Annotated in this window: 59 protein-coding genes (2 of these 59 running past the window's edge); 20 read left to right on the plus strand and 39 right to left on the minus strand. The window is 71.7% G+C overall.

Annotation, left to right across the window (positions count from 1 at the left end; all coding sequences use genetic code 11):
- The 3 genes in view from ACVHNB_RS29555 to ACVHNB_RS29565 are tightly spaced (at most 45 nt apart) and all read left to right on the plus strand, a layout consistent with a single transcriptional unit that may run on beyond the window.
- Positions 1–284: the 3' portion of a SigE family RNA polymerase sigma factor gene (locus ACVHNB_RS29555; protein ID WP_428955488.1), read on the plus strand. Its footprint begins 286 nt before the window's first position; the window shows 284 of its 570 coding nt (coding positions 287–570); its start codon lies off the left edge, out of view; the stop codon is at positions 282–284.
- A complete protein-coding gene (locus tag ACVHNB_RS29560) occupies positions 281–1,120 on the plus strand; it encodes a hypothetical protein (RefSeq protein ID WP_428955487.1) in 840 nt (279 codons plus the stop codon). The genes ACVHNB_RS29555 and ACVHNB_RS29560 overlap by 4 nt, the downstream gene beginning before the upstream one ends.
- A gap of 45 nt (positions 1,121–1,165) precedes the next feature.
- Entirely contained in the window at positions 1,166–2,005 is an 840-nt protein-coding gene (locus ACVHNB_RS29565) for a pectate lyase (RefSeq protein WP_456226270.1), read from the plus strand.
- A 70-nt stretch (positions 2,006–2,075) separates the two neighbouring features.
- On the opposite strand, the gene ACVHNB_RS29570 is transcribed toward ACVHNB_RS29565, so the two are convergent.
- The gene (locus ACVHNB_RS29570) at positions 2,076–2,870 is read right to left on the minus strand and encodes an HAD family acid phosphatase (RefSeq protein WP_428955485.1); all 795 of its coding nucleotides are present in this window, start codon (positions 2,868–2,870) and stop codon (positions 2,076–2,078) included.
- Positions 2,871–3,184: 314 nt separating this feature from the next.
- Between ACVHNB_RS29570 and ACVHNB_RS29575 the strand changes: the two genes are divergently transcribed.
- Positions 3,185–3,499 carry a hypothetical protein gene (locus tag ACVHNB_RS29575; protein WP_456226271.1) on the plus strand — a complete coding sequence of 105 codons (315 nt, stop codon included), beginning with the start codon at positions 3,185–3,187 and terminating at the stop codon, positions 3,497–3,499.
- Here ACVHNB_RS29575 and ACVHNB_RS29580 read toward each other — a convergent pair.
- From ACVHNB_RS29580 to ACVHNB_RS29650, 15 genes are all read right to left on the minus strand, one after another.
- Entirely contained in the window at positions 3,471–4,607 is a 1,137-nt protein-coding gene (locus tag ACVHNB_RS29580; RefSeq protein WP_456226272.1) for a pectinesterase family protein, read from the minus strand. The two genes, ACVHNB_RS29575 and ACVHNB_RS29580, sit on opposite strands and share 29 nt — an antisense overlap.
- 154 nt (positions 4,608–4,761) lie before the next feature.
- Positions 4,762–6,057, minus strand: coding sequence for a pectate lyase family protein (locus tag ACVHNB_RS29585; RefSeq protein ID WP_428955482.1), 1,296 nt, complete (start codon positions 6,055–6,057; stop codon positions 4,762–4,764).
- A 20-nt stretch (positions 6,058–6,077) separates the two neighbouring features.
- The gene (locus ACVHNB_RS29590; protein WP_428955481.1) at positions 6,078–6,899 is read right to left on the minus strand and encodes a rhamnogalacturonan acetylesterase; all 822 of its coding nucleotides are present in this window, start codon (positions 6,897–6,899) and stop codon (positions 6,078–6,080) included.
- A gap of 112 nt (positions 6,900–7,011) precedes the next feature.
- The gene (locus ACVHNB_RS29595) at positions 7,012–8,361 is read right to left on the minus strand and encodes an ABC transporter substrate-binding protein (RefSeq protein WP_428955480.1); all 1,350 of its coding nucleotides are present in this window, start codon (positions 8,359–8,361) and stop codon (positions 7,012–7,014) included.
- Positions 8,362–8,455: 94 nt separating this feature from the next.
- Complete coding sequence (locus ACVHNB_RS29600) at positions 8,456–10,000, minus strand: family 43 glycosylhydrolase (protein ID WP_456226273.1); 1,545 nt, start codon at positions 9,998–10,000, stop codon at positions 8,456–8,458.
- Complete coding sequence (locus ACVHNB_RS29605) at positions 9,997–10,857, minus strand: DUF6807 domain-containing protein (protein ID WP_456226274.1); 861 nt, start codon at positions 10,855–10,857, stop codon at positions 9,997–9,999. Before ACVHNB_RS29605 ends, ACVHNB_RS29600 begins: the two co-directional genes overlap by 4 nt.
- Positions 10,854–12,041: a Gfo/Idh/MocA family protein gene (locus ACVHNB_RS29610; RefSeq protein ID WP_456226275.1), complete on the minus strand. Its 1,188-nt coding sequence runs from the start codon at positions 12,039–12,041 to the stop codon at positions 10,854–10,856. The genes ACVHNB_RS29605 and ACVHNB_RS29610 overlap by 4 nt, the downstream gene beginning before the upstream one ends.
- Positions 12,038–12,949, minus strand: coding sequence for a carbohydrate ABC transporter permease (locus ACVHNB_RS29615; RefSeq protein WP_428955476.1), 912 nt, complete (start codon positions 12,947–12,949; stop codon positions 12,038–12,040). Before ACVHNB_RS29615 ends, ACVHNB_RS29610 begins: the two co-directional genes overlap by 4 nt.
- Complete coding sequence (locus ACVHNB_RS29620; protein ID WP_428955475.1) at positions 12,946–13,875, minus strand: carbohydrate ABC transporter permease; 930 nt, start codon at positions 13,873–13,875, stop codon at positions 12,946–12,948. The genes ACVHNB_RS29615 and ACVHNB_RS29620 overlap by 4 nt, the downstream gene beginning before the upstream one ends.
- A 129-nt stretch (positions 13,876–14,004) precedes the next feature.
- Positions 14,005–15,744, minus strand: a complete 1,740-nt coding sequence (gene araD / locus ACVHNB_RS29625; protein ID WP_456226276.1) for an L-arabinonate dehydratase — start codon at positions 15,742–15,744, stop codon at positions 14,005–14,007.
- Positions 15,741–16,670: a dihydrodipicolinate synthase family protein gene (locus tag ACVHNB_RS29630; RefSeq protein WP_456226277.1), complete on the minus strand. Its 930-nt coding sequence runs from the start codon at positions 16,668–16,670 to the stop codon at positions 15,741–15,743. Before ACVHNB_RS29630 ends, araD begins: the two co-directional genes overlap by 4 nt.
- On the minus strand, positions 16,667–17,332 hold the full coding sequence (locus tag ACVHNB_RS29635; RefSeq protein ID WP_428955472.1) for a GntR family transcriptional regulator: 666 nt from the start codon (positions 17,330–17,332) through the stop codon (positions 16,667–16,669). The genes ACVHNB_RS29630 and ACVHNB_RS29635 overlap by 4 nt, the downstream gene beginning before the upstream one ends.
- 186 nt (positions 17,333–17,518) lie before the next feature.
- Positions 17,519–18,097: a TIGR03086 family metal-binding protein gene (locus tag ACVHNB_RS29640; RefSeq protein ID WP_428955471.1), complete on the minus strand. Its 579-nt coding sequence runs from the start codon at positions 18,095–18,097 to the stop codon at positions 17,519–17,521.
- A 116-nt stretch (positions 18,098–18,213) separates the two neighbouring features.
- On the minus strand, positions 18,214–19,374 hold the full coding sequence (locus tag ACVHNB_RS29645) for a hypothetical protein (RefSeq protein ID WP_456226278.1): 1,161 nt from the start codon (positions 19,372–19,374) through the stop codon (positions 18,214–18,216).
- Positions 19,371–20,324 carry a 5-dehydro-4-deoxyglucarate dehydratase gene (locus ACVHNB_RS29650; protein ID WP_428955469.1) on the minus strand — a complete coding sequence of 318 codons (954 nt, stop codon included), beginning with the start codon at positions 20,322–20,324 and terminating at the stop codon, positions 19,371–19,373. Before ACVHNB_RS29650 ends, ACVHNB_RS29645 begins: the two co-directional genes overlap by 4 nt.
- Positions 20,325–20,567: 243 nt before the next feature.
- Here ACVHNB_RS29650 and ACVHNB_RS29655 point away from each other — a divergent pair, with 243 nt between their 5' ends.
- The 7 genes from ACVHNB_RS29655 to ACVHNB_RS29685 all read left to right on the plus strand — a co-directional run bounded on the left by ACVHNB_RS29655 (position 20,568) and on the right by ACVHNB_RS29685 (position 26,937).
- A complete protein-coding gene (locus ACVHNB_RS29655) occupies positions 20,568–21,422 on the plus strand; it encodes an NAD-dependent epimerase/dehydratase family protein (protein ID WP_456226279.1) in 855 nt (284 codons plus the stop codon).
- Between the two features lie 271 nt (positions 21,423–21,693).
- Entirely contained in the window at positions 21,694–22,455 is a 762-nt protein-coding gene (locus ACVHNB_RS29660; protein ID WP_428955467.1) for a DeoR/GlpR family DNA-binding transcription regulator, read from the plus strand.
- Between the two features lie 93 nt (positions 22,456–22,548).
- The gene (locus ACVHNB_RS29665; RefSeq protein ID WP_456226280.1) at positions 22,549–23,919 is read left to right on the plus strand and encodes an ABC transporter substrate-binding protein; all 1,371 of its coding nucleotides are present in this window, start codon (positions 22,549–22,551) and stop codon (positions 23,917–23,919) included.
- Positions 23,916–24,854 (plus strand): carbohydrate ABC transporter permease, encoded by a 939-nt coding sequence (locus tag ACVHNB_RS29670; RefSeq protein ID WP_456226281.1) that lies wholly within the window; start codon positions 23,916–23,918, stop codon positions 24,852–24,854. Before ACVHNB_RS29665 ends, ACVHNB_RS29670 begins: the two co-directional genes overlap by 4 nt.
- Complete coding sequence (locus ACVHNB_RS29675; RefSeq protein WP_428955464.1) at positions 24,854–25,687, plus strand: carbohydrate ABC transporter permease; 834 nt, start codon at positions 24,854–24,856, stop codon at positions 25,685–25,687. Before ACVHNB_RS29670 ends, ACVHNB_RS29675 begins: the two co-directional genes overlap by 1 nt.
- Entirely contained in the window at positions 25,684–26,673 is a 990-nt protein-coding gene (locus tag ACVHNB_RS29680) for a zinc-dependent alcohol dehydrogenase family protein (RefSeq protein WP_428955463.1), read from the plus strand. The genes ACVHNB_RS29675 and ACVHNB_RS29680 overlap by 4 nt, the downstream gene beginning before the upstream one ends.
- A gap of 42 nt (positions 26,674–26,715) precedes the next feature.
- Positions 26,716–26,937 (plus strand): hypothetical protein, encoded by a 222-nt coding sequence (locus ACVHNB_RS29685; protein ID WP_428955462.1) that lies wholly within the window; start codon positions 26,716–26,718, stop codon positions 26,935–26,937.
- Between the two features lie 10 nt (positions 26,938–26,947).
- On the opposite strand, the gene ACVHNB_RS29690 is transcribed toward ACVHNB_RS29685, so the two are convergent.
- Positions 26,948–28,186, minus strand: coding sequence for a TerD family protein (locus tag ACVHNB_RS29690; RefSeq protein WP_428957705.1), 1,239 nt, complete (start codon positions 28,184–28,186; stop codon positions 26,948–26,950).
- Between the two features lie 87 nt (positions 28,187–28,273).
- Entirely contained in the window at positions 28,274–28,867 is a 594-nt protein-coding gene (locus ACVHNB_RS29695; RefSeq protein ID WP_428955461.1) for a TetR/AcrR family transcriptional regulator, read from the minus strand.
- A gap of 161 nt (positions 28,868–29,028) precedes the next feature.
- Between ACVHNB_RS29695 and ACVHNB_RS29700 the strand changes: the two genes are divergently transcribed.
- Positions 29,029–30,489 carry an MFS transporter gene (locus ACVHNB_RS29700; RefSeq protein ID WP_456226282.1) on the plus strand — a complete coding sequence of 487 codons (1,461 nt, stop codon included), beginning with the start codon at positions 29,029–29,031 and terminating at the stop codon, positions 30,487–30,489.
- Between the two features lie 51 nt (positions 30,490–30,540).
- On the opposite strand, the gene ACVHNB_RS29705 is transcribed toward ACVHNB_RS29700, so the two are convergent.
- Complete coding sequence (locus ACVHNB_RS29705) at positions 30,541–32,118, minus strand: TROVE domain-containing protein (RefSeq protein ID WP_456226283.1); 1,578 nt, start codon at positions 32,116–32,118, stop codon at positions 30,541–30,543.
- Between the two features lie 499 nt (positions 32,119–32,617).
- Between ACVHNB_RS29705 and ACVHNB_RS29710 the strand changes: the two genes are divergently transcribed.
- A complete protein-coding gene (locus ACVHNB_RS29710) occupies positions 32,618–34,087 on the plus strand; it encodes an amino acid permease (RefSeq protein WP_428955458.1) in 1,470 nt (489 codons plus the stop codon).
- A gap of 9 nt (positions 34,088–34,096) precedes the next feature.
- Here the strand turns inward: ACVHNB_RS29710 and ACVHNB_RS29715 are convergent, their stop codons facing one another.
- Positions 34,097–35,560: an alkaline phosphatase PhoX gene (locus ACVHNB_RS29715; protein ID WP_428955456.1), complete on the minus strand. Its 1,464-nt coding sequence runs from the start codon at positions 35,558–35,560 to the stop codon at positions 34,097–34,099.
- Between the two features lie 136 nt (positions 35,561–35,696).
- Between ACVHNB_RS29715 and ACVHNB_RS29720 the strand changes: the two genes are divergently transcribed.
- The 4 genes from ACVHNB_RS29720 to ACVHNB_RS29735 all read left to right on the plus strand — a co-directional run bounded on the left by ACVHNB_RS29720 (position 35,697) and on the right by ACVHNB_RS29735 (position 38,548).
- A complete protein-coding gene (locus tag ACVHNB_RS29720) occupies positions 35,697–36,461 on the plus strand; it encodes an SDR family NAD(P)-dependent oxidoreductase (RefSeq protein ID WP_428955455.1) in 765 nt (254 codons plus the stop codon).
- Between the two features lie 165 nt (positions 36,462–36,626).
- The gene (locus tag ACVHNB_RS29725) at positions 36,627–36,875 is read left to right on the plus strand and encodes a hypothetical protein (protein WP_428955454.1); all 249 of its coding nucleotides are present in this window, start codon (positions 36,627–36,629) and stop codon (positions 36,873–36,875) included.
- A gap of 42 nt (positions 36,876–36,917) precedes the next feature.
- A complete protein-coding gene (locus ACVHNB_RS29730; protein WP_428955453.1) occupies positions 36,918–38,075 on the plus strand; it encodes a chymotrypsin family serine protease in 1,158 nt (385 codons plus the stop codon).
- 26 nt (positions 38,076–38,101) lie between these two features.
- Positions 38,102–38,548, plus strand: a complete 447-nt coding sequence (locus tag ACVHNB_RS29735; protein ID WP_456226284.1) for a hypothetical protein — start codon at positions 38,102–38,104, stop codon at positions 38,546–38,548.
- A gap of 222 nt (positions 38,549–38,770) precedes the next feature.
- Here ACVHNB_RS29735 and ACVHNB_RS29740 read toward each other — a convergent pair whose 3' ends face one another.
- Positions 38,771–40,198, minus strand: coding sequence for a hypothetical protein (locus ACVHNB_RS29740; protein ID WP_428955451.1), 1,428 nt, complete (start codon positions 40,196–40,198; stop codon positions 38,771–38,773).
- Positions 40,199–40,419: 221 nt separating this feature from the next.
- On the opposite strand from ACVHNB_RS29740, the gene ACVHNB_RS29745 reads away from it, so the two are divergent.
- Positions 40,420–42,270: an endonuclease/exonuclease/phosphatase family protein gene (locus ACVHNB_RS29745; RefSeq protein ID WP_428955450.1), complete on the plus strand. Its 1,851-nt coding sequence runs from the start codon at positions 40,420–40,422 to the stop codon at positions 42,268–42,270.
- A 3-nt stretch (positions 42,271–42,273) separates the two neighbouring features.
- Here ACVHNB_RS29745 and ACVHNB_RS29750 read toward each other — a convergent pair whose 3' ends face one another.
- From ACVHNB_RS29750 to ACVHNB_RS29785, 8 genes are all read right to left on the minus strand, one after another.
- Complete coding sequence (locus ACVHNB_RS29750; RefSeq protein WP_428955449.1) at positions 42,274–43,032, minus strand: SRPBCC family protein; 759 nt, start codon at positions 43,030–43,032, stop codon at positions 42,274–42,276.
- Complete coding sequence (locus ACVHNB_RS29755) at positions 43,029–43,691, minus strand: ArsR/SmtB family transcription factor (protein WP_428955448.1); 663 nt, start codon at positions 43,689–43,691, stop codon at positions 43,029–43,031. The genes ACVHNB_RS29750 and ACVHNB_RS29755 overlap by 4 nt, the downstream gene beginning before the upstream one ends.
- A gap of 70 nt (positions 43,692–43,761) precedes the next feature.
- Positions 43,762–44,331, minus strand: a complete 570-nt coding sequence (locus ACVHNB_RS29760; RefSeq protein WP_456226285.1) for a hypothetical protein — start codon at positions 44,329–44,331, stop codon at positions 43,762–43,764.
- Positions 44,332–44,417: 86 nt separating this feature from the next.
- Positions 44,418–44,615 carry an SDR family NAD(P)-dependent oxidoreductase gene (locus tag ACVHNB_RS29765; protein ID WP_428955446.1) on the minus strand — a complete coding sequence of 66 codons (198 nt, stop codon included), beginning with the start codon at positions 44,613–44,615 and terminating at the stop codon, positions 44,418–44,420.
- Positions 44,591–44,902: an SDR family NAD(P)-dependent oxidoreductase gene (locus tag ACVHNB_RS29770; RefSeq protein WP_456228964.1), complete on the minus strand. Its 312-nt coding sequence runs from the start codon at positions 44,900–44,902 to the stop codon at positions 44,591–44,593. Before ACVHNB_RS29770 ends, ACVHNB_RS29765 begins: the two co-directional genes overlap by 25 nt.
- Positions 44,903–44,936: 34 nt before the next feature.
- The gene (locus ACVHNB_RS29775) at positions 44,937–45,614 is read right to left on the minus strand and encodes a hypothetical protein (RefSeq protein WP_456226286.1); all 678 of its coding nucleotides are present in this window, start codon (positions 45,612–45,614) and stop codon (positions 44,937–44,939) included.
- On the minus strand, positions 45,611–45,763 hold the full coding sequence (locus ACVHNB_RS29780; protein WP_428955444.1) for a hypothetical protein: 153 nt from the start codon (positions 45,761–45,763) through the stop codon (positions 45,611–45,613). The genes ACVHNB_RS29775 and ACVHNB_RS29780 overlap by 4 nt, the downstream gene beginning before the upstream one ends.
- The gene (locus ACVHNB_RS29785; protein WP_428955443.1) at positions 45,760–46,050 is read right to left on the minus strand and encodes a hypothetical protein; all 291 of its coding nucleotides are present in this window, start codon (positions 46,048–46,050) and stop codon (positions 45,760–45,762) included. The genes ACVHNB_RS29780 and ACVHNB_RS29785 overlap by 4 nt, the downstream gene beginning before the upstream one ends.
- 213 nt (positions 46,051–46,263) lie before the next feature.
- Between ACVHNB_RS29785 and dapA the strand changes: the two genes are divergently transcribed.
- The gene (gene dapA, locus ACVHNB_RS29790) at positions 46,264–47,166 is read left to right on the plus strand and encodes a 4-hydroxy-tetrahydrodipicolinate synthase (RefSeq protein WP_428955442.1); all 903 of its coding nucleotides are present in this window, start codon (positions 46,264–46,266) and stop codon (positions 47,164–47,166) included.
- On the opposite strand, the gene ACVHNB_RS29795 is transcribed toward dapA, so the two are convergent.
- The 6 genes from ACVHNB_RS29795 to ACVHNB_RS29820 all read right to left on the minus strand — a co-directional run bounded on the left by ACVHNB_RS29795 (position 47,153) and on the right by ACVHNB_RS29820 (position 51,655).
- On the minus strand, positions 47,153–48,370 hold the full coding sequence (locus ACVHNB_RS29795; protein WP_428955441.1) for a WD40 repeat domain-containing protein: 1,218 nt from the start codon (positions 48,368–48,370) through the stop codon (positions 47,153–47,155). The two genes, dapA and ACVHNB_RS29795, sit on opposite strands and share 14 nt — an antisense overlap.
- A complete protein-coding gene (locus tag ACVHNB_RS29800) occupies positions 48,367–48,942 on the minus strand; it encodes a SigE family RNA polymerase sigma factor (protein ID WP_428955440.1) in 576 nt (191 codons plus the stop codon). Before ACVHNB_RS29800 ends, ACVHNB_RS29795 begins: the two co-directional genes overlap by 4 nt.
- A gap of 167 nt (positions 48,943–49,109) precedes the next feature.
- Positions 49,110–50,102, minus strand: coding sequence for a 2,3,4,5-tetrahydropyridine-2,6-dicarboxylate N-succinyltransferase (gene dapD / locus ACVHNB_RS29805; RefSeq protein ID WP_428955439.1), 993 nt, complete (start codon positions 50,100–50,102; stop codon positions 49,110–49,112).
- Positions 50,103–50,365: 263 nt separating this feature from the next.
- On the minus strand, positions 50,366–50,908 hold the full coding sequence (locus ACVHNB_RS29810; RefSeq protein WP_456226287.1) for a TetR/AcrR family transcriptional regulator: 543 nt from the start codon (positions 50,906–50,908) through the stop codon (positions 50,366–50,368).
- A complete protein-coding gene (locus ACVHNB_RS29815) occupies positions 50,908–51,228 on the minus strand; it encodes a DMT family transporter (protein WP_428955437.1) in 321 nt (106 codons plus the stop codon). Before ACVHNB_RS29815 ends, ACVHNB_RS29810 begins: the two co-directional genes overlap by 1 nt.
- Positions 51,229–51,289: 61 nt before the next feature.
- Entirely contained in the window at positions 51,290–51,655 is a 366-nt protein-coding gene (locus ACVHNB_RS29820; protein WP_428955436.1) for a VOC family protein, read from the minus strand.
- On the opposite strand from ACVHNB_RS29820, the gene ACVHNB_RS29825 reads away from it, so the two are divergent.
- A complete protein-coding gene (locus ACVHNB_RS29825) occupies positions 51,654–51,788 on the plus strand; it encodes a hypothetical protein (protein ID WP_428955435.1) in 135 nt (44 codons plus the stop codon). The genes ACVHNB_RS29820 and ACVHNB_RS29825 overlap by 2 nt on opposite strands.
- Positions 51,789–52,094: 306 nt before the next feature.
- On the opposite strand, the gene ACVHNB_RS29830 is transcribed toward ACVHNB_RS29825, so the two are convergent.
- The 4 genes from ACVHNB_RS29830 to ACVHNB_RS29845 form a co-directional block, all read right to left on the minus strand.
- Positions 52,095–53,486 (minus strand): hypothetical protein, encoded by a 1,392-nt coding sequence (locus ACVHNB_RS29830; protein ID WP_456226288.1) that lies wholly within the window; start codon positions 53,484–53,486, stop codon positions 52,095–52,097.
- Positions 53,487–53,640: 154 nt separating this feature from the next.
- Complete coding sequence (locus ACVHNB_RS29835; protein ID WP_161303015.1) at positions 53,641–53,979, minus strand: metal-sulfur cluster assembly factor; 339 nt, start codon at positions 53,977–53,979, stop codon at positions 53,641–53,643.
- Positions 53,976–54,434 (minus strand): Fe-S cluster assembly sulfur transfer protein SufU, encoded by a 459-nt coding sequence (gene sufU / locus ACVHNB_RS29840; protein ID WP_428955433.1) that lies wholly within the window; start codon positions 54,432–54,434, stop codon positions 53,976–53,978. Before sufU ends, ACVHNB_RS29835 begins: the two co-directional genes overlap by 4 nt.
- Positions 54,435–54,446: 12 nt before the next feature.
- Positions 54,447–54,613, minus strand: partial view of a cysteine desulfurase gene (locus ACVHNB_RS29845; RefSeq protein WP_456226289.1) — the 3' portion only. The gene runs 1,090 nt beyond the window's last position; only the last 167 of its 1,257 coding nucleotides appear in the window; its start codon lies off the right edge, out of view — the gene reads right to left on this strand; the stop codon is at positions 54,447–54,449.

Here is a 54,613-nt window from a genome sequence, read left to right on the forward strand (position 1 = left end):
CCGAGCGCACCGAGGATCCCGACGTGCCGGCCGTGGTCGATGTGCAGGGCGCGCTGCGGGAACTGCCGTTCCGCAAGCGGGCGTGCGTGGTGCTGCGGCACGCGTTCGACCTGTCGGAGAAGGACACCGCGCTCACCCTCGGGATCTCGGTGGGTACGGTGAAGAGCCAGACCTCGAAGGGCATGGCCGAGCTCGAACGGCGGCTCGGGCCCGGCGGGTTGGACGGACGGGCGCCGCGTCGCGTGCGGGCGGTCGGTGCGACGGTGGAAGGAGGCCGGCGGTGAACGACGACCTGCGGCGGCGGCTGCGCGAGGCCGCCGGCACGCACCGCCCCGACCGGGAGCGGATGCTGGCCCGGGTCGAGCGCGGCATGTCCGATCCGCATCCGGCGGTACCGGAGCGGCGCGGCCCCGCCGTCGGCTGGGTGCGGATCGCCGGGATCACGGCCGGGGTCGCCGGGGCGCTCGCGGTCGGCGGGCTCGCGGTCGGCGCGGCGCTGCGCGGGGACGAGGGCCCGACGCAGACGGTCGCCGTGACTCCGACGCCCGCCCCGGCACGGACGCCGACGGCGGACGCCACGTCGCGCGGGCCGCGGCCCTCCGGCTCCGCGTCGGCGCCGGACGGACAGCCCGCCTCGTCGCCGGCGTCGCGGCACACCGGCTCGGCGCCGACCCGTTCCCCGGCCGACCGTGGAAAGGCGACGGCCCCCTCCGCGCCCACCGCCACCGCCACGACCGACGGGCCGCTGTGGTCGGACGGATCGGTCGACCCCGGATCGAACGACTTCTGGGCACAGAGCGACGTCACGTTCAAGACGAAAGAGCAACTGGCTTCGCTGACCGTGGAGTTGCGGGTCGCGCAGACCGGGAGGGTCGCCGACACCGGCAACTGGCGCTCCCTGCCCGCCGAGGACTTCACGGTGTCCGTCGCCGAGCGGGACGGGTTCCTGGTGTACCGGTGGGTGCTGAGGTCCGGGCGGACGGTACCGCCCGGGCAGCATGTGTTCGCCGGGCAGTTCGACCATGCCGAGGGCGGGCGGGACGCGGGGCGGGACACGTATTCCGTGTCGGGCCGGACCTCGGACGGCGAACGAGTCACGGTGGGCGGGGACTTCGAGTAGCCGAGAAGGCGGCAACCTTTCCTCGCGGCGCGGCGACTACCGGGCATGACTGAGAGAGCCAACCCCTCCCCCTCACACCATCACCGCCGGCGCGTCACCCGGCGCAGGGCCACCCTCGGCGGGCTCGCCGCGCTGACCCTCACCGGCGCCGCCCTCGTCACGAGCGGCATGCTCAGCACCGCGGGCGCCGCGGCCGCCTGGCCGGAGGCCAAGGGCACCCAGGCCGTGAGCAGCAGCATCTCCGTGTCGGGCACCTACGACGGCGGATACAAGCGGTTCTACGGTTCCGGCGACCTCGGCGGTGACGGCCAGGACGAGGGCCAGGACCCGATCTTCAACCTCGCGGACGGTGCCGTCCTCAAGAACGTCATCATCGGCTCCCCCGCCGCCGACGGCGTGCACTGCGCGGGCAGTTGCACCCTGCAGAACGTCTGGTGGGAGGACGTCGGTGAGGACGCCGCCACGTTCAAGGGCAAGTCCACGTCGTCCGTCTACACCGTGTACGGCGGCGGTGCGCGGAAGGCCGACGACAAGGTCTTCCAGTTCAACGGCGCCGGCAAGCTCGTCGTCACCAAGTTCCAGGTGTCCGACTTCGGCAAGCTGGTCCGCTCCTGCGGCAACTGCTCGACCCAGTACAAGAACCGCAACATCATCGTCAACGACGTCGACGTGACCGCGCCGGGCAAGTCGATCGTCGGCATCAACTCCAACTACGGCGACACGGCGGCGCTGCGCAACGTCCGGATCCACGGCGACAGCAGCAAGAAGATCAAGCCGTGCGTCCGCTACAACGGCAACAGCACCGGCGCCGAGCCCACCGAGGTCGGCAGCGGCCCCGACGGCACGTACTGCCGGTACACCGCCTCCGACCTGATCTACGACTGAGCCGTCACGACAGCGCGGCGCCCCCGCCGGCGGGATCCGGTGGGGGCGCTGCGCGGTGGCTCCCGGGCCCTCAGCCGACGAAGTACGTCGGGTTCGGGAGCTTGTACGTCCTGTTCGCGTAGCCGCCGTCGAGGTCGGACTGCTGGTCGCCGAAGTTGCCGACGATGTCGTAGCCGAGGGACTCGATGTGCTTGCGGGTGCCCGACTTGTACTGCACGGTCGTGCACTTCCAGGCACCGGCGGTGGCGCAGCCGCTGAGGTAGGCGGGCGGGTTGTCGGCGTTCTTCAGGAAGACGTGCCCGGCGTCGAGGTTCACGTCGATACCGGCCTTCTTCAGGTTCTCGACGGCCGGGGCGCGCTGGGCCTCGTTCAGTCCCGAGTTGTAGAAGACCTCGACGCCCTTGCTCTTCGCGTACTGGATGAGGGCGGGGGTGCCGAAGACCGCCGGGCGGTCGGCCTTGGCCACGTATGCGGCCCATGTGGCGCTGTTGTAGACGTAGTTGGTGGAGATCTCGTAGTCGAGGCTGAGCAGCAGTGTGTCGTCGATGTCGAAGACGACGGCGGGCTTGGCGTGGTGGTGCTTCGCCTTCTTCGCCGCCTTGGCGATGTCCTTCTTGGCGCCCGCCTCGATGCGGGCGAGGTCGTCGGCGTAGGCGCTGTCGGGCGAGGCCTGCCAGGTGCCGTCGGCGTCCTGGGTGGCGCCGTAGTACGTCTTGATGTCGCCGACCAGCTTGCCGATGTTGTACGGCTCGGCCGTGGTCCGCGCGGTGGGGGCGCCGGCGCCGGCCGCGCCGGTGCCGTAGAGGGCTCCGCCGGCGAGGGCGCACGCGGCGGCGACACCCGCGACTCTGATGGACTTCCGCATGGATCGTGTCTCCGGATCTGGCCTGGAACGGCCGTCGGTTCAGGAGGTCCCCGGCGCGCGTACGCTTCGTCGCGTGATCGTCCGCGCCAGGTCACCGCTTGTCTACGCGCATCACACGGAGACCGCGAGGGGCTTTATCCGATCGATACACGATCCACAGATATCCGGAGCCCGGCGTGCCCCGTAGATCCATTGCTCAGCTATGGCGGCCGCTTGACCTCGCCTTGGAGCACGCCGCCATAGGCTCGTGCGGTCGCACACGCCCGCGCTCAGGACCGTGGGCTGCGCACCGCCCCGCGAAAAGGATCCACCCAGTGCTTCAGCAGTCCACCGTCGCCGCCTCGACGCACGGGGCGTCCCCCGTGCTGCTCGCCGTCTTCGCCCTCGGCGGCCTCGTCGCCGTCTGGGCGGGCCTGAGCTGGGCGCTCGACGTACGCGGGATCACGGTCCGGCGCTCCGAGCGCATCCGGCAGCGCAGCGCGCAGCGTTGGGGCGGGGTGGGCCGGCTCGACGCCCCGTCGGCGAATGTGTTCGGCAGCGTGGGCTACCTCCGGTTCCTCGGTGTGGTGCTGGCCTGCGCCGGGCTCGTCCTGCTCGTCATCACCTACGCCCTGTGGCACCTGGGGTGACGGGCTCGGGCCTCCAGTCGCCGAGATAGGCGGAGGCGGTCGCCGATCCGGCTTCCCCGGCGCCCAGTTGCGGCCGGTTCGCAGGCACGGTGACGAGGGCGCCCGGGCCGGTGTTGCGGTACTCGGCGAAGCGCTGGCGCTGCCACGGGTAGCTGTCGGACATGTTGGCGTAGGGCGTGACGGCGTCGATGCCGGGGCCGAGCCAGGTGTCGCGGACCGTGAGCATCGGGCGGGCGGTGGTGTCGGAACCGGGCACCCAGGGCCGGGCCAGCTTGTAGTAGGCGTCGGGGGCGGTGGAGCTGACCCGGCCGCGGACGACGAGGTATCCGCGCGGGTTGGCGGCCGCGGTGGACGGCGCGAACACGAAGCCGTACGGGGCCGTGGCGAGGTCGCCGCGGTCGAGGGCGCGGAAGTGGCAGCGCTCGAAGACGGCGGTGCCGCGGCCGAAGACGAAGTCGACGTCGCCCTCGGCGTAGCAGTCCCGGAAGTACTGGCGGGCGAACACGGTGAGCGCGGCGGAGTCGGCGTACAGCGTGTCCTGGTGGCCGAGGAACCGGCACCGGAAGAAGGCCGAGCGGTCGCCGGTCGCCTTCAGGGCCACGGCCTGCGTCCCGGTGATCCCCGGATGGTCGGCGCGCAGCCAGTCGTTGGCGAAGGTGACCGCGTGGGCGGTGAACCCGTCGGCGCGCAGCGTCACGGTGGCCGAGCCGGTGGTGCCGTACGGGCCCGAGCCGTCGGGCTTCAGCGTGCCGGCGGCGTTGTCGTACACGACGACGGTGTCGCGCGGGTCCCCCGAGGCGCCGATCCAGGTCATGTCGGGGGCGGCGGCGGACACGGTCTCCCGGTAGACGCCGGGGGCGATGACGAGGGTCCACCCGGCCGCCCCGGCCACCGCGTTCACGGCGGCCTGCACGGTGGTGACGTCACCGGCGCCTCCCGGGTGGACGTACAGGGTGCGTGCGTCGAGGCGCCGCCGCGGCGCCCCGTACCGGCCGAAGGGACGGGACGTCGCGAGCGCGGGGACGGCACCGGCGCCGAGGGCGACGGCGCCGCCGACTCCGGCCACGACGAACCTCCGCCGGGAAAGGGGGAGTGGGGGCTTGGGCATGGTGCGGCTCCTTCATGGTGCGTCGTCCGGAACAGGGCGAGGAGACACGGGCCGGTGGGCCCCGGAGAGGGGGCGCGGGGGAACCGCGCCCCCAGCCACCACGGGAGCCGCACCCGCCCGTACGGGGCAGCCGACAACGGCGCCGGGGCGCGCCCTACCCGAGCCGCTCCGCCCCGGCCCCCCGCTGCACGGCGCGCGGCACCGCACGCGCCGGGTCGACATGCCCTCGCAGCGCCGGGGTCCACCCGGCGCCGGAGGCCAGCGTCTCCCCGGGGATCTCCGCGTTGTGCACGGCGATGAGGTCGACCGCCCGGCCGTTGACCCGGTTGTCGACGGCGGTGAGGGGCGCCTCGCTCCACTTCTTCAGGACGGTCGCCGCGCTGATCCCCTTCGGCAGGCTGAACGCGTTCTTCTCCGCATAGAGCTGCGACTCGGCGCCGATCCCGAAGGAGTACGCGTAATCAGCCCTGCCCACATAGGAGTTGTTGTAGACGTCGACCTGCCCGAAGCGCACCCGGGGCGCGCGTTCGACCAGGCCGGTGAACAGGTTGTGGTGCAGGGTCACGCGCAGCTTGCCGCGGTCCGTCGCGCCCGCGCTGTCGCTGTTGCCGATCATCAGGGTCTTGTCGTGGTCGGCGAACACGTTCCAGGAGGCGGTGACGTGGTCGGCGCCCTTGACGATGTCCAGCTCGCCGTCGTGCTGCTGGTAGAGCCGCCCGTAGTAGGTGGGCAGGGTCGAGTCCGGGTGGTCGCCGTCGGTGAACGTGTTGTGGTCGAGCCAGACGTGCGTGGCGTTGGAGAGGACGGCCGCGTCGTACTCGGAGTTCCAGTTGCCGGTGTCGCCGTCGGTCGGGTCCCACTGCGGGAAGCAGTCGAGCGGGGACTCCAGGGTGAGGCCGCGCACGATGACGTTGTCGACCCCGTTGATCTGGAGGCTGCCGCCGACGATGCCCGCGCCCTTGCCGACGCCGATGAGCGTGGTGTTGGCGGGGACGTTCGCCTTGACGGCCTTGGCCTGGGCGGCGGCGGAGGCGGCCCGCAGGTCCTCCTGCTCGCCGCTGACCTCGTTCTCGTAGCCCCAGACGGCCGGGTCGTAGTCGGCGAGGTACCGGTCGAAGTCGTAGCCCGGGGCGGCGAACTCGGCGCAGTCCGCGCCGTCCGCGTCGAGGGTGCCCTTGATCCGGACGATCTTCGGCGTGCTGCCGCCGTCGGCGAAGGCGGCCTTCAGGCCGGCCCAGGTGGTGACCGTGTAGACGTGGGCGGCATCGGCGGCGGCGCCGCCCTGGGTGCCGGTCGTGGCCGAGCCCCAGCCGTCGCCCGCGGCCAGGGTCTCACGGGCCACGTCGCGGCCGTGCGCCTGCGCGGCGCCCGTGCCGGTGACGGCGAGGACGAGTGCGGTGCAGCCCAGCACCGTCGCTATGACACGTGCATGACATCTCGGTGTGTTCACTGTGTGCTCCTCGCGGGATTTCAGGCGGGTGTCGTGCCGGGCAGCCACGTCAGCCGCGACTGCCACACATCGGAGAGTTCGTCGATCTCGTCGCCGAGCCGGCGCAGGTCCCGCGCGGGCAGCACCCGGCGGCGCAGCAGTTCGGTGGCGACGAGGCGGGCCACGGCGATCGCGCCGGGCGGGTTGGCGTGCGTGTTGTCCTGTTCGGTGGCGGTCCAGTTGAAGTAGGCCTTCGTCTCCTCGACCCCGAGCCGCTGCCACAGCGCGAGCGACAGCGCCTGGATGTCGAGGAGCGCGACGCCCTCCTGCCGGGCGAGGGCGCGCATCGCCGCCGGGTAGTCGCCGTGGGTGGGCTGCGCGTTGCCGTCGGCGTCGAACCTTCTGCGTTCGACGGGCGTGGCGAACACCGGGCGGGCGCCGTGAGCCCGCGCCCCGTCGACGTAGCGCATCAGGTACTCCTGGTACGTCGACCAGGGCTCGGTGGCGCGGGTGGGGTCGGCGCTCTTCTCGTCGTTGTGCGCGAACTGGATCAGCAGGAGGTCGCCGGGGCGGATCGCGCCGAGGATCGCGTCCAGCCTGCCCTCGTCGGCGAAGCTCTTCGAACTGCGGCCGTTGACCGCGTGGTTGGCGACCTCGACGCGCGAGGAGAGGAAGAACGGCAGGGCCGTGCCCCAGCCGGTCTCGGGCGCGGCGTCCGCGTACTTCTGGGCGGCGGTGGAGTCGCCCGCGACGAACAGGGTCCGGTGGTCGTGGCGGGCGGCCGCGGTTGCCGGGCCCGCGACGGCCGCGGCCAGCGGCAGTCCGGCGAGTGCGGCCAGGGCCGCTCTTCGGGTGGTCGACACGACGATGTGCCGTCCTTTCAGGAGCGGGGCGAAAGGTGCGTGGAGGATCCGGCGGCGGGAGTGGTACGACAGGAGACATCCCGCCGCCGGACCGGTCGACCGGGCACGGCTCCTACTTGGCCTGTGCCTTCCATTCGTCCTGCGCCTTGTTCAGCTGGTCGGCGAGCCGGTCCAGGAACTGCTTGGACGACTCCTTGCCGAGCAGGACCTTCTGCAGGTCGTCCTCGTTCTCGGCCTTGGAGATGGTGTTCCAGTCGGGCAGGTAGTACGGCAGCTGCACGATCTTGGTGGAGCCGGACGCGAGCGCCTCGGCGGCCAGCCGGGTCGGCTCGGACTTCTGGACCCAGGCGTCCTTGGCCGCCTCGGTGTTGGCGGGGATCTGCTTGGCCGACTCGTTCCACTTGCTGTTCTCCGCGTGCGAGGCGGCGAACTCGATGAACTTCCAGGCGGCCTGCTTGTTCTTGCTCGACTTGAACAGGCCGAGCCCGTCCACGGGGTTGGAGACCTGGACGCGGGTGCCGTCGTCGCCGGTCGGGTTGGGCAGGCCGCGGAACTTGGTGCCAAACGCCTTCACGTGGTCGCCGTAGGAGCCCAGGTTGTGGCTGAGCATGCCGATCTGGCCGCTGTCGAACTGCGCGACCATCTTGGTGAAGTCGTTGTTGACGTCGGCGGACGGCGTGGCCTTCTTGTAGAGGCCGGCGTACTTCTCCAACGCGGCCACGTTCTTGGGGTCGTTGACCGTCGTCTTCGTGTTGTCCGCGTCCCAGAACGAGGTGATGCCGCTCTGCCCGTACATGACGTCGAGCGCCTGGGCGATGGAGCCCTCGCCGCCGCGGATGGTGTAGCCGAACCGGTTCTTGCCGGTGTCGGTGAGCTTGCCGGCGGCGTCGAAGAACTTCCTCCACGTCGTCGGGGCGTCCAGACCGGCCGACTTGAACAGGTCGGTGCGGTAGTACAGGACACCGTTGTTGGCCGAGGTCGGGACGGTGAACATCGAGGAGCCGGAACCGCCGGCGGCCTTCACGGACTCCACGAAGGCGTCGTTGAGCTTGCCGTTGAGGGCGCTGGTGGCGACGCGGTCGTCGAGCGGTTCGAGGGCGTTCTGCGCGGCGATCCCGGCCAGCATGGCGGTGCCCACACCGCCGACGTCGGGCAGGCCGCCGCCCTGGATCGCGGTGTCGTACTTGGACTGCACGCTCTCGGCGGGGATACCGACGTACTTCACCTTGATGCCGGGGTTCGCCTTCTCGAAGTCCTTGATGATCTCCATCCAGACATCGCGGCGCACGGCCGTGTTGTTGTCCCAGAAGGTGATCTCGCCCTTGCCCGAGCCCTCGTCGCCCTTGTCGCCGCCCGCGCCGCTGCCGTCGTCGCCGCAAGCGGTGGCGGTGAGCGCGAGGACCGTGGTCAGGGCGAGGGCGGTGCCGGTGCGGAGCGCGGGTCTGCGGATACGGATGTTCATGATCGGCTCTCTTCTTCTGGATCCGACGGAGGGTGGTGACTGGCGTGTGCTGAGCGAGGCAGGAAAGGCCGGTGGAGCAGGGGTCTTCGGGCGGTCAGACGGTGGTGATCCGGAAGTGCGTGAACAGGGCCGTTCCGGCGGGCCCGGTGCCGGCCGGCGCCGCGGCGAACAGCCCGAGCAGCGCCCCGACCCAGCGCCACGGCGCGGCGGCGAACACCTGGCCCGAGGGACGGAACCCGGCGCCGTCACCAGTGTCGACGGAGAAGCGGCAGCGCGCCCCGTCGGTGACATCGACACGCAGGCGCGCCGTCCCGCCCGGCGCCGCGCGCACCGGTGCGGCGTCGCGCTCCGCGTCGGCGACGGCCTCGGCGAACCGGTGCGCGACGTGCGCGGTGCCGTCCGCGCCGCGCTCCAGGCCGATCCAGGAGTAGGCGTCGCCGAGGACGGCGAGTCCCGCTCCGGCGCCGGGGGTGGTGCTGGTGAGCCGGAGGCCGACCTCGACCCGGGACGGCGGCAGCGGCAGCCGCTGGGTGAGCAGGTGCGGGACGCGGCGCAGGTCGCGCACCCTGTCCCCGGACCGCACACAGGCGAGGCGCAGCCCGTCCCCGGCGTGCGAACTGGCCCAGCCGTCGCGGGGGTTGGCGGTCCACTGCCACTGCCGTCCGAAGCGGCCGCCGGGGAAGTCGTCGTCGGTGGCGGGCGCGGTGACGGGCTGCACGGGCAGCGCGGGCTTCTCGTGTACGTGCACGGGGGTGCCCTCGTCGCCGAGCACCGGCCAGCCGGACGCGTCCCAGCGCATCGGCTGCAGATGCACGACGCGTCCGTACGGCCCGCGCTGCTGGAAGTGCAGGAACCAGTCCTCGCCGGCACCGGTGCGCACCCAGCCGCCCTGGTGGGGGCCGTTGATGCCGCTGTCGCCCTGCTCGAGCACGACGCGCTCCTCGTAGGGCCCGAAGAAGGAGCGGGAGCGGAACACGCCCTGCCAGCCGGTCTCCACGCCCCCGGCCGGGGCGAAGATCCAGTACCAGCCGTCGTGCCGGTACGCCTTGGGTCCCTCGACGGTGAACCAGCCGGGGAGCTGGTCGCCGTCGATCAACAGCGTGCCCTCGTCGAGGAGTTCGCGGCCGTCGGGGCTCATCCGGTGGCCGGTGATCCGGTTCTTGACCCCGGAGCGGGACCTGGCCCAGGCGTGCACGAGGAACGCCTCCCCGGTCTCCTCGTCCCACAGCGGGCACGCGTCGATGAGGCCCTTGCCCGCCTTGAGGAGGTGCGGCCTGGTCCACGGGCCCCTGATGGAGGGTGAGTTGATCTGGAACACGCCGTGGTCGGGGTCGCCCCAGAAGATCCAGAAGCGGCCCGCGTGGTGGCGCAGCGACGGCGCCCAGACGCCGCAGTCGTGGCGCGGCGTCGCGAACGCCTCGGCGGGTTCGAGGCGGTCGAGCGCGTGGCCGACCAGGGTCCAGTTGACGAGGTCGCGGGAGTGCAGCAGCGGCAGGCCGGGGACGCGGCCGAAGCTGGACGCCGTGAGGTAGTGGTCGTCGCCGACGCGGATCACGTCCGGGTCGGACCAGTCGGCGGCGAGCACCGGGTTGCGGTACGTCCCGTCGCCCAGGTCGCCGGTGCGCCGCCCGGCGTTCACGCGGCCACCGCCTTGCGCACGAGGGCGGCGGCGCGGGCCCGGTCGAGGCGGCCGTCGGCGACGACCGTGACGACGCGGCGCACGGCGGTGTCACCGGCGGCGATCCGCAGCCGCGCCCGCGAGGCCAGGGAGGAGCCGACGCCCGGGTACTCCCCCGTGCGCACGAACCAGGGGTCGCGCCGGGTCTCGGCGGTGGCCCCGGCGAACACGAGGGTCCAGCCGTCGCCCGCCAGGGCCAGCCAGCCGGCGGTGCGGCCGTGCACGGCGGACTCGCCGTCGTCGGTCGCGGTGAACACGGCGGGCGCGGCGGCCTCCTTGGGCGCGCGCCAGAAGAAGCCTCCGTAGGCGGCGCCGGGGCGGCCGTTGGTGGCGGGGCTGCCAATGGTCAGGTCCTGGTCGGCCGGGTTGGTGAGGGTGAAGGTCAGGTCGAGCGCCCAGGCGTCGTCGGCGACCTGGGACGCGGCGACGGTGCGCCGCTCGCGCAGCACGAGGCAGCCGTCGGCGGTCCACTCCAGGTCCTCGACGAACCCGTCGGGGTCGCACAGCTTGAACTCGCGGTGCCGCTGCTCGCCGTGGTTGTCCAGGGCGGTGGGGCCCTGGCCGCGGACGTAGGTGCGGCCGCCCCAGAAGTTGTACCCGGCGACGTCCGGCACGGCGATACTCACCCCGAGGTGGTGGACGTGGTCGGCGGGGGCGAACTCGGTGACCGGGGTGCCGCCGAGGGTGCTGACCGGGTGCAGGCAGGGGCGCGGCGCGAGCCGCTGTCCGACGTCGGGGCGCAGGTCGTAGCGGGCGACGGGACGGCCCGCGCAGCTCAGGGTCAGGGGTGCGGTGGCCTGTCGCAGGAGATGACTCACGGTGCTGCCTCCAGTCCTGTCCGGGCCCAGACCGCTCCGAGCTCGGCGTAGCCGGTGAGGGAGTCGGCGCTGGCGGCGACGAGGGCGTCGATGCCGGGCACGACGCGGCGGACGGTGTCCTCGCCCGCGCCGGGCGCGGTGCGCCACGCGTCGGCGGGCAGGGCGCGCGGGTCGGGGGCCCGTCGGATCGCCTCGACGACGCGCATGAAGGCGCCCGTCGAGGCGGGGGTGACGAGGAGTTCCGCGCCGGCCGTCAGGTGGTCGACGAGGTTCTCCAGGAGGTCCGTGCGCCCGTGCGCGGTCTCCTGCGGGCCGTGCCCCGCGCGCTGTACGAGGACGCGGTCCTGCTTGTACCAGAAGGTGATCCGGCCGTGGGTGCCGTGCACGACGACGTACGGCTCGCCGGGCCGCTCGGCGCAGAGCGTCGCGGCGACGGTGACGCGGGTGTCGCGGCGGGTGGTGATCCCGACGTACGAGGTGTCGTCGGCCTCGATGGTGTGGGCGCGGAAGAGTTCGGTGCGGATGTCGGCGAGGTCGTCGGCGCCGGTCGCCCCGTCGAGGGCGAGGGCGGTGGCGACGGCGTGCGCGAGGGGGTTGGTGAGGACGCCGTCGACGACGTCGACGTGCCCGCCGGCGCCGTCGTCGAGGCGGCGGCGTCCGGCCCACGGGGCGCGCCGGAAGTAGGCCTCGTCACGGGCCCAGGCTCCGGCGGCGCCGATGCCCAGGGGTTCACCGATGACCCCGTCGCGGACGAGGTCGCGGACGTGGGGCACCGCGTGCGAGCCCAGCGACTGGAAGCCGACCTGGCAGGCGATGCCCTGCTCGGCCACGCCCCGGGCCATCCGCGCGTACTCCGCGTAGGACGGTGCGGGCGGCTTCTCCAGGAGGAGGTGCACGCCGCGCCGGGCGGCGGTCAGGGCCAGGTCGGTGTGGGTGGGGATCGGGGTGCAGACGATCGCGATCCGGGCGCCGGTCGCGTCCAGGAGCGCCCCGAAGTCGTCGGACTGGGCGACGGGCCCGAAGCCGCCGAGCTCGGACTCCTCCAGCGGCTTCAGCTCGCACACGCCGGCGAGCGTGACGCGGCCCGCGCCGGTGAGGCGCCGGAGGTTGTCCAGGTGCCAGCGGCCGTGGCCGCGCGCCCCGGCGAGGACGACGGGGACCGGCTCCCGCGGGTGGCCGCTCATCCCTTCACCGCCCCGGCGCTGAAGCCCGTGACGAGCCACTTCTGGATGAACGCGAAGACGATCACGACGGGGACGGCGGCGACGACGCCGCCCGCGGCGAGCGCGCCCAGGTCGACGGAGTCGGCGCCCATGAGAGTCGCGAGGCCGACGGGGATCGTCTGCTTGTCCTGGTCGGAGAGGAACATCAGGGCGAACAGGAAGTGGTTCCAGCTGTGCACGAAGGCGAAGGAGCCGACCGCGATCAGCCCCGGTCGCAGCAGCGGCAGGACCACGGCGCAGAAGGCGCGGAAGCGTCCGCAGCCGTCGACCCAGGCCGCCTCTTCCAGGGAGTACGGCACGTTCTTGATGAAGCCGCTGATGAGGATCATCGTGAGCGGCAGCTGGAAGACGGTCTCGGCGATGATGACGCTGCCCAGCGAGTTGATCATCTTCAGGTTGGCGAAGATCTGGAACAGCGGCACCAGCATCAGGGCGCCGGGGATGAACTGCGAGCACAGCAGGGCCAGCATGAAGCCCTGTTTGACCTTGAAGTTGAACCGGGCCAGGGCGTAGCCGCCGGCCAGCGCGACGACGGTCGTCATCAGCATCGAGGCGACGCCGACGAGCAGGCTGTTCTGGAAGAAGAGGCCGAAGGACCGCTCGTTCCACACCTTGTCGAAGTGGTCGAAGGTGAGCGGCCACGGCACCAGCGAGGTGGACCCGGCGGGCCGGAACGCGAACAGCAGCATCCAGTAGAACGGGACGAGCGTGAAGAGCAGGTAGACACCGAGCGGGACATAGATCTGCCAGCGCGGCACGTCGTCCCAGGAGCGGCTCTTGCGGGGCGGGGTGACATCGAGCCGGTGCCGGCCGCCGGCCGGGGCGGCGATCGGGGTGGTGGCGGTCAACGGGGCTTCCTTGACGGTCACTTCTCCTCGCCCCCGAACTTGCTCAGGCGCAGATAGACCATCGAGCAGAACAGGAGGATCACGAAGGCGATGGAGGTCAGCGCGGACGCGTAGCCGAAGTCGTGCGAGTCGACGGCGATGGAGGCGATGCGCAGCGGCAGGGTGGTCGTCTCACCCGCGGGCCCGCCGCCGGTGAGGGTGTAGAGGAGGTCGACGTTGTTGAACTCCCACACCGCGCGCAGCAGCGTGGACAGGATGATCGCGTCCTTCAGGTGCGGCAGCGTGATGTGCAGGAACTGCCGGAAGCGGCTCGCGCCGTCGACCTCGGCGGCCTCGTACAGGTCCTTCGACACGGACTGCAGGTCGGCGAGGATGAGGATCGCGAAGAAGGGGACGCCGCGCCAGAGTTCGGCGGTGACGACGGCCGGGAAGACGGTCGCGGTGTCCGACAGCCATGAGGTGCCGTACGAGCCCACGCCGACGTCCGCGAGGTAACGGGTGATGCCCGTCTGGGAGTTGTAGAGCAGCATCCAGACGGCCGAGGTGAGCACGCCCGAGACGGCCCACGGCGAGAAGACCAGCGCGCGGGCCATGGCGCGGCCGACGAAGGTCTGGTTGACGACGAGCGCGAGCCCGAGGCCGAGCAGCAGTTGCAGCACCACCTGCACGACGACCCATTGGAGGCTGAAGCCCAGCGTGCTCCAGAAGTCGGGGTCGTCGGTGAAGGCGGTGACGAAGTTGTCCAGGCCCGCGAAGCCGTTGCGCCACGGCTTGGTGGGGTTGTAGTTCTGCAGGCTGTAGTAGAAGACGCTGATGACGGGGTAGGCGATGAAGCCCAGCATCAGCAGCCCGGCGGGTGCGATCAGCAGGTACGGAAGCCTGCGCGGGGTGGCTGACCTACGGCGCCGGGGCGGCGGGGCTTTCGCCACGGCTGCGGCTTGGGCCATGACTGGACTCCGTTCTCGGTGGCTCAGACGTGATGCGGGTGAAGCGCTTCGACAGCGTCGGGTTCGAAGCGCTTCGCGGACGTCGTTCGGCAGATCGGCCGAACGGCGTGCGGGGGCGGGCCGGGCGGGTCAGCTCGCGTACGGATCGGGGACCTTGCCCGGCCTGGCCAGGAAGGCGAAGTCGCAGCCGGTGTCGGCCTGGGTGATCTGCTCGTTGTAGAGCGCCCCGTACCCGCGTTCGTGGCGCTCGGGCGGGGCGGTCCACGCGGCCCTGCGCCGCTCCAGCTCGGCGTCCGGCACGTCGAGCCGCAGGGAGCGGGCGGGGACGTCGAGGGTGATGCGGTCGCCGGTGCGCACCAGGGCGAGGGGCCCGCCGACGTACGACTCGGGGGCGACGTGCAGCACGCACGCCCCGTAGCTCGTGCCGCTCATCCGGGCGTCGGAGATCCGCACCATGTCGCGCACGCCCTGCTTCAGCAGGTGGTCGGGGATCGGCAGCATCCCGTACTCGGGCATGCCGGGCCCGCCCTTGGGGCCGGCGTTGCGCAGCACCAGCACGCTGTCGGCGGTGATGCCCAGCTCCCGGTCGTTGATGGTGCGTTGCATGGTCCGGTAGTCGTCGAAGACCACGGCGCGGCCGGTGTGCTTCAGCAGGTGCGGCTCGGCGGCGATGTGCTTGATGACGGCGCCGTCGGGACAGAGGTTGCCGCGCAGCACGGCGACTCCGCCCTCGGGCGCGACCGGGTTCGCGCGGGTGCGGATGACGTCGTCGTCGTGGACGACGGCGCCCTCGATCTGGTCGCGGAGCGAGCCGTTGACCGTGGGCCGGTCCAGGTGGAGCAGGTCGGGGATGCGGGACAGGAACGCGGGCAGGCCGCCGGCGAAGTGGAAGTCCTCCATGAGGTACGTCCGGCCGCCGGGCCGTACGTTGGCGAGCACCGGCACCGTGCGTGCGACGCGGTCGAAGTCGTCGAGGCCGAGGCGGACTCCGGCCCGGCCCGCCATCGCGATCAGGTGGATCACGGCGTTGGTCGACCCGCCGAGTCCGAGGACCGTGGTGACGGCGTCCTCGAAGGCCTCGTCCGTGAGGATCCCGGACGGCCTGAGCGCGGTCCAGGCGAGCTCGACGGCGCGGCGCCCGGAGGCGGCGGCCATCCGCTCGTGCGCGGAGTCGACGGCGGGGATGGACGAGGCGCCGGGCAGCGTCATGCCGAGGGCCTCGGCCGCGGCGGTCATCGTGGAGGCGGTCCCCATGGTCATGCAGTGGCCGGGCGATCGCGCCAATCCGCCCTGCAGTTCGCGCAGTTCGCAGTCGGTGAGGTTGCCCGCGCGGTGCTCGTCCCAGTACTTCCACATGTCGGTGCCGGAGCCGAGGGTCTCGCCGCGCCAGTGGCCGGGCAGCATCGGGCCCGCGGGGACGAAGACCGACGGCACATCGGCGGACGTGGCGCCCATGAGCAGCGCCGGGGTCGACTTGTCGCAGCCGCCGAGCAGCACCGCCGCGTCGATGGGGTAGGAGCGCAGCAGCTCCTCGGTCTCCATGGCGAGCAGGTTGCGGTAGAGCATCGGGGTGGGCTTCTGGTACGTCTCCGAGAGCGTGGAGACGGGGAACTCCAGCGGGAAGCCGCCGGCCTGCCACACCCCTCGCTTGACCGCCTCGGCGCGCTCGCGCAGATGGACGTGGCAGGGGTTGATGTCGGACCAGGTGTTCAGGACGGCGATCACCGGGCGGCCCCGGTACTCCTCGGCCTCGTAGCCGAGCTGGCGCATCCGCGCGTTGTGCGACCAGGTGCGCAGGGCGCCCTCCGTGCCGTACCACTGGTGGGAGCGCAGCTCCTCGGGGGCCAGTCTGCGGCGGGCCGGACTCATAGGGACCACCCCGCCGCGATGCCGGCCACCTCGGCGCGCTCCGCCTCGGGCAGTTCCCGGCTGGGCGGGCGGACCTCGCGACGGCACAGGCCGAGGGAGGCGAGGGCCTCCTTGACGACGGTGACGTTGTTGGCGGAGGCGTCGGCGCCGCGGAGCTCCTCGAAACGGCGGATCTGTTCCCAGATCTTCATGGCGGCCGGGTAGTCGCCCGATCGAAGCGCTTCGATCATGGACAGCGAAACGCCGGGCGCGACGTTCACGAGACCCGAGGTGAAGCCGGTGGCGCCGGCCGAGAAGTAGGACGGCGCGTAGGGCTCGGCGAGCCCGGCGACCCACACGAAGCGGTCCAGGCCCGCGTCCCGGGCGAAGGCGGCGAACCGCGCGGCGTCCGGGACGGCGTACTTCACCCCGATCACGTTCGGGCAGGCCGCGCCGAGTTCGGCGAGCCGGGCGCCGGGCAGCGCGGCGTTCCTCAGGTACGGGACGACGCCGAGCCCGGGCACGGCCTCGGCGATGGCGCGGTGGTAGTCGACCCAGCCGCCCTCGGAGACGTACGGATGCACGGGCTGGTGCACCATCACCATGTGGGCGCCGGCGTCGCGGGCGTGCCGCGCGGCCTCGACGGCGGTCGGCACGTCATGGCCGACACCGACCAGGACCGCGGCCCGCTCCCCCGCTTCGGCCAGGGTCAGTTCCGTGACACGGCGGCGCTCTTGGGGGGTCAGGGCGTAGAACTCGCCGGTGTTGCCGTTCGGGGTGAGGGTGCGCACTCCGGCGTCGAGCAGCCGCCTCAGCAGCGCCTTGTAGGTGGCCTCGTCGACCGATCCGTCCGCGGCGAACGGGGTCACCGGGATCGCGACGACATCGGCGAGCGCGGTCCGCGCGGTCTCGAACGGGTACGCCGCGTCGGGCGTCGGAGCTGTCATGAGTCGTGCCCACCCTCTTCATCCCGGGCCTCGGGGAAGGCCCGCTGTACGAACGACGCGATGTGGTCGCGCAGCGCGCGCGAGGCGCCCTGGGCGTCACCGGCGAGGGCGAGCTCCAGGATCTCCCGGTGCTCGGCGGCCTCCCGCTCCCAGGACGGGTCGGCGGCCCAGGCGACGGCCGAGACGAGCGCGGCCTGGTCGCGGACCTCGTCGAGCATCTTGCCGAGCAGCGGGTTGCCGCACGGGACGTAGAGCGCGCGGTGGAACTCCCGGTTGGCGAGGGAGCGTTGGGCCGCGTCGGTCGCGGTGTCGGAGCGCTCCAGGGCGGCGCGCGCCTCGTCCAGGGAGGCGCGGCGGTGCACGGTGCGGCGCAGCGCCTCCGGTTCGAGCAGCAGCCGCACGTCGTAGACCTCGCGGGCCATGTCCGCGTCCACCATGCGCACCGTGACGCCCTTGTACTGGCTCATCACGACGAGCCCGGTCCCGGCGAGGGTCTTGAGGGCCTCGCGCACCGGCGTCTTGGAGACCCCGAACTGCGCGGCGAGGTCGGTCTCCACCAGGGCCTGCCCCGGTCTCAACTGTCCCGTCAGGATGCGGTGCTTGATCTCCTCCTGCACGTACTGCGTGCGGGAGGAGGGGATCGGAGTGGGCACTGAGGTCATGCGCGCCTCTCGCGTCTGATGTCCGGCGGATCGCGTATTGCACATCTCGTATCGCGTCTCATATATGACGTACGAAGTACGACGCGTTGAAGCTAGAAGCAGCGCGATGTTTCGTCAACGCTTCCGTCAAAAGAAATCAGAAAGACCCAACAGCATGCGGGCGCACGGGACTTGGCGATCCGTGGGCTACGCCTTCCAGTGCGGGTCGCGTCCGCTCAGGCCGATGACACGGTCGAGGAGCGGGGCGTCGTCGGGCACCGGCACGACCGGCCCGAACAGGCCGTCACGGCCGCCCTCGTCCGGCGTGAGCAGGTCACGGGCGGCCCGCAGCGCGGCCTCGTCGGGGGCGTACGCCTGGCCGGTGGCGCGGGCCAGGTCCCAGCCGTGCACGACCAGTTCGTCGGCGGTGACCAGTCCGGCGACGGCGCCGGGCAGATCGAGGCCGCCCGCCTGCGTCATGCCCTCCCACGCGGCGGGCTCCTGCCAGGTGTCCACGAGGTCGTCGAGCGCCCCGGGCAGGACGGACCGCCAGTCGGGGCCGAGTTCGGGGAGCGTGCTGCCGGGGGCCGTCGCGGTCGGGCCGCCGAGTTCCTTGCGGCCGGCGGCGCGCAGCCCGATGGACAGCCCGAGGATGTGGCCGAGCAGGTGCCGTACGGCGTAGTCGGGACAGGGCGTGGGCAGGTCGAGCTGGTCCTCGCGGACGCCGTGGGCGAGGCGCGCGACGATGCGGGCCTGCGGGCCGATGTCCACTGCTGCGTCACTCATGGTGACCCCTCCGGTGAGTGTGAAGTCCTCCACCGGTAGGACCGGCCCGCCGCCCGGAACTCATCGGCGCGCATCGGTATTCATCAGCACCCATCGGCGCTCACAGGTGCGTCGTGTCAGAGCTCCGTGAGCGCCTCACCGACCGCCGCCAGGTCCGCGTCCGAGGCGAGCCCCGCGTGGTAGAGCCGCAGTTCGGTGGCGCCCAGGTCACGTGCGGCCCGCGCGTCGGCGGCCAGCGTGTCCGGGCTGCCGCCCATGCCCCGTACGACGGTGAGGTTCGCGGCGACGACGCCCTTGCCCTGCGCGGCGAACGGTCCGACGAGTCCGGCCCCGCCGGTGCAGGGCACGACGACGCCGTCGGCGACGGACAGGATGTGCGCGGGGTCGGTCCCGGCGTTGGCACCGCAGTGGTACGAGACCGGGTCGGCGTGCAGCAGCACCTGGAAGTCGTCCGGGGCGGCTTCCCGCACCGCCGCGACGGCCGCCTCCTGGAGGCTGCGGGCCGTGGCGTCGCGGTACGCCCGCGTCGCGCCGGCGGTCTCGGCGCCGAGCAGCTTCTCGACCGTCGGCCAGCCGTCGTCGGCGCCCTCGCCCCGCCACACGGGTTCCAGGGCGGCCCGGACCGACCGGGTCAACTCCTCGGCGTCCAGGCCGTGTTCCGCGTAGCCCGCGCGGCAGTCCGGGCAGAAGCAGAGCGACATCAGGTACTGCCCGGCCTCGCCGAGCCCGACGCCGGCCGTCTTGTCGTGGGCGTGCAGATGGGCGAGGCCGTACCAGCCGAGCGACTCCAGTTCGGTGCCGCGGGCGCCGGGCCGGGTGGCGGCCTCGGCGGCGAGGGCGACGAGGTAGGCGCGGGTGGCGGGCTGGGCGATGCAGGGAGCCCAGGGGTAGCGGTCGCCGTAGGCGTTGACGACGGAGGTGTGCGGATGGTCGGCGCCCATCCGGGAGTTGTGGGCGAGGACGACCCAGGTGTGGACGTCGAGCCCGGCGTCGGCGAGGGCCGCGGCCGCCTCCCCGTACGCGTCGCCCGGGGCCCAGTCCCCGGCCGCGTAGGGACGCAACTCCCCGCCTTTCCAATGCTGTTCGTCGATCGGATAGAGCACGGAGGCGTGTTCGGCGGTGACGATGCGGTGGCGCGGGTGGCGCGGGGTGAGGGCGCGGGTGGAGTGGTAGGCGGCGGCGAGGGTGACCTGTCGGACACCGAGGCCGGCGATGCGGCGGGCGGCGTCCGGGTCGCCGTTGACGTCCCAGGGGTAGACGAACATGGAGACCTTCACTCGCCGGCTCCTTCCAGCAACGCCCGTCCCTGCTCGACGAGTTCGGCCAGTTGCTTGACGTGTTCCTCGGTCGGCTCCTGGAGCGGCGGCCGTACCTCGCCGACGTCGAGCCCGCGCAACCGTACCCCGGCCTTCACCAGGGACACCGCGTAGCCCCGGCCCTGATTGCGCAGTTCGACGAGCGGCCGGTAGAAGCCGTCGAGCAGCTTGTTCACCGTCGCGTCGTCGCCCGTGTTCAGTGCCGCGTGGAAGGCCTGCGCGATGTCGGGCGCGAAGCAGAAGACGGCGGACGAGTAGAGGGTGACGCCGATGCCGCGGTAGGCGAGAGCGGTGAGTTCGGCGGTCGGCAGCCCGTTGAAGTAGAGGAACTCCCCGGGGGCCTCGGCGCGGACCGCGCTGACGATGCGCTGCATCAGGTCGAGGTCGCCGAGGCCGTCCTTGAGGCCGAGGACCTTGGGGTGGCGGGCGAGCCCGACGACGGTGCGCGGAGTGAAGACCGCGTTGTCGCGCTGGTAGACGATGATGTCGAGGGAGGTGGCCTCGGCCAGCTGGGTGTAGTGCCGCAGCAGGCCCTCCTGCCCCGCGATCACGAGATAGGGCGGCATCGCCAACAGGGCGTCGGCGCCCGCCCGTTCGGCCAGGCGCGCGTAGTGGACGGCGAGCGCGGTGCCGTATCCGGCGCCGGCGACGACGGGCACCCGGCCCTCCGTCGCTTCGACGGCGGCCGCGACACAGGCCTCGAACTCCTCGGGGGCGAGCGCGTGGAACTCACCCGTGCCGCAGCAGGCGAACACGGCGGCGGCCCCGGCCTCGACGCCGTGCCGCACATGGGTGCGGTAGGTGTCGAGGTCGACGGCGCCGTCGGGTCCGTACGCGGTGACGGGGAAGAACAGCGGCCCACTGGGGATGCTGAGTCGAGCGGCGAGGGGGCCAAAAGGTGGCGTCGTCACGGGCTCTCCCTGAACATGTGCACGTTTCTGATCCGCGTCTATATCTCTGAACGCGCTCACCGTAAGCCGCCCCAAAGGGGACGGTCAAGCGCCCGAACTCGCCCGGGACGAGCGGAACTTCTCCCTTCGGCCGAGGATCGCGCGCGCCCGCGTGACCCCCGTGCGACCCTTGACGGAGCGCGACCCGCCTCCTTAGCGTGTCCACGAATGTGAATGTCGCTCATACATACGGAGATCACGCGCATGTCAGTGCCGTCCAGCCCGCCCCGGTCCCGCACGATCCTGCTCACCGGTGCCGCCGGCGGACTCGGCACCCTGATGCGGGAGCTGCTGCCACAGCACGGCTACGACCTGCGGCTGCTCGACGTGCGCCCGATCGCGGACGCGCCGGACGCGATCGTCGCCGACCTGAACGACAGCGACGCGCTGCGCGAGGCCGTGCGCGGTGTCGACGGCGTGCTGCATCTGGCCGGGATCTCCCTGGAGTCGACCTTCGACAAGATCCTCGAGTCGAACATCAAGGGCACCTACCACCTCTACGAGGCGGTGCGCGCGGAGGGCGAGAGCCGGGCGGACGGGGTCGCCCCGCGCATCGTCTTCGCCTCGTCCAACCACGCCATCGGTTTCACCCCGCGCCCGCGCACCGAGGACGGCGCTCCCGTGGTCCCCGTCGAGACCCTGCGGCGCCCCGACACGTACTACGGCCTGTCGAAGTCGTTCGGCGAGGACCTCGCACAGTTCTACTGGGACAAGTTCGGCCAGGAGACGGTGTCGGTGCGCATCGGGTCGTGCTTCAAGGAGCCGACCGACGTCCGCATGATGTCGGTGTGGATGAGCCCGGCGGACGGCGCCCGCCTCTTCCACGCGGCGCTGACCGCCGAGAACGTCGGGCACACCGTCGTCTACGGCTCCTCCGCCAACACCCGCCTGTGGTGGGACCTGTCGAGCGCCCGGGCCCTCGGCTACGAGCCGCAGGACGACTCGGAGGAGTACGCGGACAAGCTCCTCGCCGAGTTCGGCCCCCTGACCGACGAGAACCCGGCCCACCTCTACATGGGCGGCCGCTTCATCAGCGACCCGCCGATCTGGCCGTACTGAGCGCATCCGGACCGGACATCCTTCACGGCGGGCGGGCACCGAACGGGCCCGCCCGCCGTCTTGACCGGGCATCCGTCCCGCCCGAACGCACAGACACCCCCGCTCCCCCGCAGGTCCGCGGCGGACATCACCCCGGGTGAACGGGCGCGAACGGGCATCATCGGGCCCGCAACAGACCTGGTCACCGCCGAGCGGCCCCGGTAGAACTTCCGGTACGGGCCGCGCCGGGCCCGAACGGGCAACGGGGCTCTTCCAGGGAGGCGGGTTCGGCATGAGCGCGGAGGAACGTCAGCGGGAGATCGTGCGCGCGGCACGCCGCACCGGCTCCGTCGACGTCACGGAGCTCGCGGCCGAGCTGGGCGTCGCCAAGGAGACGGTCCGCCGGGATCTGCGCGCCCTGGAGGACCACGGCCTGGTCCGGCGCACGCACGGCGGGGCGTATCCGGTGGAGAGCGCCGGGTTCGAGACGACGCTCGCGTTCCGTACGACGATGCACGTGCCGGAGAAGCGGCGGATCGCCTCGGCCGCCGCGGATCTGCTCGGGGACGCCGAGACGGTCTTCGTCGACGAGGGGTTCACCCCGCAGCTGATCGCCGAGGCGCTGCCGCGGGACCGCCCGCTGACCGTGGTCACCGCCTCCCTGGCCACCGCGGGGGCGCTCGCCGAGGCCGAGAACACCAGCGTCCTGCTGCTCGGCGGCCGGGTGCGCCCCGGCACCCTGGCCACCGTCGACCACTGGACGACGAAGATGCTCGCCGGCTTCGTCATCGACCTCGCCTACATCGGCGCCAACGGCATCTCCCGCGACCACGGTCTGACCACCCCCGATCCGGCGGTCAGCGAGGTCAAGGCGCAGGCCATCCGGGCGGCGCGGCGCACGGTCTTCGCGGGCGTGCACACCAAGTTCGGCGCGGTCAGCTTCTGCCGGTTCGCACCGGTGGGCGCACTGGAGGCGATCGTCACGGGCAGTCAGCTGCCCGCGTCCGAGGCACACCGCTACTCCCTGATGGGCCCGCAGGTCATCCGCGTCTGACCTCGCCCCGTCGACTCCCCCGGCACGTCCGCCGGTTCCGCACACCCCGGGACGTGCCGTTTCATCCCGATACATCCCCACTCAGGAGCATCCATGCGAACCCAGAGCCGACGGAGGCCACCGGGCGCCCTGCTCGCGACGGCCGCCGCAGGGACGCTGCTCACCCCCCTCCTGTCCGGCTGCTGGGCCGGCGCCGGCGGGCTCGGAGGCGGCGACTCCATCAACGTACTGATGGTGAACAACCCGCAGATGACCGAGTTGCAGAAGCTGACCGCCCGCTACTTCACGCGCGAGACCGGCATCAAGGTCAACTTCACGGTCCTGCCGGAGAACGACGTCCGCGACAAGATCAGCCAGGACTTCGCCAACCAGGCGGGCCAGTACGACGTCGCGACCCTCAGCAACTACGAGATACCGATCTACGCCCGCAACGGCTGGCTGCACGAACTGGGCCCGTACGTGAAGAAGGACCCCGGCTTCGACCAGCAGGACATCCTCGAACCGATGCGCGAGTCGCTCACCGGCGACGACGGCAGGCTGTACGGGGAGCCGTTCTACGGCGAGTCGTCGTTCCTCATGTACCGCAAGGACGTCTTCGCGAAGAAGGGCCTGAAGATGCCCGCGCACCCGACCTGGCAGCAGGTCGCGGACCTCGCGGCGAAGGCCGACGGCGCCGAGTCCGGGATGAAGGGCATCTGTCTGCGCGGGCTGCCCGGCTGGGGCGAGCTGATGGCGCCGCTGACGACCGTCGTGAACACCTTCGGCGGCACCTGGTTCGACAAGGACTGGAAGGCGCGCCTCGACGACCAGGGCTTCAAGGACGCGACGCGCTTCTACGTGGACCTGGTCCGCAAGCACGGCGAGTCGGGCGCCGCCCAGTCCGGCTTCGCCGAGTGCCTCAACAACCTCACCCAGGGCAAGACCGCCATGTGGTACGACGCGACGTCCGCCGCCGGCTCCCTGGAGTCCAAGAACTCCCCGGTCAAGGGCAAGATCGGCTATGCGCCCGCGCCGGTCGAGAAGACGGAGAACAGCGGCTGGCTCTACACCTGGGCGTGGGGCCTGCAGAAGGCGTCCCCCAACCCCGACAAGGCCTGGAAGTTCATCTCGTGGGCGTCGGGCAAGGAGTACGAGAAGCTCGTCGGCGAGAAGGTCGGCTGGTCCGACGTCCCGGCGGGCAAGCGCAGTTCGACGTACGAGAACGCGCAGTACCGCGACGAGGCGAGCGCCTTCGTGGACGTGACGCGCGCCGCCATCGAGGGCGCCCGGCCGCGTGATCCGGGCGTGCAGAAACGGCCCGCGCCCGGCATCCAGTTCGTCGGCATCCCCGAGTTCACCGACCTCGGCACCAAGGTCTCCCGGGAGATCAGCGCGGCGATCGCCGGCCGTCAGTCCGTCGACTCCGCCCTGGCCGCGTCCCAGAAACTCGCCGCCGAGATCGCGAAGGAGTACGAGGGACGATGACGACGACCGCCCCTGCGGCCTCCGCGGCCCGCACCCACGCACCCGTCACCCGGCGCCCGCCCCGGCGGCTGCGCGCCTGGGCCACACGGGCGCCCCTGCTGCCCGCGCTGGTCTTCATGATCATCGTGACCCAGCTGCCGTTCGTGGCCACGCTGGTGATCTCGTTCTTCGACTGGAACGCGCTGTACCCGGACGCCCGGCACTTCACCGGATTCGGGAACTACTCGGAGGTCCTCACCGACCCCGATCTGCGCAAGTCCGTCCTGACGACGATCGTCCTGACCGTGACCGTGGTCGTGGTGAGCCTGGTCGTCGGGCTCGGGCTCGCCCTGCTCCTGGACCGGAGGTTCCGGGGCCGCGGCCTGGTCCGTACGCTGCTGATCGCGCCGTTCCTGCTCGTGCCGGTGGCGGCTGCCCTGCTGTGGAAGCACGTCCTGTACAACCCCGAGTACGGGCTGCTCAACGGCCTGCTGCACTACGTCGGCGGCCCGCAGCCCGACTGGATCTCCAACACCCCGCTGATCGCGGTCGAGGTGTCGCTGATCTGGCAGTGGACCCCGTTCATGATGCTGATCCTGCTCGCGGGCCTGCAGTCGCGCTCGCCCGAACTCATCGAGGCGGCCCGGATGGACGGCGCGAGCGCCTGGCAGGTCTTCCGCCATCTGACGCTGCCGCATCTGCGCCGCTACCTCGAACTCGGCGCTCTGCTCGGCTCGATCTACATCGTGCAGAACTTCGACGCGGTCTTCACCCTGACCTCCGGGGGCCTCGGCACCGCCAACCTGCCCTACACCGTCTACCAGAGCTTCTACCAGGCCCACGAGAACGGCCTCGCCTCGGCCGCGGGCGTGCTGGTCGTCATCGGTTCGATCATCATCGCGACCTTCGCGCTGCGCGTCGTGTCGTCGCTGTTCCGAGAGGAGGGGGCGCGCTGATGACGCTCTCGACGTTCTTCAGGAGCAAGGGACTCGGCCTCGTCGCCTGGCTGGCCGGAATCGTCTTCTTCCTGCCCATCGCGTGGCTGGCGCTGACGTCCTTCCACTCGGAGGAGGACGCGGCGACCAACCCGCCGTCCTTCGCGGCCTCGCTCACCCTCGACGGCTACCGCGACTTCTTCGGCGCGGGCGGCGGCGCGAGCCCCTGGCCGGCGCTCATCAACTCGACGGTGGCCTCACTGGCCTCGACGCTCTGCGTCCTGCTGCTCGCCCTCCCGGCGGCCTACGCGCTGTCGATCCGCCCGGTGAAGAAATGGACGGACGTCCTCTTCTTCTTCCTCTCCACCAAGATGCTGCCCGTCGTCGCGGGCCTGCTGCCGATCTACCTCTTCGCGAAGAACACGGACTTCCTCGACAACATCTGGCTGCTCGTCATCCTCTACACCTCGATGAACCTGCCGATCGCGGTGTGGATGATGCAGTCGTTCCTCGCGGAGGTGCCGGTCGCGGTCATCGAGGCCGCCCAGATCGACGGGGCGAGACTGCCGACGGTGCTGACCCGGGTGGTCGCGCCGATCGCCCTCCCGGGCATCGCCGCGACGGCGCTGATCTGCTTCATCTTCAGCTGGAACGAACTCCTCTTCGCGCGGGTGCTCACGGGCGTCGTCGCCCAGACCGCGCCCGTCTTCCTGACCGGCTTCATCACCAGCCAGGGCCTGTTCCTGGCCAAGGTGTGCGCCGCGTCGCTCGTGATCTCCCTGCCGGTGCTCGCGGCGGGGTTCGCCGCCCAGGACAAGTTGGTCCAGGGCCTGTCGTTGGGAGCTGTGAAATGAAGGCCGCGATCGTCGAATCGGTGGGCAAGGTCGTCGTCGGCGAGGTGCCGGACCCCACGCCAGGACCCCGGGACGTGGTCGTGGAGGTCGCCGCGTGCGGTCTGTGCGGCACGGATCTGCACATCCTGCAGGGCGAGTTCGCGCCGACGCTGCCGGTGGTGCCGGGCCACGAGTTCGCGGGCACGGTGGCCGAGATCGGCCGCGACGTCACGGAGGTGCGGGTCGGCGACCGGGTCGCCGTCGACCCCTCCCTGCACTGTCACGAGTGCCGGTTCTGCCGGGCCGGGCGGGGCAATCTGTGCGAGCGCTGGGCGGCGATCGGCGTCACGACGGCGGGCGGCGCGGCCCAGTACGCGCTGGCCCCCGTCGCCAACTGCGTCCGCCTGCCCGAGCACGTCCGCACCCAGGACGCGGCCCTCATCGAGCCGCTGTCCTGCGCGGTCCGCGGCTACGACGTCCTGCGGTCCCGGCTCGGCTCCCACGTGCTGATCTACGGCTCCGGGACGATGGGCCTGATGATGCTGGAGCTGGCCAAGCGGACCGGTGCGGCGAGCGTCGACGTCGTCGACCTCAACCCGGACCGCCTCGCGACGGCTCAGCGCCTCGGCGTCTCGGCGTCCGCGGCCGGTCCCGACGAACTCGACCGGCCCGAGGGCTGGGACGTGGTGATCGACGCGACGGGCAACGCGGCGGCGATCCAGGACGGCCTCGACCGGGTCGCCAAGGCGGGCACGTTCCTGCAGTTCGGCGTCGCGGACTACGCGACGCGCGTGACGATCGACCCGTACCGCATCTACAACCAGGAGATCACCATCACCGGGTCGATGGCGGTGCTGCACAGCTACGAGCGGGCCGCGGAGCTGTTCGCGGGCGGCGTCCTCGACCCCGACGTCTTCATCAGCGACCGGCTGCCGCTCGACTCCTACCCGCGGGCACTGGAGCAGTTCGCGTCCGGAGTGGGCCGCAAGATCGTCGTCGTCCCGTAATGCGGTATCGGCTCCGGCACGGTCGGGCCTATTCTCCCGACCGTGCCGAGACCTCAGGGATTCAGCTATACGGAGCGCGCCGACGGCAGCGTCACGATCACGCACGCGGGACGTGACGCGACGGTGCTGCGCGGTGCGCGGGCGGCCCGGTTCCTGACCGAGGTGACGTCAGGCGACGCGCAGCTGGTGATGGCCCGCTGGACGGGCAACTACCGCCGGGGCAACGAGCGCCGGGCCCGCTCCCACCCGCGCAACCAGCGCTGACGGACCGGGCTCAGAGCGCCTGGGCCGCGGGCTTCACCATCCCGCGCACGGTGCGCGACTTCACGAAGTCGCCCATCGCCGTCATCTCCCACTCGCCGGAGAACTGCCGGATGAGCTTCGCCATCATCACGCCGGTCTGCGGCTCCGCGCTCGTCAGGTCGAAGCGGACCAGCTCCTCGCCGGTCGCCGCGTCGAGCAGCCGGCAGTACGCCTTGGCGACCTCGGTGAACTTCTGGCCCGAGAACGAGTTCACCGTGAAGACCAGGCCGGTGACCTCCTGCGGGAGACGGCCGAGGTCGACGACGATCACCTCGTCGTCACCGGCGCCCTCGCCCGTGAGGTTGTCGCCGGAGTGCTTGATCGCGCCGTTCACGATCGAGAGCTTGCCGAAGTAGCAGCTGTCCACGTGGTTGCGCTGCGGCCCGTACGCGATGACCGACGCGTCCAGGTCGATGTCCTTGCCGCGGAACGCGGGCTCCCAGCCGAGCCCCATCTTGACCTGGCTGAGCAGCGGCTGGCCGCCCTTGACCAGGGACACCGTCTGGTTCTTCTGGAGGGAGACGCGGCCCTTGTCGAGGTTGATCTTCCCGGCGCCGGCGGCGGGGGCCGCGGGCGCGGCGGGCGGCGCGGCGGCGGGCGGCGGGGGCGGGGCGATGCGCGGGTCGACCGGCGGGGTGGTCGGCGCGGGCATCGCGGCGGGCGGCACGGGCGGGGCGACCGGGGCCGCGGCGGGCGCGGGGGCGGCGGGCGCGGCCGGTTCCTCGACGGAGACGCCGAAGTCCGTGGCGATACCGGCCAGTCCGTCGGCGTAGCCCTGGCCGACGGCGCGGGCCTTCCACGCCCCGTTGCGCAGGTAGACCTCCATGACCACCAGCGCCGTCTCGGTGCCGAGCTGCGGCGGTGTGAACGTGGCGAGGACCGAGCCGTCGTCCGCGTTGCGGATCGTCGCGGTGGGCTCGATGCCCTGGAACGTCTGGCCCGCGGCGTCGGGGCTCGCCGTGACGACGATCTTCTCGATGCCCGGCGGCACGGCGGCGGTGTCCACCGTGATGGAGTCCGGGCTCGTGCCCCCGCCCGACGTGTACGTCACGCCGGGACCCGCGGGCTGGTTGTAGAAGATGAAGTCGTCGTCCGAGCGCACCTTGCCGTCGGCGGTGAGCAGCAGGCCCGATACGTCGAGCCGCACGGGGGCCTGGACGTCCACCGCCACGCGCTGCGCCGTGAGCGGGATGTTCGAGCCGGGGGTCATAGCTGTCATGCCAGGGGTAACGAGCGGGTCCGCTTTACCGTTCCCTTACCGAAGACTTTTCTCCGGTTCTCTTGCCCGGGCCCACCTCTACGCGGACGCCCGCAGCCCTTCCACCATGAGCCGCCGATAGCGGGCCACGCCCCGCGGGTCGCCCCCGGCCAGCTGCGCCGCCTCGACGACGGCGTGATTGAGCCGCAGCATCTCCAGATGGGTCAGGTCGGCCCGCACCGCGCCGGCCTCCTGCGCCGCCGCGAGGAGCTCGGCCGCCGCGGTCTTGAGGCATTCGCCGCACTGGATGACGATCGGCGCCCCGCTCTCGGCGACGACCGCGCCGAGCAGCGACTTGAGGGCCTTCACCCGCACGGTCTGGTCGCCGAGCTCGCCGAGCCAGGCGAAGAGCGCCTCCCCCGGCGGCAGCTCGGCACTCAGCACCTTCGCCCGCTCGGCCAGCGCCTCGAAGCTGTCGACGTACACGGCCTCCATGAGGGACTCGCGCGTCGGGAAGTGCCGGTAGAGCGTGCCCGATCCGACGCCGGCCCGCTTGGCGATGTCGTCCAGCGAGGCCTGGGGCCCCTTCTCGGCGAACGCCGCCGCGGCCTCCGCCAAGAGACGTTCGTAGTTGCGGCGCGCGTCCGCGCGCTTCGGCTTCGCCGGTCGCCCGGCCGCTCCCACCTGGGCCATGTCTGCCTCCTCCGGGGGCGCCTTCGGGAACCCCTTGCACAACCGGGGACTGTCTCCGTATGTTAGCCGGAGCTAAACGGAGACAGTCCCCGCTTCATCTCGCGGGCAGTCCGGGCTGCCCGCGCGCCTCTCAACCCACCGTCCCCGCACGGGAGTCGAGCATGTCCTCCGCACCGCCCGCCACTACATCCACGAGCCTCGGGGAAGGCACCGTAACGCGCCCCGGCGCGGTCCTCACCCTCATCGTCACCGCATACCTGATGGTGGGCCTGGACTCCACCGTCGTGAACGTCGCCCTCCCCGACATCCAGCGCACCCTCGGCTTCACGCCCACCGGCCTGTCCTGGGTCCTCAACGCCTACACCCTCGCCTTCGGCGGACTGCTCCTGCTGGCCGGCCGCGCGGGCGACATCCTCGGCCGCCGCCGGACCCTGACCGGCGGCGTCCTGGTCTTCGCCGCCGCGTCGCTGTGCGGCGGCCTCGCCACCGACGGCGTGTTACTGCTGACCGCCCGCGCCGTCCAGGGCGTCGGCGCCGCTCTGATCGCCCCCAGCACCCTCGCCCTGATCACCACGCACTTCACCGACGGACCGTCCCGCCACCGCGCGCTCGCCGTCTACTCCTCGATGGCCGGCATCGGCGCCTCCATCGGTCTGGTGCTCGGCGGTGCGCTCACCGACCTCGCGTCCTGGCGCTGGTCGCTCCTGATCAACGTACCGATCGGTGTGGCGCTCGCGCTCGCCGTGCCGCGCACGGTCCGCGAAACCCCGCGCCACAGCGGCCGGTTCGACACCACGGGCGCTGTCACCGGCACGGCCGGGATGTTCTTCCTCGTCTACGCCTTCCTCCGCGTCTCGGACAGCTCGTGGACCGACACCCTCGCCCTGACCTGCTTCTTCTCGGCGGCGGCCCTGCTCGCCTGCTTTCTCTGGGTCGAGTCGCGCGCCCGGCAGCCCATCGCCCCGCTCACCCTCTTCAGGGACCGTGACCGCGCGGCCGCCTACGCGATCATCCTGCTGCTTCCCGCCGGCAACTTCGGCGCCTTCTACTTCCTCACGCTCTACGTCCAGCAGGTCCTGGACCACAGCCCGTTGCAGGCCGGATTCGCGTTCCTGCCGCTGACCGCGGCGGTGTTCGCGACGGTGCGGTGCGCGCCGCGTCTGCTCGCCCGCTTCGGCCCCAAGCCGCTTCTGATCACCGGATCGCTGCTGATGATCGCGGCCGGCGTCTGGCTGAGCCGTCTCGGCACCGGCGACGGTTTCGCGACCGGGCTGCTCGGCCCGATGCTGCTGCTCGGCACGGGCGTCGGCCTGAGCTTCATGCCCTTGAACGCGACGATCCTGAAGGACATCACCCCGAGCGAGGCGGGCGCGGCCTCGGGCCTCCTCCAGACGTTCCAGTGGCTGGGCGGCACGCTGGGCCTCGCGGCGCTGGTCACGGTGTACGGCACGGCGACGCGCCACGCCCACGGGTCGGCGAACGCGGTCCTGGTGCACGGGGCGACGAGGGCGTTCGGGGTGGGCGCCCTGATCGCGACGGGGGCCCTGCTGGTGATCACGGTCGCACTGCGGTCCCGCCGGCGCGACCGACCGCACCCCGTCCGCACCCGGCAGCCCGGCTGACCGAGCGGACGCGCAGCGGGGGTTGAGCGGCACCCGGCCGCTCAACCCCCTTCAGACCCAGGGCCAGTCCGCGTCCCGCCCGGCCTCGAGCAGCGCCACCATCCGGAACGCCGCGTCCGAGAGCCCGCCGAACGCATGCCGGTTCGCGGAGCCGGAGGGCGCGTGGCCCGCCCGGTACCCGGCCAGGTTCCAGGTGTACACCGGGACCCGCGCCGGAACCTGCCCGGTCGGGTCACCGTGCCGGCTGTAGTGCGCCTGCTCGTCGGTGACGATCAGCACCCGGTCGTGGCCGCGGTAGTGGCGCCGGACCGCCTCGGCGGTGTTCGTCCCACCCAGGTCGCCGAAGCGCTCCAGGACCTTCAGGACGGACTCGCCCTTGCGGTACATCACGTCGGTGCTGCCCGTACCGAACTGCACCAGGTCGGCCCGCTCCGCCCGCAGCGCGAGCGCCGCGCCGAACACGGCGGCCGCGTCCGCCCGGTTGAGCTGCGAGCGCGCGGACAGCGGGGCCCACATGGAGCCGGAGCGGTCCACCAGGATCAGCGAACGGCCGCCCAGGGACGGCACGTTGGCCAGCGAGTGGCCGAGCGCCTGCTCCAGCGCGTACGCCCAGCGCAGCGACGGCGCGTGCTGGTACGCGGCCAGGTAGCGGAACGGGAACTGCCGCGAGCGTGCCACCTCGGCGGGGTCGCAGAGCTTCGCGGCGACGCGCGCCGCGACCTCGTCCGAGACGCCCGCCCCGTCGAAGTTGCGGAGGTTGCGGATCAGCGCCATCGCGCCCATGGACGGGATCACGGCCTCCCAGGCCGCCTTGTCCATCGGGCCCTGCAGCCAGCCGGCCAGCGACTCCCACGTCATGCCCGCGGCGGCCAGTCGCTCCGCGCCGTCGGGCGCGAGCAGCACCGCGCGCCGCTCGGCGACCGGTACGGCCATCAGCTCCCGGTGCGCGACGAGGACGCCGCTGGACGCGGGGGCCTCGGCCGTGTCCGGGTGGTGCCGGCGGTCGAGGGCGTACTTGAAGAGGTCGCCCTGCCACGCCTTGGCCAGGTCGGGCGCCGCGTGCACCAGGTTCAGGACGTCGCCGAACCGGTAGCCCTTGGACGCGGTGTCGTACTTCAGGAGCGCCTTGCCGTGGTAGAGGCGGCGCACCGCGTCGGCGATGCCCCGCTTGACCGGCTTGGGGACGGCGCGGCCGTACGTCTGTGTCCAGTAGCCGAGCAGCTCGCCGGGCTCGTCGGGGCGGCGCAGCACGGACGCGACGACCTGCCGGTTGGCCGGTCCGTCGGTGGCACCGGCGGCGAGGCGTGCGTGCACGTACTCGGCGGCGCCCACCAGGGACGCGGTGCGCATGTTGCCGTCGCCGCGCAGCCAGCCGAGCAGGCCCGCGGTCCACTCCGGGTCGGTCACGGCGAGCTGCCGGACCAGCGCCGCGAAGCGGTCGTCGCGGTCGGCACCGGCCTCGTAAAAGGTCTGCTGGGAAACGAAGTTGGCGACGGCGAGCAGAAAGAGCTCGGAGCGCGCGTCGCGCTCGAATCCGATTCCGCCCTGATGGGTGCGCGTGGTGCGGCCGGTGGTGCGCACGACCGAGCGGAGAGCGGCCTTGGCGGTCTTGCGGTTGTAACGAGCCATGAGAATTCCCCCGAATTCATGAGGTGTGAACAGGGGAGGCACAGCGAATGGAGCGTGCCCGAGGTCGGAAGTCGACGACGGAAACAGTCTGGTGCTCTCGCCCTTGAGCTACGGCGACCCGAAGTCACCGACGGGATTCGAACCCGCAACCCCCAGATCCAGGAAGTACCCGTTGTCTGCGCACCGGGCACGCACCATCTGCCGCGCCTCCCGAGATCAAGGTGGTCACGGCGTCGGTTTCTTTGCGAGAGAAGGAGCCGTGGCCTGCGCACCGGGAGGTGCGAAGAATCCTTGCGTCCAGAGATCGAGGGCGGCGGAACCGACAGATGGTGCTCTGCCACTGAGCTACTCCGGCACGGAAATACCGGAGGCGGGAATCGAACCCGCGGCCTCCCCGTTATCAGCGGAAGTAGGTCCTGCCTGTCGCACCTGGACGAGAAAGACTCTAGGGCGGCGCGCATCTGCGACGCCAAGCATTTATTTTGCGAGAGTTCCCGGCGTGCATCCGAAAAGAGACTCACACCTGGACGATCCCACCACGGCCGAGGGCGTCGCCGACGCGGGCGACCTCGGATACAGCAAGGCACTGAAACCACGTCACATCAGCATGATCGCGATCGGTGGCGCGATCGGTACGGGCCTCTTCCTCGGCGCGGGCGGCAATCTCGCGAAGGCCGGGCCCGCGCTGGCGATCGCGTACGCCGTGTGCGGGGTGTTCGCGTTCTTCGTCGTGCGGGCGCTCGGCGAACTCGTCGTGCACCGCCCGTCGTCGGGCTCCTTCGTGAGCTACGCCCGTGAGTTCCTGGGCGAGCAGGGCGCGTTCGTGGCGGGCTGGATGTACGTGCTGAACTGGGCGACGACCGGGATGGCCGACATCACGGCGGTCGCGCTGTACGTCCACTACTGGTCGATGTTCACCTCGGTCCCGCAGTGGGTGCTCGCGGCGATCGCGCTGGCGATCGTGCTCACCGTGAACCTGATCTCGGTGAAGAGCTTCGGCGAGATGGAGTTCTGGTTCGCCATCGTCAAGGTCGCCGCGATCGTGGTGTTCCTGCTGATCGGCATCTACTTCCTCGTCTCGCGCGAGCCGGTCGACGGCCACACCGCGGGCCTGTCGCTGATCAACGACAACGGCGGCTGGTTCCCGATGGGCGTGCTGCCCGTCGTCCTCATCACGCAGACGGTGATCTTCGCGTACTCCGCGGTGGAGATGGTCGGTGTGACGGCGGGCGAGACCGAGGACCCGGCGACGGTCGTGCCGAAGGCCGTGAACTCGATCATGTGGCGGGTGGGCATCTTCTACGTCGGGTCGGTCGTGATGCTGACGCTGCTGCTGCCGTGGACGGCGTACTCCGGCGGCCAGAGCCCGTTCGTGACGGCCCTGTCGAAGATCGGGGTGCCCGCCGCGGGCGGCATCATGAACCTGGTCGTGCTGACCGCCGCGATGTCGTCCCTCAACTCGGGCCTGTACACGACCGGCCGCATCCTGCGCTCGATGGCGATGGCGGGCTCGGCGCCCTCGTTCACGGCGCGGATGAGCCGCAGCCATGTCCCGTACGCGGGGATCCTGCTGACGTCGACGGTGGCGCTGCTCGGGGTCGCGCTGAACGCGTGGCTGCCCGAGGACGCGTTCGGGATCGTCACGAACGTCGCCTCGCTCGGTGTCATCTCCACCTGGACCATGATCATGGTCTGTCATCTGGTCTTCGTGCGCCGGGCGAAGCAGGGGCTCGTGGAGCGGCCCGCGTTCCGGCTGTGGGCGTCGCCGTGGATCGAGCTGACGACCATCGCGTTCCTGCTCGCGGTGATCGTGATGATGTGGTTCGACACCGACGGCCCGGGCCGCGACACGGTGCTGCTGCTGATCCCGATCGCGCTGGCCCTGGTCGTCGGCTGGTTCGCGGTGCGCCGGCGGGTCCACCGCATCGCCGCGGAGCGCGAGGCGCCGCCGGTGGACCCGCTGGGCTGAACCTCCGGGTCAGCGCTGCCGCTTCCAGGGCCCGGTGATGGCGAGCATGATGCCGGGCGTCTGGATGTTGGCGAACAGGGTGCGCCCGTCGGGCGAGAAGGTCACGCCGGTGAACTCGCTGTACTCCGGCTCCTGTTCGGTGCCGATGTTGAGTTCGTTGCGCGCGATCGGGTACGTGCGGCCGCGCTCGGTGGCGCCGAACAGGTGCTGGACGCCCTCGCCGTCCTCGGCGATGACCAGGCCGCCGTACGGGGAGACGGTGATGTTGTCCGGGCCGTCGAAGGCGCCGTCGACGGACGGGTCGGGGTTCACCCCGAGGAGCACCTTCAGGGTGAGGGTGCGGCGCTTGGGGTCGTAGAACCAGACCTGCCCGTCGTGCTGGACGGGGCTCTCCTCACGCGCGAACGAGGAGACGATGTACGCGCCGCCGTCCGCCCACCACATGCCCTCCAGCTTGCGGGCGCGGGTGATCTCGCCGTCCGTGAACTGCTTGCGCGTGGAGACCGTCGTGGCGTCGCGGTCCGGGACGTCGATCCAGTCGACGCCGTAGACCGTGCCGAGCTTGGTGGCGCGCGACAGGTCGTCGACGAAGCGGCCGCCGGAGTCGAAGCACTTGAACGCCTGCAGCTCGCCCGCGTCGGCGGCGAGGGTGCGCAGCTTGCCGCGGCCGTGCTTGAAGCCGTGCGGCGGGACCCAGCGGTAGAGCAGGCCGTTCGGCCCGGAGGCGTCCTCGGTGAGGAAGGCGTGGCCGCGCTTGGGGTCGATGACGACGGCCTCGTGGGCGTAGCGGCCGAACGCCTTGACCGGCTGGGGCGCGCGGTTGGCGCGCCGGTCGTAGGGGTCGACCTCGAAGACGTAGCCGTGGTCCTTGGTGAAGCCGTTCTTGCCGGCCTTGTCCTCGGTCTCCTCGCAGGTCAGCCAGGTGCCCCAGGGGGTGTTGCCGCCCGCGCAGTTGGTGGCGGTGCCGGCGATGCCGACCCATTCGGCGACCTCGCCGCCGCGGCGTACCTCGACGACGGTGCAGCCGCCGGCCGCCATCGGGTCGTAGACGAGGCCTTCGGTGAGCGGCACCGGGTGGGGCCACTGGGCGCGGGCGCCCGCCAGCTCGTGGTTGTTGACGAGGAGGGTGGTGCCGCGGGGGCCCTCGAAGGTGGAGGTGCCGTCGTGGTTGGACGGCGTGAACTCGCCCGAGTCCAGCGTGGTCCGGCCGCTGTAGGTGATGACCTTGTACGAGAACCCGGCGGGCAGCGCGAGCAGGCCCTCCGGGTCGTCGAGCAGCGGGCCGTAGCCGACGCCGTCGTGCCCGTGGCCGTGGCCGTGGCCGTGGTCGTCGTCGCCGTGGTGGTCGTGCCCGTGGTCCGTGGCGGCGAGGGCGCCCGGCGCGGTGGCGAGGGCGCCGACCGATCCGGCCAGGGCCACGCCCGCGCCGGTGGCGGCGGAGCGTCTGGCGAAGTCCCTGCGAGTGAGCGACATGGTGGCTGTCTCCTGCTGACGGTGGACGGGAGGCGGGGCCGGGTGGGGAGGGAGCGCGGACCCTGTTTCGGCCACACGGTCTCGCTCGCGTATAAACGGCGGTTGAACACCGTCCTACGTCGAGGGGCTCGCTTCCATGACTTCCGTGAACCTGCCGCAGTCCGGACGCCGGGTCCTCGTGAGCGGTGCCTCGCGGGGCCTCGGGCGCGCGCTGGCCCGGGCGTTCGCGGCGAACGGCGACCGGGTCGCCGTGCACTTCGCCTCCCGGGAGGAGGAGGCGCGGGCCACGCTCGGCTCGCTGGACGGCGAGGGGCATGTGCTGGTCGGCGGCGACGTCTCCGACGCGGCGGGCGCGGCGTCGATCGCCGAGCGGGCCGTCGAGGGCCTCGGCGGTCTCGACGTCCTCGTGAACAACGCGGCCGTGAACCTGCCGCACCCGCCCGTGACCACGTCGTACGCGCAGTGGTCGGAGCTGTGGCAGCGGCATGTCGCGGTGAATCTGCTCGGTACGTCGAACCTGAGTCATCTGGCCGCACACCGCATGATCGAGCAGGGCACGGGCGGCCGGATCGTCAACGTCGGGTCGCGCGGTGCCTTCAAGGGCGAGCCCGACCATCCGGCGTACGGGGCGACGAAGGCCGCCGTGCACGCGCTCGGGCAGTCCCTCGCGGTCGCGCTCGCGCCGCACGGGATCGGGGTGGCGTCGGTGGCGCCCGGGTTCATCGAGACGGAGCGGGTGGCGCACCGGCTGACCGACGAGGTGCGTGCCCAGAGCCCGTTCGGCCGGGTCGCCTCGGCGGACGAGATCGCCGGGGCCGTGCTCTGGCTGGCGTCTCCCGGGGCGCAGTGGGCCTCGGGAACCGTCCTGGACCTCAACGGTGCCTCCTACCTGCGTACCTGACAGCGCTTTCCGGATACATCGGAAGAATCTTCGTAAAGAAGGTCAACAGGCGCAGCTCATAAGCAATCCGAAGATTTCACGCGGAACGCCTTGACCACCCCTCCGTGCGGCAATAGACAGGCCCTACCTGCAACACCGCATCACCCGCCTAGGGGGGCGAGCCGAGTGGACGCACGGCAGGCACGCACCCTCCATGAGAGCCGGCTGCTGAAGCTGGCCAATGTCACCGGAGTCGGTACCGGGAGGGACGAGCACTCGGGTGCGGACGTGATCGTCGTCTTCGTCACCCGGAAGGTGCCCCGCGACCGGCTCGGCGCGGAAGACGTGGTTCCCGAGGAGCTCGACGGGGTCCCGGTGCGCGTGCTCGCGATCGGCGAAGTCCAGGCCCACGGCAACGAGGGCGACGAGTTGTGAGGGAACCCCTGCACGCACAGTCAGGGGAAGAGGTGGTCTGGCGTGAGCCAGCCCGAATTGATGCGAGGACCCGCCGGCGGTCAGCTCAGCGACAGTTCCCGCCAGCAGGCGACCAGTGACTTCCTGCGGCGCGAGGCGCCGCTGGCCAATGTGGTCGGCTTCGGCCACGGCGTGAAATGGGTCGACGGACAGCCCACCGGCGAGGAGGCCGTCCTCGTCCTCGTGACCCAGAAGGTGCCCGAATCACTGCTGCCCGAGCGCGATGTGATTCCACGTCAGATGGACGACGGCACCCCCACGGACATCGTGGCCGTCGGCCAGATCTCCGCCCAGCGCCGGCAGTCCAGGCCGTCCGGCGTCCGCACCGAGGAAGGCGTCGGCTACGGGCCCGACGGCGGCGGCGCCCAGCGGTCCGGCGGCTACGGCCAGTCGCTGCTGGAGGAGCTCGGCGCGGTCCCGAGCTTCGAGCCGCAGGTGCTCATCCGCCGGATGCGGCCGTGCCCCTCGGGCTTCTCGGTCGGCAACGTCGCGGTCACCGCCGGCACCCTCGGCAGCGTGGTCCACGACTTCCTGCCGGGCGCGACGGTGGACCCGCCGGGTCCCGGGCTCGGCACTCCGTCGAAGTTCTACATCCTCTCCAACAACCACGTGCTCGCCGACTCCAACCGGGCGCAGCTGGGCAGCGTCATCCTGCAGCCCGGCACGTTCGACGGCGGCACGAACCCCACGGACCGGATCGCGACGCTGTCCCGGTTCATCACCATCCAGTTCGCCCCGCAGACGCCGCTCGACCAGCAGAACAACGTGGTCGACTGCGCGCTCGGCGAGGTCCCGTTCCAGGACGCCACGCGTGAGCAGTACTTCAGCGGCGCGCCGCGCGCCTGGCGCCGCAAGGCGAACGTCGCGGTCGGCGATCTCGTGAAGAAGACGGGCCGTACGACGAACATCTCCTTCGGCCGGATCATGGCGGTCGACGCGACGGTCGACGTCAACTACGGCACGGCCGGCACGGCCCGGTTCAAGGACCAGGTCATCACCACGAACATGTCGGCGGGCGGCGACTCCGGGTCCCTGGTGACCTCCCACGACAACGTGGCCGTCGGTCTGCTGTTCGCCGGTTCGTCGCAGGTCACCGTCGTCAACCACATCGAGAACGTACGCGCGTTGCTGCGCGTCGAGGTCTCCGAGCGACTCGCCTGACCCACGAATCGAAGGGAGGTCGGTCCATGACCACTCAGGCACGCAAGCAGAAGGGCCAGTCCCGCGCCGAGCACCGCTTCCACAACCCGCAGGGCGCGGAGGTCAAGACGCGCGACGAGGCGTTCGCCGCGCAGCGGGACGTGTCCGCGGAGGCCGTGTCGGTCGACTGCAAGCTGGAACTCAACAACGGCGCGATCACCTTCGCCATCACCGCGAAGATCAATCCGAACACGCACCCCTACGTGGTGACCGGCGGCCAGATCACGTCCGGTATCTGCGGCGCCCCGTGGGACATCACGGGCGGCTTCATCGGCGACACGTTCCGGCTCGACGCGAAGCGCTCCGGTCAGGGTTCGTGCGCCAACACGATCACCGTGGTCGGCGAGTACCAGAATCCTCCGGCGTATCGGGGGACCTATGGCTTCGACGGGGCGACATCGTCCTTCAAGCACACGACCCGGTATCTCTGCTAGCCGCACCGCTGCGCTGCCGCGTCTGCCGGGTGCTGGTCGTCCGGCGGGCGCGGCCCGGTGGGGGCCGATCGCGCAGTTCCCCGCGCCCCTGAAGACATGCGGCTCCGCCGCTCTCTTCGACGATGAGATGCCGCACGAAGTGCGCATCTCAGGGGCGCGGGGAACTGTGCGAGAAGCCCCACCGGTCCCGCACCCGCCCGCCGGGGACCGGACCCGCAGACGCTACTGCGCCGCCGACCGAGCCTTAAAGGCCGCCTTGCGGGCCTCCTTGGCCACCTTCTTGTCCGGGTGGAGGCGGCCCATCGCCTCCAGGACGTCGGCCGTGGCCGGGTGGTCCACCCGCCACGCCGCCGAGAAGAACCCACTGTGCTGCGCGGCGAGCCCCTCGACCAGCGCCTGCAGTTCGTCGGAGTTGCCCTCCAGCGAAAGCTGCGCGGCGATCGTGTCGACGGTCAGCCAGAAGACCAGGTCCTCCGAGGGCGCGGGCACGTCCGCCGCGCCGTGCTCGGCGAGCCAGACCCGGGCGAGACCGCCCAGTTCGGCGTCGTCGAGGACCTCGCGGAGCGCGGGCTCGGCCTCGGTGCCGACCAGGGAGAGCGCCTGCTGGCAGCGGAGCCTGCGCAGCGGCGCCCCGGTGTCGGTGCCGCGGGCGGCGGCGAGCAACTCCCGTGCCGCGCCCAGCGGTTCACGCCGCGCGAGCCACTGCTCGATCTCGGCCTGCGCGGCCGCCTGCGGGAACGCGGAGGTGCCGTCGAGGAGCGTGTCCGCGCCCTTGTCGGCGAGGTCGCCGACGGCCGGGGCGTCCACGCCCGCCTCCAGCATCCGCGCCCGGATCCCGTACAGGCCGAGCGGGGTGAGCCGCACCATGCCGTACCGGGAGACGTCGGACTCGTCGACGGGCTCGGCCACCGGTTCGTCGGCGTCGGCCATGAGCGCCTCGTCGACGGGCTGGAACTCCACGAGGCCGACCGGGTCGAGCAGCCGGAACTGGTCGTCGAGCCGCATCATCGCGTCCGACACCTGCTCCAGGACGTCGTCGGTGGGCTCGCCCATGTCGTCGGGCACGATCATCGACGCGGCGAGCGCGGGCAGCGGGACGGGGCCGTCCCCGGCGCCGCCCTCGGTGACGGTGAGCAGATACAGGTTGCCGAGCACGCCCTCCAGGAACTCGGCCTCCTCCTCGGGGTCCCAGTCGAGCTGCGAGAAGTCGATCTCGCCGCCCTCCTCCATGGCGTCCACGAGGTCGTCGAGGTCGGGCACGCTCGCGTCGGCGAGCACCGTCTCGAGCGCGCCGAGCCACAGGCCGAGCACGTCCGCGGGGGCGCCGGAGGTGAGGGTGCCGAGCTCCTCGCCGACGGTGACGGTGCCCTCCTCCTCGTCCACGATCTCCAGCAGACCGGTGTCGACGGCGATGCGCCAGGCCTCGCTCGCGTACGCGGCGCCGTCCTCGTCGTCGGTCAGGCCGAGTTCGGCCGCGGCGGCGGGCAGCTGCTCCTCGACGAGTTCGCCGCCGGCGCCGACCCGGGTGTCGGGGCCGGCCCAGCGGGCGAGCTGCACCGCGCGCGACAGGAGGGGGGTGGCGAGGGCGTCCCGCGCCAGCTCCGCTTCGGCGGGCAGCCGGACCGGCGGCAGGGGGGAGCTGTCTGACATCGGCTGGTTCTCCTCAGGGGCGTACGTTGCGACCGCTCAGCCTAGACGGATTTGACCCTTTGCTGCCCGGTTCATGTACCCGTCAGGTTTCCGTCGCCCGGGAGACATCCGCGAAACCTTGACAACTCCCGGGCCCAGGAAAGAGATTGACGCGCGTAGAAAGCTGTAGGAAGCCACCCTCGTCCCGGCGCTCGCCACACGCACGTCCCCGGAGGGATCCCTTGCCGAGCAAGTCCGCGCGGTCCTCGCGCTCGCCGTTCTCCCGCTCCCGTCTCGCCGCACTCGCCGTCACGACCGCGTGCTGCGCCACGTCCGCCGTCGTCGTCACGGCCCCCGCGCACGCGGCGACGGTCGCCATCCATGACATCCAGGGCACCACCCGGACGTCCCCGCTCGCCGGTCAGCAGGTCACGGACGTGGCCGGTGTGGTGACCGGGGTCAGAACGTACGGCTCGTCGAAGGGGTTCTGGTTCCAGGACACGGCCCCCGACGACGACCCGGCCACCAGTGAGGGCGTCTTCGTCTTCACGAGTTCCACTCCGACCGTGAAGACCGGTGACGCGGTGACGGTCTCGGGCACGGTGTCCGAGTACGTGCCCGGCGGCGCCTCGTCCGGCAATCAGTCGCTCACCGAGATCACGAAGCCGACGGTGACCGTGGTGTCGTCCGGCAACCCGGTACCGGTGACGACGATCAGCGCGAAGTCGGTGCCGTCCGCCTACACGCCCGCGGGCGACGCGGCGGCGAACGGCTCGGTCAACGGCCTGACGCTGCGGCCGAAGAAGTACGCCCTCGACTACTACGAGTCCCTGGAGGGCCAGAACGTACGGATCGGCTCCTCGCGGGTCGTCACCGCCAGCGACGCCTACGCGGAGCTGTGGGTCACGGTCGAGCCGCACGAGAACGCGACACCGCGGGGCGGCACGCGCTACGGGTCGTACACGTCGCAGAACACCGGACGGCTGCAGATCCAGTCGCTCGGCGCGGTCGCCGACTTCCCGGCCGCCGATGTCGGCGATGTCCTGTCCGGCACCACCGAGGGCCCGCTCGACTTCACCCAGTACGGCGGATACACGCTGGTGGCGCGGGAGTTGGGCACGCTGAAGCAGTCGGGGCTCGCGCGTGAGACGACCCGGAAGCAGAAGTCGGGCGAGCTGGCCGTGGCGACGTACAACGTGGAGAACCTCGACCCGGGCGACGCCACGTTCGAGGAGCACGCGGCGGCGATCGTCGACCACCTCCAGTCGCCCGACATCGTGTCCCTGGAGGAGATCCAGGACAACAACGGCGCGAAGGACGACGGCACCGTCGCCGCCGACGTGACGGTGGACAAGCTGATCGACGCGATCGTGGCGGCGGGCGGCCCGCGCTACGACTGGCGCTCGATCGACCCGGTAGACGACCAGGACGGCGGCGAGCCCGGCGGCAACATCCGCCAGGTGTTCCTGTTCAACCCCGAGCGGGTGTCGTTCACGGACCGCGCGGGCGGCGACGCGACGACGGCCGTGGGCGTGACCCGCGAGCACGGCCGGGCCGCGCTGACCGCCTCGCCCGGCCGGATCGACCCGGCGAACGAGGCGTGGAAGACCAGCCGCAAGCCCCTCGCGGGCGAGTTCACCTTCCGCGGGAAGACCGTCTTCGTCATCGCCAACCACTTCGCGTCGAAGGGCGGCGACCAGGCCCTGACCTCGCAGTACCAGCCGCCGACGCGCAGCTCGGAGATACAGCGCCACGCGCAGGCGACGTCCGTGAACTCCTTCGTGAAGGACATCCTGAAGGTCCAGAAGGACGCGGACGTCATCGCGCTCGGCGACATCAACGACTTCGAGTTCTCGGGTACGGCGCAGCGCCTGGAGGACGGCGGAGCGCTCTGGTCGGCGATCAAGTCGCTGCCGCGCGGCGAGCGCTACACGTACGACTACCAGGGCAACAGCCAGGTTCTCGACCAGATCCTGGTCAGCCCCTCGATCCGCTGGAAGGGCGCGTTCGCGTACGACAGCGTGCACATCAACAGCGAGTTCCACGACCAGATCAGCGACCACGACCCGCAGGTGCTGCGCCTGCGCCCGTAGCGGTCAGCCGAACACCGAGACGAGCCAGGCGCTCCAGTCGGCCTCGTTCTGCGCGGCGTCGGCGTCCGGCGCGAAGTCGTGGACGCTGATGCCGACGGGGGCGCCCCAGCGGCCGCGGCCGAAGATGCGGTACAGCGCGGTGTCGGTGCGCAGGCCGATGAACCAGTCGTTGCGGTAGTCGAGGACGGTGTCCAGGGTCCGGCCGTCCGGGCCCTGGACGCGGATGCGGGTGCCGGCCGCGGCGTCGTCGGGCAGGTTCAGCGCGCGGCCGACCGCGGCGAGCGCGTCCTTGCCCACCGAGGTGGCAGGACCGTCGAGGGTGGCGAAGGCGGCCGGGCGGCCCGCGAAGTACGTGACGTACTGGCGCAGGGTGTGCAGATAGAAGTCGGTGTGCTTGTCGGCGCCGTCGTAGTACTCGTCCCAGTTGTCGACGAAGATCCCGCTGTGGACGTAGCGGACCCAGGAGCGGGAGCCGCCGTCGCGGGCCTCGATCGTGTAGTCGAGCTCGTTGAGCGTCTGGAACGGGGGCAGCGCCGCCGGGTCCTCGGAGCGGACGGTGAGCCGGTGCGGCGGGTCCCACACGGTGAGCACCGAGTTGAAGGGGCCGGCGCCGCCCTCCTTGGGCTCGTACTCCATGGGCCACAGCCAGCCGCCCGAGTGGGCGGTGACGGCGTCCCAGACCTGCTCGGGCGAGGCCCCGACCTCGAACTCGCGGGGGATCTCGAACTCTTTCCCGGCGTCGTTCCGCTTCTCGTCACTCATGGCTGTCGCTCCGTCAATTCACTGTTGTCGGTGGGTGGTTGGATTCGGGGTTCGCTTCGGGGCCGGGGCTCGGTCCCGTCCTTGACCTTCGGGTGCAGGGCGATCACCAGGCGGTGGTCGCGGCCCGCCACGGCGTCGGCCGCGTGGTACTTGCGGATCAGCGCGTCGACTCCCTGCGTCAGCTCGGTCACGAACGCCGCCCGGTCGGCAGCGGAGGCGAACCGCACCTCGCCGTCGAGCGCGAACGTCGCCAGCCGCTTCCTGGCCCGCGCCGCGCCGGTGAGCAGTGCGCCCACGTCCCGTACGAGGCGGGCGGCGAGCGCGAGGAGCCAGTGCGCGGAGAGCTGGTCGCGGGCCCGGTCCGGGTCGGGCTGCACGGCGCCCAGCGCGCCGGGCGAGATCACGTAGGAGGCCGCGCTCGCGCGCATCAGCCGCTCGGTGACATTGCCCTTGCGCCGCTCACCGGCCAGTTCGACCAGGCCGTGCTTCTCCAGCGCCTTCAGGTGATAGTTCACCTTCTGCCGCGGCAGGCCGACCTTGGGCGCCAGCATCGCCGCGGACGCGGGCCCCTCGGCGAGCTCGGCGAGCAGCCGGGCCCTTGTCGGGTCGAGCGAGACCGCGGCGGCGGCCGGATCCTCGATGACGGTGACGTCCAACATGACTCCACCGTCCCACCGAAAACTTTTTTTGTCCAGGCGAGGGAAATGTTCGGTCGGGGCCCCGCCGAGGTCAGCGGGTGTCGGCGGGGGTCAGCCGCAGCGCGGGCCGATAGCGGTCCCCCTCCCCGGCGTCCCGCCCCTGCTCCCACTCGGCGCAGGTCAGGTACGCGGACCCGTCGAGGGTGCGGTGCAGATGTACGGTGACCAGTCCGGGCCCCTCGACGGGCGCGGGCTCGCGCTCGTGGACGGTGAGCGCGACGACGCCCGGCTCGCGCCCTCGCGCGGGTCCCCAACTGCTGCGCACCAGGCGGGTCTTGTGGAGCGCGAGCCGTCGGATGCCGGGGACCGCGGCGTCGATCTCGGCGTTGCGGTCGTCGCGCCCGTTGGCCCTGCTGTCTCCCGCGCCGTGGAAGAAGTCCTCGTACGCGGCGAGGTCCCGCCACTGCGAGCGGTGCATCAGGGTCGTCCCGTCGACGCTCTCGTGGACGCTGTAGGACAGCAGGCCGGCGTGCGGCCACGGCCGGGACCGCCAGGCGTGCTCGACGGCGTCGATCGTGGCGCGCTGCCGCTCGGGCCCGCCCACGTCCCAGGTGGAGACGAAGGCGAGCTCGGTGTCCGGGTGCGTCGGGTGCGCGGTCATGGCTTCCTCCAGGAGGCGCGGCGGGTGATCCACGCCTCCCAGGCTCAGCCCTCGACCGTGCTTGAGGTCAAGGCCCGCCCGGCGGATCAGAGCAGGTGCCCGCCACCGTGGTTCACGGCCGCCTTGGAGACGGCGTACAGGCTGGAACTGCCGTCGGCGAGAACGCCCGCCTGGGAGGAGATCGTGACCGCCGCGCCCGCGCCGCTCGCCTTCAGGTGCGGCACGGCGGCGGTGATCGTCTGTCGGACCCCGATGACGTTCAGGTCGTCCAGGCGCCGCCACACCTCGGGGCTCGCCGCCGCCAGGTCGTCGTGCGGGATGATTCGGTGGCGCCCGCGCAGTTGACGAGGATGTCGAGCCGTCCGTACGCGTCGACGGCCCCCTGCACCAGGGCCCTCGCCTCCTCTTCCACCGACACGTCCGCCTGGAGGTGGACGGCGTCGGGCAGTTCGGCCGCGAGTTCCTTGCCCGCGGCCACCGAACGGGCCGAGTTGACGACGACCTTCAGCCCGTCGGCGGCGGACCGGCGGGCGACGGCGGCGCCGATGCCGGACGACGAGCCGGCGATCAGCGCGACCCGCTGCTCCGTTCATCGCAGAGCTCGCTCAGTGCATCCCCGGCTCACCCCCGCCCATCGCCTTGCCGAGCCGACCCAACTGCCCCTGGAACCAGTCGAGCCGGGCCTGCAGCAGGGCCGCCTCCGCGACGAGTTCCGGTACGCCGGGGGTCTCGCCGGCCGTCAGGGCGCCCGGCAGGGCCGGCACCTGCAGCCCGTCCCCCGCGAGCCGCGCGAACGTCGCGAGGGTCCAGCGAGCCCGTCCTCCCACACAGCCGCCACAGGCCGCCTCCAGGGCCCGTCGCCCGTCGCGGCCCCACCCCGCGTCGGCCAGTACCGAGGCCGCCGCCCCGCAGGGACACGGGCCGACGGTCGCGGTGCGCACCCGCTGCCGCTCGTACCGGAAGCCGCGCTCGAAGCGGATGTAGGCACCGAGGACGGAGACCTCGAGGAGCACGGCCTTGCGGTGCTCGGCCTGGAGCAGCAGGCCCTCGGCGACGCGGCGCTCGTGCACGCAGTGGAATCCGCAGTCGCAGCGCCGGTGCGGGGCGCGGTGCCGGCGCCCGTAGACGCAGCGCGCCTCGTCGAGCACACGGTAGGGCGCGGCCGCACCGAGGGAGACGCCCACGAAACCGGCGCGCTCGCCGTCCGCGTCGAGTACCGGGTGGGCGATCTTGTATCCGGTGGGCGGCTCCGCCGGACGTTCCTCGGGGAGCCGGGACCTCATCGGACGGCCGGGACCTCGACGGGCTCCGGGCTTGTGTCGACGACGGCTTCGGTCTTCAACTCAGGCCGCTGTACGTCGACTTCGGGCTCCGCGACCTCGCGCGGCGCTTCTTCGGCTATTCCGGTGGCGAGTGCTTTGCCGAGCCTCATGCTGCCTCCCCTGGACGGCCTTCGGCGACCCGGTCCTCGGCCACCGGCTTCTCATGGTGGCGCATGCCGGGCGTTTTGGCACCAGCGCCTTCCGCGTCGGCGACGAGCAGCGCGTACTGGTCGGCCACCAGCGCCTCGGCCACCGCGACCGCCCGCTCCCCCGCACGGCACAACCCCGCCTGTGAGTACGGCGCCGGCGCCGGGTGCCTGCGACGCCACCACGTCTCGCCCACCGCATAGATCCCGCTCGCGCACATCAGCACGGGCATGGCCAGGGCCATCGCCACGTCTCGCACCAGGAACCCCTTATGAACTGGCCAACATCTTCTGTGCAGTTCATCGGATTCCGGACGCGCCACCTGAAGACCGCCTATCGGCCAAAAACTCACCGAGAACGTCCGAAACAGGGCCCTCGTCACCCGTAACCTTCAGCAGAGCTCCGCCCTACCTCGTAGCAGATTTAAGTGGAGCTTCACGGAAGGGCGGCCGACACTGCTCTCATGACGCATTTCGCCCCTCCGCCCTTCGGCCGCGCCCTGTGCGCCATGGTCACGCCCTTCACCGAGACCGGCGCCCTCGACCTGGAGGCCGCGCGGAAGCTGGCCGACCGGCTCGTCACCGAGGGCTGCGAGGGGCTCGTGCTGTCCGGCACGACCGGCGAGTCCCCCACGACGACGGACGCCGAGAAGGCGGACCTGGTGCGCGCGGTGCGCGAGGCGGCCGACGGGCGGGCGGCCGTCCTCACCGGCGTCGGCACGGCCGACACCACGCACACCCTGGCCCTCGCGCACCAGGCTCAACAAGCCGGTGCCGACGGCCTGTTGGCCGCCACGCCGTACTACAGCCGACCGCCGCAGGACGCCGTCGAGGCACACTTCCGCGCGCTGGCGGACGCCACGGACCTGCCGGTGATGCTGTACGACATCCCCGGCCGCACCGGCACCCGCATCGAGCCGGAGACGATGCTGCGACTCGCGGAGCACCCCCGGATCGTCGCCGTGAAGGACTGCGCGTACGACCTGCTCGGCACCCAGAAGGTCATGCGGGAGACAGATCTGGCCTACTACACGGGCTGCGACGAGTACGTCCTCGCGCTGTACGCGCTCGGCGGCGCGGGCTACGTCTCGACCGTGGCGAACGTCGTGCCCGCCGCCTTCCGGGCGATCGTCGACGCGTACGACGCGGGCGACACGGCCGGGGCCGCCCGCCGTCAGCAACGCACCGTCCCCCTCACGGAGTTGATGATGAACGCCGGCCTGCCCGGCGCGGTCACGGCAAAGGCGCTCCTCGCCGCGCTCGGCCTCCCGGGCAACGCCTTCGTGCGGGCACCGCTGCGGCCCGCCGGCCAGGACGTGACCGACGGGCTGCTCACGGCGTACGGGGAACTGATCAGCGGGTCGTGAACTGCGGTGTCCAGCGGCCCGGGTAGGCCGCGGAGGCCTTGCGGAAGTCGCTGAGCGCGACGACCTTGTCGCTGCCCAGAGTGACCAGGAGCAGCTGGTTGTGGAACTCGCCCTTCCCGCCGCACCTCTTGGGGTCGCAGCCCCAGGCGATGAGCCGCTTGTCGTCGGCCCACGCGAGCAGCTGCTGCGCGGGCAGCTTGTCGACGCGCCTGCCGGTCCGCGCGTCGTTCACGGCGACGGCGATCTCGCCCCCCTCGCCCGCGAAGTCGCCGCCCGCGAGCCTGCCGTTGGGCGAGACCCCCGCTTCGGAGATCATCTCCCAGCCCCGCAGGTTCTGGGGTGTGGCCACCTTGTTGCCCTGGAAGTCGTAGAACTGCGGGCCGGGCTGCATCGGCGCCGACACGGCGAGCAGCTTGCCGCCGGGTGCGAACTCGAAGTCCTCCCGCGCGTTGAACTCGTCGCCCTCGTGCGGCGCCGGCGCCCACTTCCCCTTCCCGCTCGCCACGTCGATGACGGAGAAACCGGTCCGGGACGGGTGCCCGGGGCTCGGCTCGTCCGGACCGCTGCCGTCGTTCATCGGCCGGTCCTTGTACAGGTGGTCCGGGTCCTTCTCGTACGTGGTCGCGACGAGCCTGCTGCCGTCCGGCGAGAACTGGACCCCGGCGGCCCCCTGTTCCACCGGGATCCAGCGCTCCACCTTGTTGCTGGCCAGGTCGAGGATCCCGACCCGCTTCGCGGGCAGTTCCTTCTCCAGGACCGCGGCGGTGCGCAGCCCCGGGGCGACGGTCAGCCAGGACCACCGGGTCGTCTTCCGGTACGTCTTGGTCGTGGGGTCGATGACCCCGTACGTACGCGTCAACCTGCCGTCGCCGTCGGCGAACTTCACCGACTTGTACGTGACGAACGACGCCAGCGCCGTCCGCCCCGCCGCGATCGCGTCCTTCGGCGGCGACTGGTCCGGGTGCGCGACGACGTCGGCGGGGCCGATCACGTCCGCGGGCCGCACGTCCTCGCCGCCGCCGATCCGCGGTACGGCCACGACGGTGGCGGCCACCGCGGCGACGGCCACGGTCGCGGCCGCCACGGTGCGGACCCGGCGCCTGCGCCGCGTCACGAACACCCGGTCGGCCAGGTCCGCGGGCGCGGGTCCGACCTCGGCGGCCTGCTCGCCGAGTGCCTCCTTGAGTACTTCGTCGACGTTCACGGGCGCACCTCCACCGGCGCGTAGTCACGGGACGGCGGCTGCTCGGCATCGGCCGGGCCGAGCGCACCCAGCTCGGGCGCGAGGCCGCGCAGCCTGGCCAGGGAGCGGTGGGTGGTGGAGCGCACCGTGCCCACCGAGACACCGAGAAGACGGGCCACGTCGGCCTCGGGCAGGTCCTCGAAGTAGCGCAGCACGAGCACGGTGCGCTGGCGTGCGGTGAGCCGGGCGAGCGCGGCGCGCATGACGATGCGCAGCTCGGCGGAGGACGTCCCGGCGTCGGCGCCGGCCTCGTCCGGCACCTCCCCGTAACTCACCTCTCTCCTCGGCCATTTCAGCCGCCACCGGCTGACCTGCTGCCGGTAGAGGACCTGCCGGACGTACGCCTCGGGGTCCTCCACCCGGTTCCACCGGCCGGCGACCTTGATCAGCGCGTTCTGCAGCAGGTCCTCACCCGCGTGCCGGTCGCCGCCGCACAGCAGCACCGCCGTCTTCAACAGCACCGTGGACCGGTTCGCCACGAAATCCCGGAAACCGTCCGCACTCTCGCCGCGTTCACCGCGTGCCGCATCCATCGCCACCTTCTTTTCCCCGCCCGTTGTCATGCCTCTGCCCTTGCTGACGCGTCCGGCGGGCCCCCGCTATGCCACCCCGGCGAAAAAATCTTCTCCCGACGACAGAGCGGCCCGCGCCGGGACACCCCGGCGCGGGCCGCTCGCGCCTGCTGCTGACGTGCGGTGGATCAGTTGTGGCTGTGGAGCACCTCGTTGAGGCCGCCCCACACCGCGTTGTTCGGGCGGGCCTCGACGGTGCCGGTCACCGAGTTGCGGCGGAAGAGGATGTTCGAGGCGCCGGACAGCTCGCGGGCCTTGACGACCTGGCCGTCGGGCATCGTGACGCGCGTGCCCGCGGTGACGTAGAGGCCGGCCTCGACCACGCACTCGTCGCCGAGCGCGATGCCGACGCCCGCCTCGGCGCCGACGAGGCAGCGCTCGCCGATGACGATGCGGACGTTGCCGCCGCCGGACAGGGTGCCCATGGTGGAGGCGCCGCCGCCGATGTCCGAGCCGTCGCCGACGACGACGCCGGCGGAGATGCGGCCCTCGACCATCGACGTGCCGAGCGTGCCGGCGTTGAAGTTCACGAAGCCCTCGTGCATGACCGTGGTGCCCTCGGCGAGGTGCGCGCCGAGGCGGACGCGGTCGGCGTCGGCGATGCGGACGCCCTTGGGGGCGACGTAGTCGGTCATGCGCGGGAACTTGTCGATCGAGGTGACCTGGAGGTGCAGTCCCTCGGCTCGGGCGTTCAGGCGGACCTTCTCGACGTCGTCGACGGCGACCGGGCCGAGCGAGGTCCAGGCGACGTTGGCGAGGAAGCCGAACTGGCCGTCCAGGTTCACGCCGTGCGGCTTGACCAGGCGGTGGCTGAGCAGGTGCAGACGCAGGTACACGTCGTGCGCGTCCAGCGGCTTGTCGTCGAGCGAGGCGATGACCGTGCGCACGGCCACGATCTCGACGCCGCGGCGGGCGTCCGGGCCGATCGCCTTGGCGGCACCCTCGCCGAGCAGCTCGACGGCCTGGTCGGCGGAGAGCTTCTCGGACCCGGCCGGGCCGGGCTCGGCGACGAGCTCGGGCGCGGGGAACCAGGTGTCGAGAACGGTGCCGTCGGCGGTGACGGTGGCGAGGCCGGCGGCGACGGCGCCGGTGGAGCGGGAAGCAAGGGTCGTGTCGGTCATGGGGGCCAACTTAATCGGCGGGCCCCTGTTCGAGCGAACCAGCGGGGGTGGCGTCTCAGGTGCCGGGCGCCGCCCCCGCCGCCGCACGTCAGGGGTGGTCCCCCTGGTGGTCGACGACCCCGCTGGCCAGGAGCGCGTTCTGGAACATGATGTCTCCGGCCTGCCACGGCCGGTCGGGCCGGTCGGGGGTGTCGTCGGCACCCAGGAAGTCGAACGACTCCTTGTGGTCCTTGACGATCAGCCACCGGGTCCGCCCCAGGACCTCACGCGGCTGGGATCAGCCGCGCCAGCATCTCCCGTGTGTAGTCCGCGTCGTACTCCCCGCCCGTGAGCAGCACCTGAAGCGAGATCCCGTCCATCAGCGCGACCAGGGCCCGCGCGGTGACGGGGTCGGTGCGCTCGGCGAGGACCTCGGACAGTTCCTGGCACCATGCGGCGGCGACCGGCCGCAGCGCGGGGCGGCGCAGCGCGGCGAGGTACAGCTCGTACTCCAGCTCCACGCCGACCCGGTCCCCGGCGAGCCACTCGCCGAGCACTCCGGCCAGCTCGTCGGCGAGGTCGACGCCCGGGTCGCGGAAGGCGCCGTGCGCGGCGACGACCTTCGCGAACCCCTCGTTGGCCTGCCGCAGCGCGGCCACCAGCAGTTCGTCGAGCGTGGTGAAGTGGTACGTCGTCGAGCCCAGCGGGACATCGGCCTCGGCGGCGGCGGTGCGGTGGCTGAGCCCCGCGATCCCCTTCTCCCCCACCACCCGGATCGCGGCGTCGATGATCCGCTGGCGCCGCTCGGGGTCGTAGCGGCGCGGCATCAGTGCGCCCCGCCGAGGTTCAGGAGCACGACGCCGCCGATGACGAGCACGATGCCGCCGACCTTGGCGAGGGTCAGCCCCTCCCCGAGGAAGATCATGCCGATCGCGGCGATGACGGCCGTGCCGGTGCCCGCCCAGATCGCGTACGCGGTGCCGATCTGCACGGTCTTCAGCGTCTGGGCGAGCAGCGCGAACGCGATCACGTACCCGGCGACGGTGATCAGCGAGGGCCAGAGCCTGCTGAACCCCTCGCTGTACTTCATGGCCGTGGTGGCCCCCACTTCGGCGGCGATGGCGCCGGCGAGCAGTACGTATCCCATGTGTACGAGTGTACGCATCGTTGCGTACGCTCGTACACAACGCGCCCGGGCTCGCCCTGACTCAGTCCAGCAGGGTCTTCTTCGGCCGCAGCACGCAGAACTCGTTGCCCTCCGGGTCCGCGAGGACGACCCAGGTCACGTCGTCGCCCTGCCCCACGTCGGCCCGGCGCGCGCCGAGCGCGATGATCCGCTCGACCTCGGCGTCCCGGTCGTCCGGGGAGAGGTCGATGTGCAACCGGTTCTGGCCGCTCTTGCGCTCGGGCACCGTGACGAAGCACATCCCGGGCAGCGCGGCGGCGTCGCGCCCGATCACGACCTCGTCGTCGTCCTCGTAGAGCACCTGCCAGTCGAGGACCTGGCACCAGAAGCGGGCGAGGGCGGCGGCGTCGCGGGAGTTGACGGTGACTTGGTACAGGGAGACGGTCATGTCCGCCAGTCTCACCCGTCAGGTCGCCTGCCGCAGGTCGCCCACGGGGCCGCGCTCCCGCGGCCGCATCGTCCGGTCGACCATCCCGCGCTTCAGGCACGCGGCCCGGCGCAGCGCGGCCACCTGCCGGTAGCGGGCGAGTTCCGCCGGGGTCGGGCCGCACGACGCCGGCCGGTTCGTAGCCGCGCGAGGCGAGCCACTCCCCCAACACCGCCTCGTGCAAGTGGATCTGATGCAGCGTCAATCACTGACCGACCGCTCCACGCCGCCCGCGTCCAGACCCAGCCCGTGGAGACACCCCACGACGAAGACGGGCCGTACGGGATCACAGACACGCACCCGGCCGGGCTCGCGCTCACCACTGAGGCACCCTGGGGGACGTCTGGGAATCCCGTACGAATCCGTGGACGGCGCCCTGCGGCACCGCCCGTGGCCCGCGCTACGACACCGTGAACCAGGCCGCCCGCGCCTTCTTCCACTCGTCGTGGTCGAGGTCCTTGGCCTCGGTGCCGTCGCCGTACAGGTCGGCGGAGCCGTTGTCGGTGATCAGCTGCGCGCGCTGCCCGGACTGCGACAGGTCCGGCACGGAGACGACCGACTCCCAGCCGCCCGGGTCGCTCGTCGGCAGGTCGGCGCGCTTGACGGGCGCGTGTCCCGCGACGCCGTCCCACTGGTAGAGGGCGTAGGGGTCGGAGTTGTCGTCGGCGGCCCAGCTGCCGGCCAGGACCAGGTACTGGTTCGCGGAGTTCTTGCGGATGTCGCGCACGGCGAGCCCGCCCAGGTCGAGCTCGATGGGCGTGCCGAACACCGGGGCCGCCCCGCTCGCCACCACCTTGTCGAAGTTGGTGACGGGCACGATCAGTCCCTTGCCTCCGTCCTTCGGCGGCACGAGGGGCGCGCGGAAACCGAGGTACGCGGTCGTGGTCGACCCGGGCGCGAACTCGAGCCCCTCGACGTTGAACCCGTCGATCTGCTTGGGCACCTGCCCGTCCTCGGTCCCGGCGGCGAACCCGTACCGGTCCCCGTTCGCCTCGTCCCACGCCACGAGCTGGTCGCGCAGCTTCTTGTAGGAGTGCGCGTACGTCAGCTGGGTGGCGGCCCCGCTGCCGCTCACCGAGGTCGTGAAGACGGTGTTGCGGTCGGCCTTGTACTCGCCGTCCTTGTTGTTGCCGAGCGAGCCGGTCCAGTAGATGAGGTCGCCGACGCGGGCGGCGCCCTCGATGTCGATCTCCTTGTCGGCGCCGACCTTGGCGGACATGTCCCAGGTCTTCACCGGGGCGCCGGAGGCCGAACCGTCGTACAGGCGCAGCACGTTGGACTCGTCGTCCGCGACGACGACATAGCCGCCGCCCACCTCGACGGCGGCGGACGCGTCGCTGGAGCCCGTGAAGTACCGGGTGCCGGACGGGTTCTGTACGGACCCGGAGGCCGCGTAGTGCAGCTTGGTCGTCGCCGTGGCGCCGCCGGTGCCGGTCACCTTCAGCGTCAGGTCGGTGTAGCCCTGGCCGCGCGCGGCGACGGAGACGGTGCGGGTCGCGCCGGTCCCGCTGACGGTCACGTCGCCGGTCTGCGCGACGGACGTCTTGCTGCTGGCCGACGCGGTGACGGTGAGGGCGGAGGCGTCGGCCCCGCTCTGCGCGACGCTCACGGTGACCGTCGGGTCGCCGACGCCGCCGACGGCGCCGCTCAGGTAGGCGGCCGACAGCTTGATCGTCGGGGTGGCCGAACTGGCCGCGCCCGCCGGGAAGTTGCCGCTGACGACAGCCAGCGTGAGCAGACCGCCGGCGGCGGCGACGGCCGTGCGGCGCGAGCGCGGAGAATGGTGCGGCACTGGGAGCCCTTCGTCGACGTGATGTCGACGGGAAGGTTCCGCTCCGCACACCAACACCACGTATCGATCATGCGTACGGGAGTCGAACTCCGCGGGTCCAGGACGCCGAACGGCCCCGGCGGAATACCCGCCGGGGCCGCTCCATCAGCACAGGTCAGACGTTGAAGCCGAGCGCCCGCAGCTGCTCGCGCCCCTCGTCCGTGATCTTGTCCGGGCCCCACGGCGGCATCCAGACCCAGTTGATCCGCAGCTCGTTGACGATGCCGTCGGTGGCGGACTTGGCCTGGTCCTCGATGACGTCGGTCAGCGGGCAGGCCGCGGACGTCAGCGTCATGTCGATCGTCGCGATGTTCGCGTCGTCGATGTGGATGCCGTAGATGAGACCGAGGTTCACGACGTCGATGCCCAGCTCGGGGTCGACGACGTCGTACAGCGCCTCGCGGACCTCCTCCTCGGAGGCCGGCTTCATCTCCACTGCCGTGTTGTCGCTCATGCGGTCTTCGCCTCCTCCGCGAAGGCCTGGGCCGTCGCGTCCTTCCACGCCATCCAGCTCAGGAGGGCGCACTTCACTCGCGCCGGATACTTGGAGACCCCGGCGAACGCGACCGCGTCCTCCAGGAGCTCCTCCATCGAGTCGTCCGGCTCGATCTGCCCCTTGGACTGCATCAGCTCCAGGAAGGTCTCCTGGATCCGCCGCGCGTCCGACAGCTCCTTGCCGACGAGCAGGTCGTTCAGCACGGAGGCCGAGGCCTGGCTGATGGAGCAGCCCTGGCCCTCGTAGCTGACGTCCTCGATCTTCTCGCCGTCGTACTTCACGCGCAGCGTGATCTCGTCGCCGCACGTCGGGTTGACGTGGTGCACCTCGGCGTCGCCGTCCCGCAGACCGCGCCCGTGCGGATGCTTGTAGTGGTCCAGGATGACTTCCTGGTACATGGAATCCAGCTTCACAGTCCCAGCCCTCTACCCGAAGAAGTTCCGTACGTGCTCCAGGCCGTCGACCAGCGCGTCGATCTCGCCGGGCGTGGAGTACAGATAGAACGACGCTCGCGTGGTCGCAGGAATTCCGTACCGCAGGCAGACGGGCCGCGCGCAGTGGTGGCCGACCCGGACCGCGATGCCCTGCTCGT

It is taken from the genome of Streptomyces sp. YJ-C3, assembly GCF_053891275.1.

Excerpts from the sequence above, each read along its gene's own strand:
- ACVHNB_RS29640 (WP_428955471.1), bottom strand. The coding sequence starts at position 18,097 with ATGAGTGACGCAGCAGTGGACATCGGCCCGCAGGCCCGCATCGTCGCG.
- ACVHNB_RS29720 (WP_428955455.1), top strand. The coding sequence starts at position 35,697 with ATGACTTCCGTGAACCTGCCGCAGTCCGGACGCCGGGTCCTCGTGAGC.
- ACVHNB_RS29610 (WP_456226275.1), bottom strand. The coding sequence starts at position 12,041 with ATGAGCGGCCACCCGCGGGAGCCGGTCCCCGTCGTCCTCGCCGGGGCG.
- ACVHNB_RS29565 (WP_456226270.1), top strand. The coding sequence starts at position 1,166 with ATGACTGAGAGAGCCAACCCCTCCCCCTCACACCATCACCGCCGGCGC.
- ACVHNB_RS29835 (WP_161303015.1), bottom strand. The coding sequence starts at position 53,979 with ATGAGCGACAACACGGCAGTGGAGATGAAGCCGGCCTCCGAGGAGGAG.
- ACVHNB_RS29570 (WP_428955485.1), bottom strand. The coding sequence starts at position 2,870 with ATGCGGAAGTCCATCAGAGTCGCGGGTGTCGCCGCCGCGTGCGCCCTC.
- ACVHNB_RS29635 (WP_428955472.1), bottom strand. The coding sequence starts at position 17,332 with ATGACCTCAGTGCCCACTCCGATCCCCTCCTCCCGCACGCAGTACGTG.
- dapD (WP_428955439.1), bottom strand. The coding sequence starts at position 50,102 with ATGACCGACACGACCCTTGCTTCCCGCTCCACCGGCGCCGTCGCCGCC.
- ACVHNB_RS29680 (WP_428955463.1), top strand. The coding sequence starts at position 25,684 with ATGAAGGCCGCGATCGTCGAATCGGTGGGCAAGGTCGTCGTCGGCGAG.
- ACVHNB_RS29755 (WP_428955448.1), bottom strand. The coding sequence starts at position 43,691 with ATGTTGGACGTCACCGTCATCGAGGATCCGGCCGCCGCCGCGGTCTCG.
- ACVHNB_RS29735 (WP_456226284.1), top strand. The coding sequence starts at position 38,102 with ATGACCACTCAGGCACGCAAGCAGAAGGGCCAGTCCCGCGCCGAGCAC.
- ACVHNB_RS29700 (WP_456226282.1), top strand. The coding sequence starts at position 29,029 with ATGTCCTCCGCACCGCCCGCCACTACATCCACGAGCCTCGGGGAAGGC.
- ACVHNB_RS29800 (WP_428955440.1), bottom strand. The coding sequence starts at position 48,942 with ATGGATGCGGCACGCGGTGAACGCGGCGAGAGTGCGGACGGTTTCCGG.
- ACVHNB_RS29780 (WP_428955444.1), bottom strand. The coding sequence starts at position 45,763 with ATGAGGCTCGGCAAAGCACTCGCCACCGGAATAGCCGAAGAAGCGCCG.
- ACVHNB_RS29825 (WP_428955435.1), top strand. The coding sequence starts at position 51,654 with ATGTCCGCCAGTCTCACCCGTCAGGTCGCCTGCCGCAGGTCGCCCACG.
- ACVHNB_RS29705 (WP_456226283.1), bottom strand. The coding sequence starts at position 32,118 with ATGGCTCGTTACAACCGCAAGACCGCCAAGGCCGCTCTCCGCTCGGTC.
- ACVHNB_RS29775 (WP_456226286.1), bottom strand. The coding sequence starts at position 45,614 with ATGAGGTCCCGGCTCCCCGAGGAACGTCCGGCGGAGCCGCCCACCGGA.
- ACVHNB_RS29760 (WP_456226285.1), bottom strand. The coding sequence starts at position 44,331 with ATGACCGCGCACCCGACGCACCCGGACACCGAGCTCGCCTTCGTCTCC.
- ACVHNB_RS29690 (WP_428957705.1), bottom strand. The coding sequence starts at position 28,186 with ATGACCCCCGGCTCGAACATCCCGCTCACGGCGCAGCGCGTGGCGGTG.
- ACVHNB_RS29820 (WP_428955436.1), bottom strand. The coding sequence starts at position 51,655 with ATGACCGTCTCCCTGTACCAAGTCACCGTCAACTCCCGCGACGCCGCC.
- ACVHNB_RS29580 (WP_456226272.1), bottom strand. The coding sequence starts at position 4,607 with ATGCCCAAGCCCCCACTCCCCCTTTCCCGGCGGAGGTTCGTCGTGGCC.
- dapA (WP_428955442.1), top strand. The coding sequence starts at position 46,264 with ATGACGCATTTCGCCCCTCCGCCCTTCGGCCGCGCCCTGTGCGCCATG.
- ACVHNB_RS29750 (WP_428955449.1), bottom strand. The coding sequence starts at position 43,032 with ATGAGTGACGAGAAGCGGAACGACGCCGGGAAAGAGTTCGAGATCCCC.
- ACVHNB_RS29695 (WP_428955461.1), bottom strand. The coding sequence starts at position 28,867 with ATGGCCCAGGTGGGAGCGGCCGGGCGACCGGCGAAGCCGAAGCGCGCG.
- ACVHNB_RS29740 (WP_428955451.1), bottom strand. The coding sequence starts at position 40,198 with ATGTCAGACAGCTCCCCCCTGCCGCCGGTCCGGCTGCCCGCCGAAGCG.
- ACVHNB_RS29660 (WP_428955467.1), top strand. The coding sequence starts at position 21,694 with ATGAGCGCGGAGGAACGTCAGCGGGAGATCGTGCGCGCGGCACGCCGC.
- ACVHNB_RS29810 (WP_456226287.1), bottom strand. The coding sequence starts at position 50,908 with ATGCCGCGCCGCTACGACCCCGAGCGGCGCCAGCGGATCATCGACGCC.
- ACVHNB_RS29620 (WP_428955475.1), bottom strand. The coding sequence starts at position 13,875 with ATGGCCCAAGCCGCAGCCGTGGCGAAAGCCCCGCCGCCCCGGCGCCGT.
- ACVHNB_RS29665 (WP_456226280.1), top strand. The coding sequence starts at position 22,549 with ATGCGAACCCAGAGCCGACGGAGGCCACCGGGCGCCCTGCTCGCGACG.
- ACVHNB_RS29715 (WP_428955456.1), bottom strand. The coding sequence starts at position 35,560 with ATGTCGCTCACTCGCAGGGACTTCGCCAGACGCTCCGCCGCCACCGGC.
- ACVHNB_RS29655 (WP_456226279.1), top strand. The coding sequence starts at position 20,568 with ATGTCAGTGCCGTCCAGCCCGCCCCGGTCCCGCACGATCCTGCTCACC.
- ACVHNB_RS29815 (WP_428955437.1), bottom strand. The coding sequence starts at position 51,228 with ATGGGATACGTACTGCTCGCCGGCGCCATCGCCGCCGAAGTGGGGGCC.
- araD (WP_456226276.1), bottom strand. The coding sequence starts at position 15,744 with ATGAGTCCGGCCCGCCGCAGACTGGCCCCCGAGGAGCTGCGCTCCCAC.
- ACVHNB_RS29670 (WP_456226281.1), top strand. The coding sequence starts at position 23,916 with ATGACGACGACCGCCCCTGCGGCCTCCGCGGCCCGCACCCACGCACCC.
- ACVHNB_RS29675 (WP_428955464.1), top strand. The coding sequence starts at position 24,854 with ATGACGCTCTCGACGTTCTTCAGGAGCAAGGGACTCGGCCTCGTCGCC.
- ACVHNB_RS29595 (WP_428955480.1), bottom strand. The coding sequence starts at position 8,361 with ATGAACATCCGTATCCGCAGACCCGCGCTCCGCACCGGCACCGCCCTC.
- ACVHNB_RS29630 (WP_456226277.1), bottom strand. The coding sequence starts at position 16,670 with ATGACAGCTCCGACGCCCGACGCGGCGTACCCGTTCGAGACCGCGCGG.